The sequence below is a fragment of the Pseudomonas sp. CFII64 genome (assembly GCF_000416235.1).
Taxonomy (GTDB): domain Bacteria; phylum Pseudomonadota; class Gammaproteobacteria; order Pseudomonadales; family Pseudomonadaceae; genus Aquipseudomonas.
On record NZ_ATLO01000051.1, the window covers coordinates 1 to 53,543 of the forward strand.

Genomic DNA, 53,543 nt, shown 5'->3' on the forward strand with positions numbered 1-53,543 from the left:
TGCGAATCCTCCCGCTGGCCGATGACCTGATGTTGCCGCACGCCAGGCAGGCGATCTACTTTCTCAACAGAATCGGCCGATTGCAGCCATTCAGGATAGGCAGCAACCGGCTTACGCTTCTCTGGATCTTTGGCAACAACCAGCGTCCTAGAAGCTGTAGCGGGCGGTCAGCTTGAAATTACGTGGGTCGCCGTAAATGTCGTATGGGTCATAACCTCCATTGGCCACGCTGACGTAGTAGGTAGGATCGAACAGGTTGTTTACGTTGACCCGCAGATCCAATTGCTCGCTGGCCCTGTAACCTGCCACCAGGCCAGCCACCGTGTAAGAGCCCTGCCGGTTTTGCCATGCAGCAGTACCGCTGCACCCCGAGGTACGGACCGAACGTAGACTTTCACGAGTTGTAGCGTGGAGGGAAACGCCTTTTTATACTCCCCGTGAGCGCGCCGCTTTTGCGCAGCTTTAAACGACAGCCAGGCTTAGACGAACCTACACGGCTTCATGCGTCACAGATCAGCCCCTTTGGGTTACAGGTGCTTGGCCACGCCATGGCTGCGTGCCATGGCGATGTGAACGCTCCCGGGGACTTGGCTCCCGCTAAGTCATTTATTGTGGCGCAGGATAGAGAAATTCAGCGCGGCAGCCACCGAGAGCCACAGCAGGTAGGGGAATAAAATAAGTCCTGTGACGATATCCAGCCGCAACGCCAGCAATACCATCGCGGCCACTACAGTCCAAAGAAGAACAAGAATTATCATCGCGGCGCCGATCCGGTTCGCTCCAAAAAACACCGGAGTCCACAAAGTATTCAACGCTATTTGAGCTGCCCATAGCGCCAGTGCGGTCTCGCTGCCTGGTAGTACGGTTAGGCGATATCCTGCCCACGCCAGCAGTAGATAGATCGTCGTCCACGCCACTGGAAAGGCCCAATTCGGTGGAGTGAAGCTCGGCTTGTTAAGGGATTCGTACCAGGCCCCCGGCTGGAAGATGATGCCGGTTGCTCCAGCAGCGCAACATGCAATAAGGAAAATGTAGAAAGTCATATGTTGTCCTGGTCTCCGAAGGGGTAGTGGCTATTCTTCGGATTGGATGCCTACCCGATGAAAAAAGTCCGGCTCCAGGTTTATGAGTCAACAGCGTCCAGTGTCTGGTACCACTCAGCGTATGGTGTATTACCCACCTTGTGCCTATTGAAGTCTGGTGCACCGTCATCCCACCATACTGGGCCACGCTCCCCCAGGCCAACCTTTGCTCTATCGACAGCTGCTCTGGCGGTCTTAAGCTCGTCCGGATCTCCTGATGCTTTGGCCGCCTTTACTGCCCGCCGCGCAGCCATCAAGGCGTTCACCAGTCGCTGCCGTTCGTGTTCATCCAACGCAGGATTGGAACAGCGCCACAGCTTTCCGTTGACAACAAAGTAACGACCGTCTGGTGTCGTGGGATTCATAAATCAGTATCCATTTCTATGACTCCCTTCTCCCTGCCTCAACAATGGTATGCACCCCGACACCACTCTCATCCAGCCTTATCAGGCTGAACAAGTGGCCAATCCGCTATTACCCGGTATTGGCCTTTATGGGACTCGTAAAGCGCAAAGTGGTCGGCTCGGAGAGCAAACTCTGGCTGGTTATCTGCCTCTGGAACTGACGATTGAAAGTCACGTATCAGGCTCAAGTGAGGTCGATATTCTTTACGCTCTTGATCTTGCCCGAACGACAACATGGCCTGCTCCAGCGCATATGAAAGCAGCATCAGCTCCGGGAGAGCATCTTGCGGTGTGAGCACCAAAACCTTTGATTTACGCCATACCTCAAGCTGGTCAAGGACTACAGTCAGACGTTTCCCGGGTACCCTAACCGTCGATGCGGCTGCACAGATCTCTGCGATCTGGGCCTTATTAACAGCTCCCAGAAACAACAGCGTGAGAAGAAAATTAGCTGCAGGGACTGGGCGACCGATCCGCAGCGAAAGCGATGACCGCCATCGGGAAATCGTCTTTCTCAGTTCAGCTGGGCAGCCTAAGGCAAAAAAAAGTCTAGATTGCGGTTCAATGCTCAACGTCATACCTCTCTTCACGCATATCCACCAGCCGCTATCTTCAGCTCTCCACCGCAGGACAAGCGGCTCATAGATGCAGTGGTCGAGACAATTCTCTCGAAAGCTGTATTGCCTGGTTGAGAAGGGGACAGTACTTCGCGTCGACGTCATTCCTGACGAACGCTCCAACCCGCATCAGGTCACCGCTACGCCGACACGTGGAGATGCAAGGATAACTCGATATCTTTAGCCAAGCTTGCTACCCCGTACCCTGTGCATTTTTGCCAGGCGCTTTACCCAGTCGCCACCTTGGCTTGCCGTGCATTCTTGTTCAGAGTCGAAGAACACGTGCCGCTCAATATTCGGTGCGGTGACACCGGCTTTATCGAAGGCGGTTGAAGTCAGCTCAACCATCCGTGTGTCCAGTCCTGCCGCTAAAGCTCGGTCTTTGTTGGCCTTGGTATCAAATACCCAGATCACACGCAGGCTTTGAGTAAACGACTGGTAATCGGCCTCATGGGTCAGCCAATCGAAGCCGACGATCTCGGCTTTTGCGGTTTCGCAGGCGTCTGTAAGACTCGCAATCAGGCAGCGCTCAATGCGGGAGTGGTCACGTTTGCTCGATGGCATTGTGGTTCCAAAATCAACTGAATGGATAGGAAAGGCGCGCGCCTACGCGCCCATTCAACGTGTCTTGCAAATACATCCAGGCCAGTAAAACTCAGAGCAGGAAATAGTCGCCGCCCAGCTCGGCAGACAGGTGCTCTTTCAGCGCTGCAGAAAGCTTGTTCACCGCTTCCACGGGACCGTGGTGAACGCTTACGTTGGAGATTTTGCCTGCCGGGTTTTTGCTGAGAATTACAACGCCGTGAACGGCAACGCCACCGAAGGCCAATGCATCATATTCGAGCAGTTCCCTGTCCGCAAAAGTGGCACGAAATATCACTGAATGTGCTTCATACATACCACCTACCGCCTGCACGACCTTGATGATCGAATCCCTGCCTCGCAACGAGCGATTGAGGACTGACGAAATCAAAATCGCGTCTGGCGCTAATTCGTCTAGCCAAGGTGGCGATAACAGCGGTGCCGACGGCAGGCTCATGGGGCAACCCTCAATACCACCTTGCCCTGCGTGCTTCCTCGTTCCACCATCGCGTGCGCTTGTGCTCCTTCGCTTAGCGCAAACTCATGACTGACATGCGGCGTTAACTGACCTGACTCGACCCATGCGGCGAGCTGTTGCATGCCGACGCTATCTGGTTCAACGGCAACACTGGAGAACTGGCGTCCAGCGGCCGCAGCCAACGCCGGCATGTGACTGTTACTCAAACCTATGGATGTTACGACGATGCCGCCCGGCTTGAGCACTGGCAAAGACCGCTCCGCGTATCCATGACCCACTGTATCGAACACCACATCGATGTCGCTAAGCACCGTGGTGAAATCGACGGTCTGATAGTCGATCACTTCATCAGCGCCAAGGCTACGCACGAAATCGTGTTTGCCTGAGCTAGCGGTAGTAATAACGTATGCCCCTAGTGCTTTGGCGACCTGCACCGCGACGTGACCCAATCCTCCTCCGCCACCATGGATAAGTACACGCTGGCCTGGTTCGACCCGCGCGATTTCACTTAACGCCTGCAATGCGGTCAGCCCAACCAAAGGCAGGGCTGCCGCCTGCACATGGCTAAGGCGCGCGGGTTTTTTCCAGAAGTGGCGCGATGGCGCGGCTACGTATTCTGCATACGCGTTCACCGCACGCGGGAACAATGGCATGCCAAAGACTTCGTCGCCCACTTTGAAGCGGGTAGAGCCAACTTCGATTTCCTCAACCACACCTGAAACGTCCCAACCCGGCACGAACGGTACTGCCCCCAGCAGTGGGAATACGCCTGATCGCACGATTAGGTCGACCGGGTTGATAGAGGCTGCATGCACACGCACCAGCACCTCAGTGAAGTTGCGAATCGGCTTGGGAACTTCGGCCATTTCGAGGACTTCGGGGCCGCCAACGCTGTATTGAATCAAGCTTTTCATAGTTTGGTTTCGCAGGTAACGCTCTGGAATAGAGCCGATAGGGCTATACTCGTCGACGTGATCTCCCTTGTAAATTAGGCACCTTTTAGTGCTATAGGTACCCAGTGGATACTACCTTCAATCACATTCCTCGATCCAAGATCGGCAAACTGCGGGCAGGGGATATATACGACGTCACTTGCCCGTCGCGTAGCGTGATCCAAATGCTTGCGGACAAATGGACTCTGTTGATAGTTGACTCATTGTCATCGGGGCCGATGCGTTTCGGAGAGCTACGCCGGCATGTGGGCGGCGTGACGCAGAAGATGCTGACGCAGACATTGCGCTTGCTGGAGCGCGACGGTTTGGTTTTACGCGTGGTCTATCCGAGTGCGCCACCCAGTGTGGAGTATTCGCTGACGCCGCTCGGAGTAAGCATCACCGCAGTTACTGGGCAGATGTGCCAATGGGCTGAGGACAATATGAAGCCAGTATTGGTTGCGCGGTTCGATTACGACGCCCGCGCGGCACGCGAAGAACAGCCGCTCCCAAGCCCTACGTCCGGTCGCACCGGACGACGCCAATCCACTTAGCAGCTTCCCGGATGGCGGCTGCCACATGCTTAAGGGGGGGCTTTGCCGTCCGCCCATTTCAGCATGCCATCGAGCACGGGACAAAGGTGCTGGCCCCACGACGTAAGGCGGTAGTCAACACGAGGCGGTTTCTCGTCGTAAATGGTTCGAGAGATCAGCCTATCGTGCTCCAGGCTACGCAATTGCTGAGCCAGCATTTTCTGGGAAATACCGTCAATCAGGCGCTCAAGATCCGAGAAGCGTTGAATCTTTCCGTCAAAAAGGTGGAAAAGTATCAAGAGCTTCCATCTGCCACGCAGCAACTGGAATACAGCGTTCACATCGTGGGCGGCCGACTGGGGCGTGTAGATTTTTTTGTGGCTCATGGCCGTCACTTACTTTTTCGTGCGTTCTTGTCGAGGACTGTCTAGCGCGTTGATGATGGCGGTACTACTGATCAACGGGAGATAGCCATGAGTTTCACTATGGATCCAGCTATTCAAGCATATTTTGCAAGCGAGACAGCTGAGTGCGTCGATGAACTTGAAACGATATTTGCGCCAGATGCTGCGGTGACAGATGAAGAAACTGCTCACTGTGGCATAGAGGCCATCAAGGCTTGGAAGCAGGCCGCGAAGCAGAAGTATCGGTATACCGTTGAGCCTCTTGATGGCCGTGTCAGCAATACGGGCATAGTTGTAAACGCGCGGCTTGCGGGTACGTTCCCGGGAAGTCCGGCGGTGGTGACATACACGTTTGGCATCCAGCGCGGGAAGATCCAGACGTTGGAGATCCGTTGATGAATACGACCGACCAGATCAAATGTCGCCGGGCGCTCGTCACCGCCGGCACTCAGGGCATAGGCAAGGCCGTCGTTGAGACATTGCTGGCGGAGGGAGTCGATGTCTTGGCAGTGTCGCGGCATCGTCCGGACTGGCTCGCCGAAGAACATTTTTTTGCATCCGATATCAGCACGCTTGAAGGATGTCCGGCCGTCGTGGCAGCAGCTCAACGGCGCTGGAGTGAGATAGATATCGTGGTGCATGTTCTCGGCGGTTCATCTGCGCCGAGCGGAGGATTCCAGGCCTTGACCGACGAGGATTGGGCGGCGGCATTCGACTTGAACTTCTATCCATCTGTGCGGATCGACCGGGGCCTGGCGCCATTGATGCTCGCGCAGAAATTCGGGGTCATTATCCATGTGACTTCGATCCAGAGTCAGTTACCACTGCCCGAAGCCACAACGGCCTATGCGGCAGCAAAGGCGGCACTGTCCAATTACAGCAAAGCATTGTCCAAAGAGCTGAGCCCGCAGGGCGTCAGGGTTGTACGGGTCTCGCCGGGGTGGGTTGAGACCGAGGCGGCGCAAGGCTTGGTCAAGCGGATCGCAGAGGGCAAAGGCATCAGTGAAGACGATGCCAGGCAATCGGTCATGGACTCTCTTGGAGGGATCCCTCTAGGCAGGCCAAACCGTCCCCAGGAAGTGGCTGACCTCGTCAGCTTTCTGGTTTCTGACAAAGCCAGCGCTATCACCGGCGTCGAATATGTCATTGACGGCGGCACCATCCCAACCGCTTGAGGCAGAAAAGTTGCCAGGCAACTGTCTCGATGATCGGTGCGCGCTCGACGTGGTCGCTAATCACTTCGAAAGGTTCAGCTTGGAATGAGTGGTCGGTCACCCTCCGACGAAGCAAAGCCAGTCAGAGATTGACCAACCCACCATTTGCCGGTTAGCTGTACAAATATACAGTCTTCGGCGTTTCCCTCATGATCACCTTCCTCGGCCCACTTGCCGCAGCGACTTCGAGCTCCCGCTTTATTCCTACCCTGTGCCTGCTGGGTTTCCAAATCCTGCAGCCGACTATCTCGAACAGAAGATCTCGTTGGACGAGCTGCTTGGCCTGCCTGCTGCACATATTTACCTCGTCCGGATCGCAGCCCGAAGCTACCCAGAGGGTCATGGGTGTGTTGGACGAAATTAACGCCAGATGGAGAAAGGACGCTGAGAGTGGCAAGCGTACCGACGAATCCTGATTGGGGAATGTGTAGAGAGATGATGAGCCGTCGCTATACGACGCGGGTTGATCATCTTTGGACTGTGTACTGCAAATAAAAAAACCATCATCAGGATGGCGAAAGATCGTTTTGTGAAAGGAGAGATGAACAGATGACAGCAACAAACTCTGTCGCTTTAACGCGACGTGAATTGCAGGGGATCAGCTCTGACCTGAAGTGGTCGGCGGTTGAGCTCGCTCGAATAGCTGGACGCCTCGGCGCTGCTGGGAACTCGTCCGATGCGCAGGCGGTGCTGCGAATGATCCAGATTTTCCAGCAGGGAGAGAAACGGCTCGACATTATCGCTAATCAGATAAGCGATATGGCATTCCTGCAGGAAGCTGACAAAGCGTGATCATGAGGTGAAATGGATCAGTTATTTTTCGTTTGGATCGTCGTCTGTACTCGCGCTCGGCCCAAGTAATCCGATGCTCCAAGCCGCCGCGCAGCCGTTAAAACCTAAACACATGTTGGTATGATGGGCGCTTGCGGACATAGTTTACCAAACTACCTTTTGTCGATTATCAGGAACATTGTTCTCCTTCAGGTCGCCTATCGTTGCTCAGCAGGGCGTTGTACCTACGTCTTCGGCAATAGAGTAAATTTTTATGGGTGTAGATACTCGCTTTGGCGAACTGCAAGCTAACGATGCGAAGGAATTGCTGGACTGCCCAACTGAATTGGATCGGCAAATCCTAGCGTACTCACGACAATGGTTACTTGTGGGCATTTTTTTACGTTGCACCACATGCGGCGCATCGCAGAAAGCGAGTGATAGCGCTAATTCCTTCCGTCATCGCCAGGAATGCGAGATGAAGTCCGCTGAGCATGAATACCCTTGGCGACAGCTGCTCGCCATATTGTCCCTCTGCCCTATGAGCGCTTGACGGAGGCGACGCGTTAGTGGCCGATCGTGGCCTGCTCGTCGGCGGATAAGTGACCCGGGCGGACGTTAAGTGGCCCCTTCGAGAATGACGAACGTACCAGTCGCAATTCCAATGCGCAGGGCCTTCGCCGCTTGGTATTCTGCGCTTTCATAGAAGCGCTTAGCGTCGGCGAACGAATCGAACTCGAATATCACATGCCGCTCATGAGCTTCACCTTCGAGGTTTTCATACTGTCCTCCTGCAATGACCTTCGGGTTGAAAGGTCGCATTGCATCGCCTGCGGCTTTTGCATAGGCGGCGTAGGCCGTTGCATCCGAAATGCTCACGTGCCCGATCAGGTAGCCTTTTGGCATGTCTGTCTCTCTTTCAGTGGGTATATTAAATTCAACGCAGGGCAGTAATTACAGCCGCCTGTGTCATAGGTATTCATTTGTGGTCACAGGCTCTGCTTCGACGCCACCGGCGTGAAAGGTGCAGGGCGTCTACTGGCATCCTGGTGATCAACCATCCAGCCCGGATAATAAGGCGGCAAAGCACTTACAGCCTCAAGGCGCGCTAGCTCCTCGTAGGTAAGAACGACATTGGCCGCACCCAGATTATCTTCGAGCTGATCAATCCTTTTGGCACCGATGATGACGCTCGTGACATAAGGTTTGGCAAGTAACCAGGCGAGCGCCACTCTAGCGACGGAGATACTGCGCGCGTCGCCGATGGCGCGCATCTCTGCGACGCAGGGCCAGGCCTGATTCAGATCAACGGGTGGAAAGTCGAAACTACTACGCCGCGAACCTTCCTCTGTGGACGCTCCGGGGCCGAATTTCCCTGAGAGCAATCCTCCTGCAAGAGGCGACCAGACGAGTAGGCCCATCTGCTCCTCGATAACGAGTGGCACCAGTTCACGCTCCACGTCACGTCCGGCAATAGAGTAATAGGCCTGTAGGGTCTCAAAGCGTGTGGCATTCAGTGCTGCGCTCAGCCCTAACGCTTTGCCGATCTTGCCCGCGTGCCAATTTGAAACGCCGACATAGCGGACTAACCCTTGGCGCGTCAGGTCATCCAGGGCCCGCAGCGTTTCTTCTATAGGGGTCACTGGATCGCTGGCGTGAATCTGGTAAAGGTCAACATGATCGACCTGAAGGCGTTCCAGACTTCGCTGCACAGAATCCATGATATGACCGCGCGATGCCCCTTGATCGTTGGGCTTGGAGCCCATCACGCCAGCTGTCTTGGTTGCCAGCACTACCTCGCTGCGCGGCACGCCAATGTCTCTCAATGCCTGGCCGAGGATGCGCTCAGACTGGCCGAAAGAATAAATGTCAGCGGTGTCGATGAAATTGATCCCGTGCGCCAGCGCGTGGCCGATCAACCTGTTGGCTTCGCCCTGATCAACCGCGCCGATTGCAGCCCATATACCCGCATCGGCATTGCCTCCGAGCGTCATCGTGCCGAGACACAGCTCGGATACATACAGGCCCGTACGGCCAAGTCGTTTGTATTTCATGACGTCTCCTTCCGAGATCAATGGATGAAAATAAGCACAGCAACGGGCCAATAATGTCGGCACGAGTGGATTTCAGACGGACTGAGAGTTCCCTGATCGCAACTGCCCGGCAATCAATGCGACGCGTACGCCATACAGACGTGCCGTCTCCAGATCCCCTGGCGACATCTCTTCAGGAGACGCATCTGCAGGTGTCTGCGCCATGGGCGCGATATAGGAGCCCATACGATTTGGGTCGTCGCGTTTCGAAGCCTTGACGTTCGCCGGTTTGATATCCAGTCCGACCCAGATCCCGGCGTGCTGCCCAGAAAGCAGGAGGAAATACTCAAGTGTGTTGAGCTTGTCGCCGTTGATGCTCGCGCTGTTGGTGAAGCCGCCAAAGATCTTGTTTTGCCATGTGCCTTCGAACCAGGGCTTGGAGGAGGCATCCGCGAATTTCTTAAACTGCCAGCTAGGGCCACCCATGTAAGTAGGTGAGCCAAATACAATGGCATCTGCGTCAGTGAGGGTTTGCCAGGCATCGTCGGAAATATTGCCCTCGGGGTCGATTGCCACCAATACGGCACCAGTGCCTGCGCCTTCGGCGACTGCGGCCGCCATGCGCGCTGTGTGGCCATAGCCGGAGTGGAAAACGATGGCAGTTCGGACAGGCGTGGAAGTTGAGTTCATGCGTGCTCCCTTATGTGCGATGAGTTACGGACGACATGGGAGCTACTTTACTGAGTACAAAATGCGCTATAAACCATGCAATTCTGAACGCTCTGTTATCTATCTGGTGAACAATGCCAAATCTCCAGGCACTTTTGATTTTTGCCCGTGTTGCGGAAATGATGAGTTTCACGCTTGCGGCTGAAAGCCTGGGAATCCAGAAGGGGCGGGTGTCGACGGTGATTCGTGCGCTGGAACGAGACATGGGCGCGACCCTCCTGCACAGAACGACACGCAGCGTGCAATTGACCGAAGACGGCCGTACTTTCTATGCACGCGCACGCGACCTGCTGGCCGAAGCTCAGGACGTGCAGTCCATGTTCGCGAACAACGGCACTCCCCTGAGGGGACGATTGCGCGTCGATATGCCGACTGAGTTGGCAAAGACGGTAGTGATTCCCGCTCTGCCGCAACTGCTCAATGCGAACCCTGAGTTGGAGCTGGAATTGTCCAGCACGGATCGTCGGGTCGATCTCGTTCATGAGGGGTTCGATTGCGTGATCCGTCTCGGGCCGATCATGGACGACACGCTGATTGCACGCTCGCTGGGCAAGTTGCGCATGATGAACGTGGCGAGCCCCGGCTATCTGGCGGAGTACGGTACGCCGCAAACAATCGACGACCTGCTCAACCAAGGTCACCAGATGATTCACTACACGCCGACCCTTGGCGCTCGACTGGCTGGATGGGAATATCCGGAGGGTGATGGCTATAAATCAATTGCTCTGCCAGGCGCGATGCAGGTCAATAACGTGCAGACCTATCATGCTGCGGGCCTGGCGGGGATTGGACTGATTCAGGCCGGTTATCTGGCCCTTGCGCACCACATCAAAAGCGGCGATCTGGTAGAAATTCTGCCCGATCTAAGACCCGAGCCGCTGGCGGCGTCGCTCGTAGTTGCCCATCGGCGCAACCTTTCCCCACGCGTCCGGGCCTTCATGACATGGATCGAGCGTGTATTGGAACCCTATTTTGATTAGCCGCTTGAGTGGTCAACACGCGACCTAGTCAATTGTCTTAAAGCTGCTTGCAAGACGTATTTGCCATACGCTTACTACGAAACAGGGTAATTCAAGACATGATGGGATTCTGGAAGGAGGCTCACGGTTGGGCTCCGATCGAGGCAGCAGAACTGCTGAATAAATCAATGCTCGAATGGCAGGGTTCGCTGGCAGAGCAACTGTCAGTATGGTGTGGCACGCTGACTGACGGCCAGCTTATTCTCGCCTGGGCAAACCTAGGCGCCTTAGTTGAGGGTCAGATGAAGTTGTTGTTGTCGGTGTATTACCAGGATTACCTAACAGATGCTGATGCCATCAAAAAGAAAGGGCACACCCTAGATCCTGACGGAGTAACTCTGGAACCGTTGATTCTCTTTTTCAAACGAAGAATTTGGTCCCCTGAAGAAGAATGGGAGACATGGGTGCGGATGGTTCAACAGCGCCGGAACGCGATACACGCTTTCAAGGCAAAAACTATCGGTACCACTGATGAGCTGCATGCAGCGTTGGCCAAATTTCTAGAGTTCGTGAGGTTTATAAATGGGCGGTTACCATATCCCGATGGACATTATTTCCCTCCAGAATACTAATTTTCTAAGGTAGTTAGGTGCGTGGTATGAATATAGTGCGCCTAACGAGGAAAAACCGGCGCGCCTGGCAGATCCTTCGGGGCTGAAGCCCACGATCTGCCCCATATCGTGGGCGCTGAACGCCCTATCCCAACCAGATCCCGTCCTTGGTCGCTGCCAGGGTATTGGCAATGTTCTCGTTACTCTCGGCAAATGCCGCAAGAATCTGATGGCTCGGCTGGCCGCTGGCGACCGCGTTGCTCCAGTAAGCCAGGCCTGTCGCATCGGCCGGGCGATGCAGCACGTTCTTGTAGTAGTTGTTGAGCATCGTGTTTGTATCACCGCCCGGGTTGAGTTGCCGGAACTCGTTGCTCTGCACGAAGCCCAGCGCCACTTGAGCCACACTGGCGCTCTGGTCGACCTGGTCGAGCCAGTACTTGAGACCGGCCGTATCCGGCTTGCGGTCGAACGCCGCCTGGTAAAGCCGATACACCGAGCCGGTGGTTTCACCGGCCTTCACGTCCAGGGCCAAAGTACCGTCCATGAAGGTCAGGCGCTCGACCCCATTCATGGTGTCGGTTTTGTTCGGTGCCTTGAGGATATAACCCTTACCGCTGGCTGCGACGGTCACATAGCTCCGGTTGGCATCCACCAGAATGGTATCCAGCCCGGTACCACCGTAATAATCGTCATTGCCCTGCGAAATAAAGAAGATGTCGTTACCCCACGACCCGTTGATTCGGTCATTACCCCGAAAAAGCGTATAAGCCCCGTAGGTGTCCGTGGTGCTGAGACTAAAACCAGAGAAAGTCAGGTACGGGGCATTGTCGTGGGAGTAAGTAATGCTGGTGGCGCTTCCGGTGCCATTGGAATTGAAGAACCCATTGAGTGCCATGCTGTAAGGACCATTGGTCGTTACAATCAGCGTACTGCTGGCACTGACGAGGGAAAAATCACCACCCAGGCCCTCTAAAATAGCCAGACTAACAGGCCGATGATAAGTTGCGATTGCCATTGAAAAATCCTTATTTCGAACGAAGAACACAAACGCACCACGCTCGCCAGGCGTCCGTGCCGACGCATTGTAATCATCTGCTGACGGGATTGTTACTTTGTCGATACATGAGGGTAGGAGCGACTTTGTACGTGGGTTAAACCGCTGCGGGAAAATGGAGCATCGGGGGTTCAACCTGCTATTTACCGGGGCATCAGGCTCCTTTCGGCCAACTAGCTGCCGGTTTGCAACCGTACGTTGCTGTTTATCTATTGCTGGGCATGCACCACTGAATTACGCAGCGGCACCAACGCAAAAAAAGCGCCCGAAGGCGCCACAGTTCAACCTAAATCAACCCTCTCTCCGCAAACGAAAGCGGTGTCCCGCTGCCCACGATGAAATGATCGATCAGGCGAACGTCGAGGAGTGTGAGTGCTTCCCGGATTCGCTTGGTGATGGCGATATCAGCCGAGCTGGGCTCGGTGCATCCGGAAGGGTGGTTATGGCTGATGACGGCTGCGGCGTTGTGTGCCATCGCGCGTTTAATCAGCTGGCGGGGATGGATGGTGGCCGTGTCGATGGTGCCTCGAAAGAGGATCTCGAACGCCATGGGACGATGCTTGCTGTCGAGGAAAATAACCGCGAAGGCTTCGTGCTCTTCAGCAGCGAGTTTGAGCTTCAGGTAAGACGTCACTGCCTTCGGTGAATCCAGTGCCGGGTCTCGTGTGAACAGTCGTTCATCAAGTATCTCCAGCGCTTGCTCAATGATCTGGTTTTCAACGGCAGTTCTGCAGGTTCGAAGATCGGTGAGGCTTGGGTGGGTTAATGGCGGTTTCAAGGGACGCTCTCCGAAACGAAACGGGCAGCACCCCATGGGGATAGCTCCGCGTGAGGTTGGTATTGCGGTCATGACGGGTATGACCGCAAGTTGCAGGTTATTTCTTTGCTGAGCCGCAGCTCAAGGCGACGTAATCCGATTCGGCTTCTTCGGCAACAGCTGAGGTAGCAACTGTCGTGTCGGGAGCACCACCGGGGTTTGAAAGCTCCTCTCTCGGTTTGGCCTGGTAAACCATCTCACCCTCGACCTTCACCCAGGAGATGAACAGCAAACGGCCTATGAGGCTTGCGCCTGGCTGGCCTTGCTTTTCGCCTTTGGTGTAGGTGAACGCATCGGTCCATATGTCGCCGATCCTGAAGGAAATGAGTACCTTCTTGCCGGCTGTGAGCGATGGCCAGTAAAGGCGAGTGATACGATCGGCTTCACTGCCGCTGACTTTGCAGTCGATGTAGGAATACTCTACATCGTCCGCAGCACCGTGCAGCGCAGCCACGGTGACGCACAGAAATGGCTTGCCTTTGCGTACCTCGACTTCGCGGATGCGATTGAGGTAACCGATGCCGGTGGTGTGCAGGTCGAAATACTTGCTTTCGTTGGTCTGAGTCATGGTGTTTCTCCGGTTTTGCAATGAAAAACGGGAAACAACTTGCCCTGGCGGGAAGTGATTCCCCGCGTGGGTGATGGTGTGTTCAGGCATTCGGTCGTCGTTGGTGCCGACGATTGATCGCGCTGCCGAATGCGATGGCGATCTTGGGACGATCAACGCATCGCTGCGCCGTAGCCTTGAAGATCGAAGCTACCTGGGCATGTTGCTGACGGCGTCAGCGGAACATGTTCAAAGCATGGGAGGCTGTCAGTCCGTAAACTGGAATGAAGGTGTGGTGGTTTGGGCATGCTAAGAGGAAAGGTGAACACTGATCGCAATTAGCGACGGGCTACTGTGATTCCAGTGGAATCATGCTGCCGATATGCACTGTGAGGCCAGTGGCGTCACTTCAAAATAGGCGCTTGTCCGCCGGAAAATCAAAGGCTGTGAGTTTGGCGCTGGCCGCGTCAGGGTGCAGCGGGTTGAACAGGTAGTTGCAGTTCGCCGGCACAATGGCCGTGGGTACGCGGTAGAGCAGGGACTCCTCTCCCTGTAGCCAGCGATCGCCGATCTTGCGCGTGGCGAGCACGTCCATCTGCCAATCTTCGTTCAGGTGGTCGTGCCCGTCGATGACGCTGATGCTGTCCGGCAACTCGACACGCAGCAGCGTGAAATGCTCGGGCAATTCATCCATGCTCAACTCCAGATGAACCAGCACTTCCAGCAGCGACGTAGCCGGCCAATCTGCCAGGTAAACCACCGGATGCCCCTTGGTGTGCCAGCGGCCCGATACCTTGGTACCGCCTATTCCGCTCAGATCCTTGAAATTCGAAATTCGCCATAGAACACGTTCGGTCATGCAAAAAATCCGTGATTGATTCGCTCCAGTGTTTCTTCTGCGGCCACATAGCCAGGCGTGGTTGCCGCTGCTTCAAGGGCAGTCAGCCCGCCAAATGCCTTCTGCGCCTTGTTCAGCCAGTGAGCCGCCTTGTCCTTGTCGCCGAACACCTGTTCGGCCAGTACCACCAGTTTGCTGACGCGATACAAACGGTCACCTTCTTCCGGAGAAAGACGCTCGCCCTTGGTCCGGCGGTGGCGCAGGGTCCGGGCATTGATGATGCCGACGCTGACGGCGCTGACCCCATGTCGGGACAGGTTATCGATGGCTTCAAGCGAGACGCCGGTGCGGATAAGCAGGTCCATGGGCTCGCCCGGAATACCGCCCATCATTTCCAATACTTGAAAATCCGGTTGTACGATCATGCCTTCCTCCAACGAAACGGCAATTTGCCTGAAACTATAAGGCAAAATGTCACTCATTGGAACAGGCGCAAACAGCACGGTGAAGTGGCTGCTCCGATGTGCTGTGGGGTGGGTGTTGAACTCACTATTGCGGGCTTTTTCGATCGTGCGCAGCAGGTAGCCGAACGGGGTGCGCATCGACTCCAGTGGTTTGGCAGCCCACTGATCGAGTACATCCTGGCGCAACTCGGTGGCCAGTGGCCCGAGGGCTATGATCGCCTTGTGCCGCTGATCCGCTGGCAGGTACCCGGCGAAAGCTCACGGCGGCGGGAATGGTGGTGTCGAGCAAGTTGATCTGCGGATGATCCGCCAGGGTTTCGACGAGGGATTGGTAAATCAGGCTCGCATCGTTGGTCGCATTGAGCTTGTTGATCACGATGTTCAGCGGCGGAGTGTGCACGCCCAGCGATGCCAGAGGCGCAAGGTCCTTGAGCAATTGCTGGGTGCCCCGGTAAAACTCGCGGGCAGCCAGCACAGGGATGGTTTCGTTCTGGGAAATCAGCTGGTAGGGTGCCGCCGGGAGCTTCGCTGTCCAGACGATAAAACGAAGACAACAGGGGTGCGTATCGAGGTCGATGGGCAGGGTGCTGAGATTGGCGTCGGCGCAGAATGCGCCCAGGTTTGCGGTTACTGTGGTCTTGCCAGGGCCGCCTTTGGTTGAGAGGATCGATGCGATTTTCAGGGTGCTTGCCTCAAAATCGATTGATTAGAGACAGCGCTTAAACCGACACAACGAGCTGGGCAAAGTCTGCGTGAGGGGGAAACCTCAACGAAAAAGGGCGGTTTTGTTGGCCTTAAGTTTCCGGTGACTAGCTCACCGGATCCTTGAAAATACCTACAAAAACCGCCCAATCTCTTGAAACATTTGGCTCCACGACCTGGACTCGAACCAGGGACCCAGTGATTAACAGTCACTTGCTCTACCAACTGAGCTATCGCGGAATGAGCGCTATGTTACTGATTGGATTGGAGAAGTCAAGCAAGCCCGGAAAATATTTTCGGTTGCCGACAGGCTGTCTTCGCAGAGGGTTCATTCGCAGCCAGGGTTTGGCGTAAGGTGTCCGGGAACGTGTTTGTTGCCATTTCACGAGAGGTGCAAGGAAGTGACTGTTAACAGCCAACTTGAAACATTATTCCCCGCGCTGGAAGACATCCCGCAGCAGTATCGTCCAGGCGACGCCATCGAACAGCGCGAATTCCTGGTCGGTGGGGCGTTGCATGTGTGGCCGGGGCCGTTGGCTCCGGTGCGCAGTCCGATTTGCCTGACGGTTGCGGAAGGTATCCGCTCGGTGATTCTCGGCAGTACGCCATTGATGGATGCCGCAACGGCGATGACGGCGTTGGATGCGGCCGTTCAGGCTTACGACCGAGGGCAGGGTAGCTGGCCGACAATGCGGGTCGTGGATCGAATCCGCCATGTCGAAGCCTTCCTCAAGCGTATGCGGGAGCAGCGTGAAGCCGTGGTCAAGTTGTTGATGTGGGAGATTGGCAAGAATCTCAAGGACTCGGAAAAGGAATTTGATCGAACCTGCGACTACATCACCGACACTATCAATGCACTGAAAGAGCTGGACCGGCGTTCGAGCCGTTTTGAGCTTGAGCAGGATACGCTGGGTCAGATACGGCGCGTGCCGTTGGGCGTGACACTGTGCATGGGGCCTTACAACTATCCGCTGAACGAGACGTTCACCACGCTGATCCCGGCATTGATCATGGGTAATACCGTGGTTTTTAAACCGGCGAAATTTGGGGTGTTGCTGATTCGTCCGCTGCTTGAAGCGTTCCGCGACAGTTTTCCAGCAGGTGTCATTAACGTGATCTACGGCAGTGGTCGCGAAACTGTCAGCGCCCTGATGGCCAGTGGCAAGATCGATGTGTTTGCTTTTATCGGCACCAACAAGGCTGCCAGCGATTTGAAAAAACTGCACCCCAAGCCGCATCGTCTGCGTGCTGCGCTGGGCCTGGACGCCAAGAACCCAGGCATCGTTTTGCCAGATGTTGACCTGGATAATGCGGTCAGCGAGTGTGTTACCGGCTCTTTGTCGTTCAACGGGCAGCGCTGCACCGCATTGAAAATTCTGTTTGTTCACGAAAACGTCGTCGATAGTTTTCTGCAGAAATTCACCGACAAACTCGCCCAGCTGAAACCTGGGATGCCTTGGGAATCGGGCGTATCGCTGACGCCGTTGCCTGAGCCAGGGAAAACCGAATACCTCAAGGGTTTGGTGGATGATGCGCTGGAAAAAGGCGCACAAGTTATAAATCCCGGTGGTGGTGAAATCCGCGAAACGTTTTTTTATCCCGCGCTTTTGTATCCGGTAAATGCTCAGATGCGGGTTTATCACGAAGAGCAATTCGGGCCAGTGGTGCCCGTCGTGGTGTACAGCGATCTGGAAAAGGTCATCGACTACGTCCTGGATTCCGATTTCGGTCAGCAGCTGAGTATCTTCGGCACAGACTCGGCCCAGGTCGGTCGTCTGGTCGATGCATTTGCCAATCAGGTCGGCCGTATCAACATCAATGCGCAGTGTCAGCGTGGCCCTGATCAGTTTCCTTTCAACGGCCGAAAAAACTCAGCGGAAGGCACATTGTCTGTGCATGATGCCCTGCGGGTGTTCTCGATTCGAACCCTTGTGGCAACCAAATTCCAGGATGCGAACAAGGCGCTGATCAGCGACATCATAAAAAACCGCGAATCGAGTTTTTTAACCACCGATTACATTTTCTAAAAAAGTGGTTCAGGGGTATCGGCGTCGCGATTTGGCGCCGATATCGATTGCTGAACCATTACTTACACCTTGCCGGACTTGAAAAACCTTGGTTGAAGTAAACAGTCAAACAGCGTTGAATCCAGGAAAGCTGCATGTCTCTCTGGTTCATCAAGAACTGCGCGACGCCACCGCCGCGCCCCATAAATCCCTGGAGAAAAGACTGCCGTTTGAGTCTGCCGACCTCGACAGAGGTGCTTACCTGCGCCTGCTTGAAGCCTATTACGGCTTTTACTTTGCCCTTGAACAACAACTTGACCGGGTTTGCGATCTCGATAGGTCAAGTCTCATTGGCCGACATAAAGCAGCGGCGCTGGAAAAGGATCTTGAAGTGTTGGGGCTCACTCAAGAGCAAATTTCAGCACTTGAGATGTGCCATGAACTGCCGCCGTTGACCAATGCGCTGCAAGCGCTGGGTGTCATGTATGTGATGGAAGGCGCAACCCTCGGCGGTCAGGTATTGAGTCGGATCGTAAAAGCCAGGCTCGCGATTGACAGCGACAGTGGTGGCGCATTTCTGAATGTTTATGGGAGTGCGGCAGGGCAGATGTGGCGGAGTTTTCTTGCGCTGCTTTCGGGCGTCGATGACCCCAGTCAGCGCGACCAGGTTGTCCAGTCCGCGCTCCTTACTTTTACAAGTTTTGAACGTTGGTTGGAGCGCTCGCAGGTTCTGCGGTAAGTATCGATGCGGCGCAAATCCAGGTCTGGCTGTGGACCTGAGCGTCGTCGCGGGACCGCTCGGTCATAAATATTCCTGAATTCTGCGGCTTTGTTTGGATTACGGCAGACGCTTCTATATTCTTGCGCTATCCATCACTCAGGGACGGCGGGCACATTGCCGTATTGGCATCCAGTCAAGTGCCTGTTTTCTGCCTCGCCAAGGAAACTCGATGAGCACTGCCAGCACGCCTTTATCCGGCGTCAATCAGCCACTCAAGGGTATCGCCCTTATTGTTCTGGCGACTCTTCTTTTCTCTACGCACGATACGCTTTCCAAATACCTGTCGGGTTTCTATCCCATTGTCATGGTGGTCTGGGTGCGCTACGTCGTGCACACCTTGTTGATGGCCTGCATTTTCATGCCTTCGGCGGGCTTGCGGGTTTTGCGAACCAAGCGGCTTAAATGGCAGGTGATGCGCGCGTTGTGTCTGTTGGGTACCAGTCTGTTTTTTACCACTGGCCTGATGTACATCCCGTTGGCCGAAGCGACCGCAGTTAACTTTCTGGCTCCCTTGCTTATTACTGCGCTGTCGGTGCCATTGCTGCGCGAACATGTGACGCGCAAGCAGTGGGCGGCCGTATTGGTCGGTTTTGTCGGCGTGCTGATCATTGTCCATCCGGGTGGCGAATTGTTTACGCCGGCCAGTCTTCTGCCGCTGTGTTCAGCGTTGTGTTTCGCTTTCTATCAATTGCTGACACGCATGGTCAGCGCCCATGACAGCCCAACGACCAGCAACTTCTTCGCCGGCCTGTTCAACACCCTTGTGATGTCCGCATTGGTGCCTGTTTTCTGGAAAACGCCAGAGCTCAAGCATCTGCCGTTGATGCTGGCGCTGGGAACCTGCGGCATGGTCGCGCACTTGCTGTTGACCCAGGCTTACCGCTTCGCAGCCCCTGCGATGCTGGCTCCGTTCAGCTATTGCCAGATCGTGTTCGCAGGTCTGCTGGGATATCTGGTCTTCGACCACGCCCCGTCGCTGACCGCACAGTTCGGCATCACGGTCATTTGCCTTAGCGGCCTGGCAGCCGCCTGGCAGCAACGCAGAAAAGGCTGATTCGCTCAGCTTTGGCATCGGGGCGCAATTGCTGGCCCCCGATGTCACCGGACAGGTCTACCATGTGCTCACCTTTTTGCCGCGTCGGTCACTTGGCTGGTTTTTGTTACCTGGCGCGGTCCTCTGCCTTTTTTGCACGCCAGGAATTACTACATGAGCATTGACCAGATATCCCTCCCAAAAGGCGCGGGCCCGCACGCTGAAAAACTGTTTGAAGCGATCACTCAGGCAGGCACGGTCAGCGAGCTGAATCGTGCGGGCGGCAAGGCCGAGGGCTTCGTGCTCGGGCTGGAAACGGCCAAGGCGATCAAAAGTCAGATTGCAGAGCGGCTTTATGTCGTTTACGACGACGCTGCAACCCAGCGTGAAACCGAGCTGACGGCCTGAAAATTCGGCGCTATCCGAGGGGGCTTACCGGCTTGGCAGATATTCAGGCTTGACCAATACGAGCAGGTACCCCTAAATTCGTTCATCACTTGAATGCGATTGGAGAATCTCTATGTATCCTGATGTTCAGCTTTTCATCGACGGCCAGTGGCGCGCCAGCCGCGACGGTCGAACCTTGCCAGTCATGGATCCTGCCACCGGCGAAACCCTAGGGACTGTGGCCCATGCCGACATCGTCGATCTCGATGAAGCACTGGCGGCCGCCGAACGCGGTTTTGCGGTATGGCGGCGCACCTCGGCCTTTGATCGCTACAAAATCATGCAAAAAGCTGCGCACCTGCTGCGTGAGCGCGTCGAGACCATCGCTCGAATCCTGACTCAGGAACAAGGCAAGCCCTTGGCCGAAGCTCGCACCGAAACGCTGGCGGCAGCCGACGTTGTTGAATGGCTCGCGGAAGAAGGTCGCCGCAGTTACGGACGCATCGTTCCGTCGCGTGGCGCAGGCATCGAACAAAAAGTCATCAAGGAACCCGTAGGTCCTGTGGCTGCCTTCACGCCGTGGAACTTCCCGATCAATCAGATTGTGCGCAAGCTGTCGTCGGCGCTGGCGGCTGGCTGCTCGATTATCATCAAGGCCCCGGAAGAAACCCCTGCATCGCCTGCCGAATTGATTCGTGCGTTCGCCGATGCCGGTGTTCCGGCAGGTGTGATTGGTCTGGTTTATGGCGATCCGGCGCAGATTTCCAGCTATTTGATTCCGCATCCGGCGATTCGCAAAGTCACCTTCACCGGCTCGACGCCGGTGGGTAAACAGCTGGCGGCCTTGGCGGGTCAGCACATGAAACGCGCCACGATGGAGTTGGGCGGGCATGCACCTGCCCTGGTATTCGACGACGCCGATATCGATCTGGCGGCGCGGGTGCTGACCCTGTCCAAGTTCCGCAATGCCGGTCAGGTCTGTGTTTCCCCAACACGTATTCTGGTGCAGCGCGGCGTGTTCGACGCCTTCACCGAGAAGTTCGTTGGCCTGACCCGGGAAATCAAGGTCGGCAACGGACTCGATGCGACCACGACCATGGGACCGGTTGCCAATGAACGACGCATCCCGGCCTTGTCTGCATTAGTGGACGATGCACGCAATGCTGGCGCGACCGTACACGCCGGCGGGAAGGCCATCGCAGGTCCGGGTTATTTCTTCGAACCGACGGTACTCAGCGGCCTGACTCGCCAGATGCGCATCATGAATGAAGAACCTTTTGGCCCTGTCGCGCTGCTGGTGCCTTTTGACACCCTGGAAGAAGCCTTGGAAGAGTCCAATCGGGTGCCTTTCGGACTCGCGTCATACGCGTTCACCACGTCGATGAAAACGGCCAATGCGCTGAGTACTTATATCGAGGCGGGCATGCTGTCGATCAACCATTTGGGGATCGGCCTGCCGGAGATTCCATTTGGCGGGATCAAGGACTCCGGTTACGGCTCCGAAGGCGGCACTGAGGCCATCGAGGCATACCTCAATGTCAAGCTGGTGACTCAGTACAACTGATACCGCCCGCATCGAGTGTGGCTCGGCCGCGAAACCTTCAAAGGTCTCGCGGCCGAGTTGTTTCTGCTGCTAGCTAAGCAGGTTGCCCCGCGCCATGCCGGTCGCGGCGATCACCATGATGACCATCAACGCCGCTTCTGCATGGCTGATCCTCGCAAATCGGCGGGCGCGGCGCGTATCGATGTGTTCCTGGTTTTTGAAGGCTATGCGCCACTTGATGAGCGCGAACATCGGGATGACTTCCAGGGCCACAATCGCAATGAATGCCAGCATCTTCAGGTGAAACAGCGGCTGGTGCAGGTAGTAATACGAGCCTTTTTCGAAACCGCCAAACGCGCGAAGGGCACCCGTGATCAGCAGTATGGCGGCGGATATTCCCCAAATGTTGTCGACCACGAATACGTCTCGGAATGACCTTGGGTCATCGTCACGCAGTCGACGCAACGCGCGTCCTCGGGCCAGCACGGCGGCCAGGGCAAAACCGAACGCCAGTAGGTGCAACGCGGCCAGCAGCCATTTGACGAGCATGTTTGTACTCCCGAAAGCCGCTCGAATTAATGCAAGCGTTGACAGAGGTTTAGCTCATGAGGGGATTGTTTGCTTGAAGAGTGTTGCGCCAGCGGATGAAATTTTTGTTAAGCGGGGGAAGTTGCAGGTGAAGTTTGGGCGTGGCAATAGCGGATTGACTGCAAAGTGTGCGGTGCTTTGCAGTCAATCGCCAGATACAGGAATAAGGCCGGGGCAGTTACTCTTTGGCCTGCAATCCATTCTGTTTCATGATCAGGTTTTTTTCCTTTTTATACTGCAAGGCAACTTCAGGCGCCGGACCGCTTTTGCCGGTCTCCATCCACAGGCGCAAACGGCTGGCATCGGCGAAGTGGGTGTATTTGCCGAACGCATCGAGAATCACCACTGACACCGGGCGACTGGCCATGCTGGTCAGCAACACCAGGCAATGCCCCGCCTGATTGGTGAAGCCGGTTTTGGTCAGCTTGATGTCCCAGTTGGATTTACGGACCAGGTGGTCGGTATTGCTGAAGCCCAGGCTGTACGTGGGTTTGCGGAATGTCACGGTCTTCTCTGGTGTCGTGCTCAGCTCGCTCAACATCGGGTATTTGCGAGCGGCCAGGACCAGTTTGGTCAGGTCGCGCGCGGTCGATACGTTGTAGATCGAGAGGCCGGTTGGCTCGACATACACGGTGTGCTTCATGCCAAGGGCCTTGGCTTTGGCGTTCATGGCCTGGATAAACGCAGCGTAGCCGCCGGGATAGCTATGGGCCAGGCTCGCTGCAGCGCGGTTTTCCGACGACATCAAGGCGATCAGCAGCATCTCTTTGCGCGGTAATTCGCTGCCGATCTTGACCCTGGAAAATACGCCTTTCATTTCTGGCGTTTGCGAGATGTTGATCGGGATGACTTCGTCCATCGGCAGTTTTGCGTCAAGCACGATCATTGCCGTCATGAGCTTGGTGACCGAAGCGATAGGCACAATCACGTCAGGGTTGCTGGAGTACAAGACCTTGTCCGTTTGCAGGTCGACGACCATGGCGCTGCCAGAGGCAAGATGAAGTTGTGACGGGTCGCGTGAAATGGCGGCGGGCTCGTTCGCCTGGGCACTGGTGCAAAGTACCGGGCCTGTAAGAACAAATAATAGGCCGAGAAGAGAAAGATGAGTTTTCAAGCGAGATGCTCACTAAGAGTGGAAAGTACGATATCGCACGGAGTTATAAGAATAATCCCGCATTTTAGGAGCACAGTTGGTGACTGTCGATGGGTGTTGTAAGGCCTTTCGCTAATAAAACTGCAGCGACAGGCAAGGTTCAGCTTCTGCCGACTAAACCCTTCGAACAGGCGCGGTGGTGAATAGTCGTGGTGCGCCAGGCGCGCAACGATTAGCATCCCATGCCATCGATGGTTGCCTACGCAGATCAAAGGAGTCGCGCAATGCCCAAAGGGTTTATCAGTAAGGATTACGCAGTATTGGTGATCGTCGCCGGTGCCGTCGCCGTAGTCCTGTCGGGCTTGGGTTTTTTTTCCAGGCCGGCCGATTGGGCAGGTTGGGTGCAGGCCACGGGATTGATTGTCGGGATGATGGTTGCGGTGGCGATTCCGGCCATTCAGAAGAAGCAGGATGCTGCAATCCAGCGTCAGCAATTGCGCACGCGTGAAACCGGTTATGCGCGCCGCATTCAATACCTGTGCGGTGAGCTCAGCGAGTTGTTGGCCAAGATCAGCGTCAGTTTGAATCACTTGCGCGCGTCGGATCGGCACCGCTTGCAAAACACGCTGCAGGATTACCTGCATCGCCTGTTTGAATCGCACAAGCAGGACTTGAACGATGATCGCGTGGTCATTGCATATGAATTGCGGCAAGTCGCCAATGACTTGATTGATGAACTTGAAAGCGGCCGCGCTGACCGCGTGGTGTTCATGGCCCTTGAAAAAAGGCTGCAGAAACTGGCGCATCGTTGTCAGGTCAACGCAGCGATGGCCGAGCGTACCTGATTTCGATCAAGCAAAAAAAAGCCCGCATCAGGGGAGGGATGCGGGCAAGGGGTTGTGCGGAGCAACGCACGATTTGAGCTAAAACGAAATTCGTTGAAAAGGCTTAGCCGTTCAGCTGGGCGCCGTCGAGTTTCGCGGACAGCGCCTGTGCCGCAGGCAAGGATACGAAAGGTCCGCTGACGGGTTCACCGTTCTGCATCAGATACCAGCAGGCCAACAGGCCGCGCTCTCTGAGGTTCGCCGGAACAGCGCTTCCAACTACCGACATGATTTGAACCTTGGTCATAACTGCCTCCATCAATCTATGGCGCTACTTTAAGGCGCCAAGGCGGGATGCAGAAATCACCGCTCTCGATAGTCGACATTGATGACAAGAGCAATGTCCGGCCGATTGCGAGCGATCAGTCGACGACAAGGTCCAGCATTGCAACGACTTCCGTGTCGGTCAGCATGCCTTTGTCGACCAGGTTTTGTGCCAGAAGAGAGAGGAGCTTGGCGGTGCGATGGCCTTCAAGGCTCTTCAATTCGGTCAGCGCGCTGTAGACCTTGTTGGAGGTGCAGAGTCCAGCGGCTCGATGCGGGTGCTGTGTCGGCATAAACGCATTCCTTGTTTTTATGAGGTTCGAAACGGCTATCTACAGGATGACCGGCCGTCCATTGAATGATTCCGATACCCATGATGATCGGTTTCCGAGCCAGTCACTGTTCTGAAAGCGACGGTCGGTTTGGCGGTGTCGTCGGACTGGCTTTGCTGAACCTCACAAACAACAACCCCGCCGGAGGGCGGGGCTGAAGATCAACTGTTACCAGCGGCCGCGATCATAGTAGCCACGGGGCGGACCGTAGTAATAGCCGGGTGGCGGGCCGTAATGGCGTGGCTGATAGTAGACCGGCGGTGGGACGACCACCTGATATCCCGGTTGATAGTAAACCGGTGGTGGCGGCGCCTGGACATACACCGGCTGCTGCACATAAACAGGTTGAGGCTGTTCGACATAGACAGTTCGGTCACGCCCGGACGAAACCGCTGCGCCCACTACCGCCGCACCAACAATGGCACCAACGACTGCCGGACCACCCCAGCCACCACCGCCGCCATGGGCGTTCGCTTGGCCTGCGAGGGCTAGGGCACCTATCAACAAGGCAACCTTGGGGATTTGACGAATCATGACTGTTCCTCGGCTTTCAACCCCGTTGTCGCGGGCTTGCATTCTTCTCAAGCACTGCCACGGGATAATTCTAAGACAGCGGTTTCAGGGAAAACTGCGAAGTCGTTGCGTAAATTTTGTGTAAGGTATCCGGCGAGTTTAAAACTACCGGATCGACTTACTGATGCGGTGTGAATAGTACGCCTGCCGGGCAGGTTTTCTAATACCGTTGAGGAGAAATAATGCTAATGGTCCCCAACAAAGAAACACAGCTGTGCATGTCGCTGGCCGGACGCCCCGGTAACTTCGGCGTGCGTTTTCATAATCACTTGTATGAACAGCTCGGACTCAACTTTTACTACAAGGCGTTTACGACCGGCGACCTTCCTGCTGCGGTCGGCGGAATACGTGCCCTCGGCATCCGCGGCTGTGGGGTATCGATGCCGTTCAAGGAGGCGTGTATTGAATGGGTCGACGAGATGGATGCTTCAGCGACCGCGATTCAGTCGATCAATACCATCGTCAATACTGACGGGCATTTAAAGGCCTACAACACCGATTACATCGCTGTTGCGCAACTGCTGCAGAGTCGAGCGGTGCCCATGACCGAGTTTGCCTTGCGTGGCAGCGGCGGCATGGCCAAGGCAGTGGTGTCTGCCATGCGCGATGCAGGCTTCACGAGCGGGATGATTATTGCCCGTAATGAGAAAACCGGCCGCGCTCTGGCCGATGCCTGTGGGTTGCGCTGGCAGGCTGAGCTTGGCAAGGCGCGTCCGCCGCTGTTGGTCAACGTTACCCCACTGGGCATGACTGGCGCGCAGTCTGAAGAGCTTTCTTTCAGCGAGGATGCCATTGAAGCCGCAGAGACGGTTTTCGATGTAGTGGCCACGCCAGCGCAAACGCCGTTAATCAAGGCGGCCAGACGTTTGCAGAAACGCATTATCAGCGGCGATGAAGTCGCGGCCATTCAGGCATTGGAGCAGTTCGTGTTGTACACCGGAGTGCGCCCGACCGACGAGCAATTCCAACTGGCCGCAGCATTTGCTCGCGGCTGACCAGTCCTTTGGCCCTGTTATCGAGATCGGGTAACAGGGCAGGGCGCGACACCTGATGGCTGCCGGCTATTCGAGCTTCGCCAGGCGCTCTTCGAGTGCTGCAATACGCGCTTCCAGTTCGTCCAGACGTTCAGCGGATGCCGATGCTGAACCCCCGGAACTGCGCTCTGGGGCGTTTTGCCGGTTGGCGAGTATTTCCTGCAGCTCCTCGGGGTTGCCCAAGGTGTGCATGTAACGGTCTTCCCGCTGCCCGGACTGGCGTGGCACCAACATGGCCATGTTGCGGGAAATCAGCCGCTCCAGTTGATGAACCACTTGCTCGTTGTCCTCGAAGTCATGCATCCGGTTACTGCGGGTGAGCAACTCGTTGACGGTTTGCGGGCCGCGCAGCAACAAAAGGCCCGTCAGAATGACTTGCGCCGGGACCAGCTCCAGTGCCTTGTCGACCTTGTGTTCCCAACGATCGGCACGGCTGCCCATCACCAGACGCGTCAGGCGGCGGCCTTCCAGGGCGCGCAGGCTTTGACCGACCTGGCCTGGCGTCAGGTTCATCACCGGGTCGCGGCTGGTTTTCTGATTGCAGGCGGTAACCAACGCGTTGAGGGTCAGCGGATAGGTTTCAGGACTGGTCGCCTGCTTTTCGATCAGGCAACCCAGAATGCGCAATTCCGTGCTGTTGAGGTGCAGCGCGTCGGTCGTGTCGGGCGCGTCTGCAGGTGACGGCGAAGGCTGTTCGGTAGACATGGCGCTTTCCATAGGCGATGGCGGGCAGTCAGCCTAGGCTGTGTGATGAATATTTTCCAGCGCCTGAAGCCTGTGTTTGCGCTTTTCAAGGATGACGACAATAAAGACCAACTGCGTTGCCAGGATAGCGTGCCTATAATCGCTTACCTTTCATTCAGGATCTGTCATGACTATTTCTTTGTATTCCGCCTCCATCCCGGTGTTTCAGCAAATGCTCAATGCCTTGAGCGCCATCCTGACCAAGGCCGAGGCCCACGCCACCGAGAAGAACATCCAGCCTGACGCTCTGCTGCAGGCTCGCCTGTTTCCGGACATGCTCAACTTCACCCGTCAGGTGCAGATCGCTGTCGACATCGCCAAAGGGGCTTCGGCGCGTCTGGCAAATGTAGAAATGCCTAAATATGACGATACCGAGACCACTTTTGCCGAGCTGCAAGCCTTGCTCGCCAAGACCCTGGCCTTCATCGGCAGCATCAAGCCGGAACAGGTCGACGGCAACGAAGAGATCGAAATCATCCTGCGTCCGGGCACACCGAAAGAAAAACGTTTCACCGGCCAGAGCTATCTGCTGACCTACAGCCTTCCGCAGTTCTTCTTCCACGTCACCACCGCTTACGACTTGCTGCGCCACAACGGCGTAGAAATCGGCAAGCGTGACTTCATGGGCGCTGTGTAATCCGCGACGACTCCATGATTCGTTGATCTGCTCCACTCAAGCCGCCGCACGACTGTTGTCATGCGGCGGTTTGCGCTCTGCACCTAAACGGTATCGGTAAACAGCTTGTGCCGGGCGCTTTCGGTGATCGCAATAATGCCTGGGTGCTTGACCTTGCGCTCTACGGAAATGGCGTAGAACGACTCGGTCACGGCGTCCGTCTGGCCGAGCAGTTCGACGCCGTACTGGGCCTGCACCTCATCGGCAATCACGCTGGGCGCGACAAAGATGCCGCTGCCTGACTTGCCGAAAGCTTTCATCAGCGCGCTGTCGTCGAACTCTCCGACAATGCGCGGCTGCACGTTCTGATCCGCGAACCAGCGCATCAATCTGCTGCGCACGACGGTTTCCTGTCCGGGAATCAGCAACGGTGCTCCCTGCATACTGGCAGGAAAGTCTTTGCCATAGCGCTGGGCCAGTTCTGGCGTCGCGAAAAAGCTGATGCCGCACTCACCCAGCTTCTGGCTGTAGCCTTTAATGTCCAGGTGCGAAGGCATCGGACTGTCGGAGATCACCAGATCAAGGCGCTGAATCGCCAGATCGGCCAGCAATCGCTCCAGTTTGTCCTCGCGGCAACTGATGCGCATCGGCTCCTGCAACTCCATCGTGGGCGCTATTAGCCGATAGACGATCGACTTGGGAACCACATCCGCGACGCCGACCCGAAACAGAATCTGCTGTTCGTCCGGCTGCGCGCGCAACATCGCTTCAAGCTCATTGCCCAACTGAAACATTTGCTCGGCATAAGGGAGTGCGAGCCGGCCGGCTTCGGTCAATTCCAGCTGGCGTCCGACCCGCTGGAATAAATCGACGCCCAAGGTTTGTTCCAGAAGGCTGATCTGGCCGCTGATGGTTTGCGGGGTCAGGTTCAATTGGTCACAGGCGCGAACAATGCTGCCGGTTTTTGCAACCACCCAGAAGTAATGCAGCTGTCGATAATTCAGCATAAAGTTTCCCGATTCGTTATCGCCGAAGTATACGCCTTGAAAATACGAATTTTCCTGAACTATCTGCCTGACTAGAATGCGCCCCTATCGCCGGACCGAGTCTACGCGTCCGGCTAATCTGATGAGGCATCCCATGATCAAACCTTTGCGTATCGCACTCTTTACGCTTCCTCTGTTGTTTCTGGCCGGCTGTGATCAGGTCGAAACATCCACCAAGCAACTGTTGAGTACCGCCGCTGATTCTGCCAAACAGGCCATCGACGATACGCAGAAGGCCGCCACCAAAGCACTGGACGACGCCAAACAGGATCTCTCCCTGGCGCAACCCAAGCCGGAATCCAAAGCAGACAAATCAAGCAAAGAAATCTAATCTCGTCTTCAACTGAACCAGGGCATCACTATGGAATACCTGTTAGAACTCGCGACAAGCCCGGCGGCCTGGGTCGCATTGGCGACGTTGGTCGTCATGGAAATCGTCCTCGGGATCGATAACCTGATCTTTATTTCGATCCTGACCAACAAATTGCCGGCGCATCAGCAGCAGAAAGCCCGCAGATTGGGTATTGGCATGGCGTTGTTCCTGCGCTTGGGCCTGCTCAGTACCGTGGCGTATATCGTGCAGCTTACCGAGCCGGTCATCGAAGTACTTGGCCAGACGTTCTCGTGGAAGGACATGATCCTGATCGCCGGTGGCCTGTTTCTGGTGTGGAAGGCGACAACTGAAATCCACCATAGCGTGGACATCAAGACCGAGGCTGAAAAGAAGATCGAGTCGACCATCACCTTGGGTATGGCTGCGGCGATCGGCCAGATTCTGATGCTCGACCTGGTGTTCTCCATCGACAGCATCGTAACGGCTGTAGGTATGACCGAACACTTGCCAATCATGATCATTGCGGTGATCAGTGCCGTGATCGTCATGCTGGTTGCTGCCGATCCGCTGGCGAAGTTTATCAACGACAACCCAACCGTGGTGATGCTGGCGCTGGGCTTCCTGATCATGATCGGCATGACGCTGATCGCTGAAGGTTTCGGTGCTCACGTGCCTAAAGGCTACGTTTACGCGGCCATGACCTTCTCGGCATTGATCGAGGGTTTGAACATGCTGTCGCGCCGAGCCAGGATCAAACGCGAAGCGGCGCAGGCTTCAGAGGCGCAGTAACTGAAGCAGTAACGAAGAAGGTCGGCGCGGTTGAAACCGCCGCCGACCTTTTCATTTGTATTCAATGGGCCGCGGCGTGGCGGTCTTTTCGTGGCTTTTCGCGTTTGACAGGTGCAACACCCGTGTCACGGTGATGATGACGACGAGAAATGCGCATCACGCCCCAAAGCATGGCGGTGGCAACAGCCATCCATGCGGCGATCAGCATCACGATTGTCATTCCCAGGCTCATAAGTCCTCCACGGACCTGCTTTCTATCCAGTCCTTGTAATCGACAGTCTAGTACCCGGCATGTTTCGGTAAATTGACCAATGGTCTCAAACGCAGGATCAATTTGGCATAGCCAGCATCATTGACTGCATTATCGGGCTATACCCGTGCGCGGTGTCGCCCTATGATCGGCGTTCGAGTCAGGCCGCAGGTGGCCGACGTCCGTTGAAGTGAGTGAACATGCTACCGGTATTACTCCGAGCGCCCATGGTTGGCACGAAGTGGAAAGTTCTGGCTGTTGCCTTTGTCTTGAGTCTGGTCGGCTGTGCTTCGGCCCTTACGCCTGAAATCCAGCGCCTGCCGGACCGGGTTGAACTCAATAACGTACCGTTCTTTCGCGGCAATGCTTATCAAAGCGGACCCGGCGCATTGGCCAGCATGTTGGCCAATCAGCGCGTCCAGATAACCCCGGGTTTGCTCGACAAGCCGCTAAAACTGCCGGGCGGCGAGGGCAGGCTTGAGGCAAGTATGCCGAAGCTGGCGCGTGAGTATGGTTTCCTCGTGTACCCCCTGGATGACGGCTTGCAATCGTTGTTGACGCAAATTTCCGCTGGGTATCCGGTCATGCTGCGTTTTTCCGAGGGCACCGTCTTGAAGGAGCCGCGCTACGCTGTATTGGTGGGATACAACCGCATTAAGCAAACAGTATTGCTGCATGCGGGCATGAACCGTCGTCTGCTGATGAGTTTCAGCAGTTTCACATCGGCCTGGGAAAACGCAGGTAGTTGGGCGGTGTTGATTCAAAGTCCGCGTCAGTTGCCTGCCAGCTTGAACGAACAGCGCTGGGTAAAGGCGGCGGATGATCTGGCCCAGGCGGGTCAGGAACAGGCAGCCGGCGAGGCCATCAAGACATTGAAGGCGCGCCAGGCTGCTCACTGAGGTCGGGCGGCGCAGAGCTCCGCTCGGGATGCGTCAAAAACCCAGCTTGTCTCTCAGGCCGTAATACCAGGCACCCAGCGCCGTCAGCGGCGTACGCATCAATTTGCCACCGGGGAAAGGGTAGTGCGGCAGTCCGGCGAACGCGTCGTAACGTTCGGCCTGACCGCGCAAGGCCTCGGCCAGCACTTTGCCCGCCAGATGCGTGTACGTGACGCCATGACCGCTGCATCCCTGAGAGTAATAGATGTTGTCGCCAAGCCGCCCGACCTGGGGCAGACGGGATAACGTCAGCAGGAAATTTCCGGTCCAGGCGTAGTCAATCTTAACGTCCTTGAGCTGTGGAAAAGCCTTGAGCATCTTTGGTCGGATGATCGCCTCAATGTTGGCCGGATCACGGGCGCCATATACAACGCCGCCACCAAAAATCAGACGTTTGTCTGCAGAAAGACGGTAGTAATCCAGCAGATAATTACAGTCTTCGACACAGTAATCCTGCGGCAGCAGTGTCTTCGCCAGCTCGTCACTCAAAGGTTCGGTGGTGATGACTTGCGTGCCGCAGGGCATGGACTTGGCGGCCAGTTCCGGGACGAGATTGCCCAGATATGCATTGCCCGCGACGATAATGAACCTGGCGCGAACCTTACCCTCGGCGGTATGCACCACAGGGTTAGCGCCTCGCTCGATGCGAATGGCAGCCGATTGCTCATAAATCGTGCCGCCCAGGGATTCCACCGCCGCGGCTTCCCCCAGCGCAAGATTCAACGGATGGATATGGCCACCACTCATGTCCAGCAAGCCGCCTATGTATTGCTCGCATGCTACTGCTTCCCGAATACGGGTTTGATCCATGAGTTCCAGTTGAGTGTGGCCGTAGCGTTCCCAAAGCCGCTTCTGCGCTTCAAGGTGGCCCATCTGCTTGGGTGTCAGTGCGGCGAAGACTCCGCCGTCCTTCAGATCGCACTGGATTTGATACGTGGCCACCCGATCACGAATGATCGCGGCTCCCTCGAACGCCATCTGCCCTAACAGCTGCGCCTGGCCGGGGCCAACTGTGCGCTCGATAACATCGATATCACGGCTGTAACTGTTGACGATCTGTCCGCCATTGCGCCCCGACGCGCCAAAGCCGACTTTGGCCGCCTCCAGTACCGTCACCCGAAAGCCGTGCTCCAGGAGAAACAGCGCGCTGGACAGGCCGGTATAACCCGCGCCAATCACACACACGTCGGTTTCCACATCGCCCTGCAATTGCGGGCGAGGAGGGGCTGGACTGGCCGAGGCTGCGTAATAGGACTGCGGATAAGGAGTGTTCGCCATCCTTTAACCTCCGTTTAATATTTTTTACGAATGGCTCGATCCTACCGGAGATCAAAAAGCTGCACCAGCCAGCGACAGATTAAAGGCGAAAACCCGAAATCGTAAAAAATACGCATATTCATAGGGTTAGCGCGAAAAAAGGTGTTGACACACATTTAGATATCCGTAGAATGCCGACCCACAGCAGGCGCGTAGCTCAGTTGGTTAGAGCACCACCTTGACATGGTGGGGGTCGTCAGTTCGAGTCTGATCGCGCCTACCAAACAAATCCGCTCTCTGCTGGGCGGTCTAGAAGGGCTCACCGAAAGGTGGGCCCTTTTTTGTTGCCAGAATTTCAGATGGATTCGCAAAACGTTTGTAAAACCCCACCTCAGAACGCCAAGTCGGCGCTTACGTCGACGTACAAAATCTGCTTCTCTGTGTGGCCCTCTTGAATTTACCGTTTGGGTAAAGGTTCGGCGGCAGCTTGCGAGTTGCGAGGGTTCGGGGCCAGGCCGCCATCAGCCGGTGCTCAGCATTTGTTCAAGCAGCGGGTCGTTGGAGCCCAACAGCGCAGCCTGTAGATCGACGAAGTGCATCCCGCCTTTTACTTCACCCACGATTTCACCTTCCTCAATCTAATCCCTTTGACCGCTTCGATCTCGATCTGGACAGCCGGATTGATTTCGGAAAAATCGCTGCCTGAGCAGTGGTGCAACAATGCGCGATGAAAAACTCAGGCGCAGAATTCCAACTTTTGTTGGGAACTTCGCGAAAACCTCACCTGACGAAGCCTATCATCGCCTACCGGCGATATTTTTCCTTACGGCGCCCCGCTTTCCCGCGACCTCCAGTAGCCGCTTGAAGGTGGCGCATTCCATATGTGACGGCGCAGGGCACTCGGCGACGTGTCGGAGCGTGTCGCGGAGCGCGATCAATTCGCGGATATGCCGATCAATCTCGTCTGCCTTTTGATGAAGCCCGGCGCGCGGTAGGTCTGGCATGCCGTTTCTGCCCAACATCCCGGCGATCTCTTCAAGCGAGAAACCTGCCAATTTACCCATCGTGATCAGCTTGAGTTGCAACAGGACTTCGGGCGGAAACTGCCGGCGCAACCCGCGCCGTGAAACCGAGTAAATCAACCCCACTTCCTCGTAGTAGCGTAGCGCCGAGGGTTTGATTCCGGTCTGTGCCGACACCTCCCCGATATCCAGAAATTTCATGCTTGACCTCAAGCCGACTTGAAGTGGCAGCATGCTCTTGAACGGACATTCGAGCAAGAGGACAAGACGATGCAACAGGCTGGAACACTCACACAAGAGAGGAAACAATCGGGGGTTACGATCACGCTGGCTCTGGCGATGCTACTGGCCTCGCTCGGCACCAGTATCGCCAATATTGCACTGCCGACGCTGGCCGAGGCATTTTCCGCGCCCTTTGTCGAGGTGCAGGCGGTCGTCATCGCCTATCTTGCAGCTATGACAACCACAGTCGTCATAGCCGGTCGGCTCGGCGACAGTCATGGACTGAAACCCGCGCTGCTCGCGGGCATTGGCCTGTTCTTCATTGGCTCGCTTTTAGGCGGTCTTGCGCCGAACCTGTGGTCGCTGATCGGTGCGCGCGCACTTCAGGGCATTGGTGCGGCCTTCCTCATGACGCTTTCCATGGCGCTGATGCGTCAGACGGCGAGCGAAGCGAACGTAGGGCGAGCCATGGGCCTGCTCGGCACGGTCTCGGCGCTGGGCACGGCGCTCGGTCCTTCGCTGGGTGGGCTGGTGATTCCGGCAATGGGATGGCGCGGCATCTTCTGGATGCAGCTCCCGCTAGCGGCCATCGCCTTGTTGCTGGCTTTCACCTTGCTGCCGAGCGACACCGGTAAGGAGAAGGCACCCTCAGTAAGTCTGTGGTCTGTGCTGAACAGGGGCCTTGTTCCCAATCTTCTCGTCAACCTGCTGGTCGCCGCCGTCATGATGACGACGCTCGTGGTCGGCCCGTTCTATCTCGGCCTTGGGCTCGGCCTGAAGGAACGATTGGTGGGGTTCCTCATGGCGATTGGTCCAGTGATCTCAATCTTCAGCGGCGTTCCCGCCGGGCGACTGGTTGATGCTTGGGGGAGCGGCCGGGTGCTGGCGATTGGGCTCGTTCTCATGGCCGTCGGTGCCTTCCTTCTGGCGCTCTTGCCAAACATGATCGGAGTCGTTGGCTATGTATTCTCAATCATCGTCCTGACGCCGGGCTACCAGCTCTTTCAGTCCGCCAACAACACCGCCGCGCTGGCGGATATTTCAACGGATCGACGCGGCACGGTCTCAGGACTCCTCAGCCTGTCGCGGAACATTGGGTTGATCGGGGGTGCATCCATCATGGGGACGGTCTTCGCCTTTGGCGTCGGGACGGAAGAGCTTGCCCATGCCGCTCCTGCGGCGATTGCCAGCGGCATGCAGTTCACCTTCCTGCTCGCCGGTGGAATGATAACTGTCGCGATAGGCGCCCATGTTTTTGTAAGGCGGTCGTAACCCGCATTGCTGTTAGCGGAACAGGATCAGGAGATGCAAAAATCCTGACTTCCCGTCGGAAGCATTTGCGAACTGGAACGCTCCCAAACTCCTGTCACGTTTGGGTGCACCCTAGAGTGACATTCAAATGTAACGCGCGCGGAGGTCCGAGTTGGAAACCATCATGCCGTTTCTGCACGCGGGTGACGAACTGGTGGTGATGCGGCTTGATCGGCTCGGCCGTTCCACACGCGACGTTCTCAATCTCGTTCATGAGCTTGACGAAAAGGGGGCGCCCCTCCGCGTTTTTGAGCCCTAAGTCACGACAGCCAGAAGCATGGGGCGAATGGTCATCACCATCCTCGGTGCGGTCGCAGACATGGAACTCAAGTTCATCAAAGACAGGCAACGATCGGGCATCGACGCGGCAAAAGCTGACGGCATCTACAAGGGCAGGAAAAAGAATGTTGATAACGTCGAAATCCTCGGGCGGATCGCTGCCGGCGCGACCAAAGCCCCCCTTGTCCGCGACCTGAACATTTCCAGGATGACTATTTATCGCGCCGTGGAAGTTCAAAGCTCGCCGTCAGATTCTATGTGATCACCCATTCGCCATCTGTTCTTTGAGCTGGCCAACATCGCAGCTTCGGGCCGACTGGGCCTACAAGGTTGGTGCGACGAGGGGAGTGCGGTTGCGGCAATTGTGGTGGTTTTTGAGGTTCGGCAGAACGCCGAGGGAGGGAAGAAACTCAATTACTGTAAGAATATACAACGCCAAGTTATTGATTCTTATGGGCTGATATGCTGCCTTTCGAGAGTGCTAAGTTCGAGTCTGATCGCGCCTACCAAACAAATCCGCTCTCTGCTGGGCGGTCTGGAAGGGGTTCACCGAAAGGTGAGCCCTTTTTGTTTGGGCTAATTTCAGGTGGATTTGCAAAAGCCCGGATTCACCAGTTGCAACCCTCATATCCGACACGCATGCCACATGTGCACTGCATTTATTCCCCTCACCTGCATCTGTTTCGAAATCTGCTCCGCTCTGACAATGATCGAGCCTGGCCGCTTGAGTACCTGATCAACATTCGGGGTACCGAGTCGACTGGGAAGACAACCTGTTCTTGAGTGGGAGACATAATGGCAAAGCTCGCGTTTTTCATGATTGGATTTCTGGTGCTGACCATTGGCATCGCTCTCCTGGCAACCATCCCGCCGACATAGCGGCCTTGCGTCAGCGCTGACCCTTGTCACCTGCATCGGATCTGCTATGTTGTATGACGTCGTATAAATGTGCTGCATCTCTCTGCGTCATCACAACAATAAGGAATCATCGATGAAGAACTACAAACTGCTGCTCGGTTTTCTGTGTCTGTTCGGCGGCTACGTAGCCACCGCTCACGCCTCTGACGAAGCTGATGTTGAGAAAGCGGTGGATAAGCTCACCCAGGCGATGTGGCACAAAGACATAGCCGAACTGCAGGCGCTGACGGCGGAGAACCTGACTTATGGTCACTCCAGCGGCACTATTCAGGACAAGAAGGCGTTCATTTCCGACATTGAGACAGGCAAAAGCGCATTTCAAGAACTGAAGATGCTCAATCAGAAAATCACAATGTCCAACGACGTTGCGCTGGTTCGCAATCACTTCTCCGCTCAGGCCATCAACAGCGGGAAAGTGGTGCCAACCGAGATCGAGAACTTCCAGATCTGGCAGAAGCAGGGTGGCAAGTGGTTGCTGATTGGTCGCCAAGCCTTCCGTTTTTGATCGGTAGCCCATGTTCTGTATCGGTAATGGCTGGAACATGGCAATCCCGGCATGAAATCGCTAAGCGGTGACATGCGGCCGGCGGCGGGTTTATTTCAACCCGCTTGCCTGGCGTAGGACTTGACGATGGCTTTGGTGGCCGTGCTGGCATTGAGGTCACTGACGTTTTTCATGTGCAGCCACTTGCAGGCCGCGATCTCATTCTGCGGCGAGGGTTTGGCCGACGCCGAGACCTCCGCCGTGAAAATGTGATGAATGACTTTGTCTTTTCCATACTCGGCCAGATAGATCAATTCAAGATCCTCCAAACCGGTTTCCTCGCTGAGTTCCCGGATGGCTGCTTGTTCCGGCGTTTCACCGGTTTCGATTTTACCGCCCGGTAATGCCCATCTCGATTTCGGTTTGCGCACGTAGAGAATCATTCCATCGCGCCTGCAAATCACTGTCGCTCGTTCTTTCATAGCTGCTCTACCTTTTCACACGACCAATGGCCACTGCGGGTCGTTTGCTTGTATTGCTGTGCTCGAAGGTAAATCAGTCATTTAATGGCATGGATCCACTGCTATAAATTCGCTGTCATAAATCCTTCACAATTATTATATGAGCATTAATGATGCCAAGTGTGGTGCATATGTATTTTGATAAAAAAAGCCCGGTAAAGGACCGGGCTGGTGATATCGCGCGGGGCAGATGGCTGTCGCAATGACCTCTGCCATCACGCTCTATTCATGACTGCTGAAAAAATCCGGTTTCGCTACAGAACCGGCGATCCTGCGGTAAGTCTGGTCATCCGTGGCCGCCAGGAACTTTCTGCCATCCTTTAATGTTGCCCAGAACGTGACTTCTGTTTCTTCCCCCGCCAGCATGAGACCCGCCGCTGCACCCATCGGGCCTAACATCAGGGCGCCTGCGAGTCCCAGGCCAATTGCGTCTTCCACTTTTTTACTGGATGCCTTGCTGGCAACTCCCACCGATTTGAGTGCCTTGCCCGGAATATGGATGCCAGGCCAAGGATGCAGGGGCGTCTCGAGTCTGATTGCGCCGCAGATATACTCCCCATCACCCTGAAGAAAGTCACCCGCTAATACCTTGATCTTAGCCATGTGATATCTCCCTTGTTTCAACGAGAACATTGATTCGATGCCCCATAAAAGTGCGTGTCAAGCGTGCAGGGACGAAGCGCTGACTCCCTTGAGTAACAGAAAATTGCAGTCCTGTCGGGCATGCCGAATAGAGCAGGCGGGCGCATTACTGGCGGTGGTGACCGGTCATCGGAGAACTTCTGCCAAAACACAGCCACGAGTGTCCATATCAATTACAGGGCAGTCACAAAGCTGCCGATAGCTACAAGCTGCAGTTGAATGGATGGAATTGTTATGACGCTCCGCAACGATTTTCAAAGTCAGGCAAATGCGTTGATGGTAGAACTGGACGACTCCACTTCAGTGATGATGGGCATGGTGTGCTCGCATCAGACCACAGGTCCAGTCTGGGAAGCGGCATCCATGCGCCAAAGCACTTCATTCGGTCGCCTCGCCGCGTTCCTCAAGCGCTCGGATCACTTTGGTCCTGCCTTGGGCTGAGTGAAGCGTTATGGCTGAGGTTTATACGCACCTTATCGCTTATCTATTCAAGGATGAGCAGCGGGAACAGTCATTTGAACTGACCGACGCCGTGCTGCCAGCCCATGTGGCTGCATTACATCTGTTGCAGTTGCACTTCGGCGATGGGGAAAACAGCCTGATCATGCCTACTGCTGATTCCGCGCCCGACGAGATCATGCAACAGGCGCTGTTGCTCGGGATTTCTGATATCCGTTCCCAACCCGCAGCGCCGGTATAAAGGCAGCTACATCGGCGGCGTCACGCCGTCCTTGCCTGCAGATATAGCCTGTGCTGACAAACTGCCATCTGCGGCTTTCTGGGCAAACATCACGACCTTGACCCCTGGCTTCAACAAACTTCTGTCCCCCGGGACCAGATTTACAATGGGCACGTCTTCAGGAATGACAATCGTCTTCTGTCCGCCCTTGTAGTTCACTGTGATTGAGCGCCCGTTGCTGGTAACCAGATCGCCCACAGCACCATTGGTCATGGTGCTGTCCTTGGTCAGATCAAACGGGCGATGCCCGTCGCCGGTGCTGGCCATTTCCGGCGGGAAGACATGGATTTCCAGGGCCTTGAGTGTGCCGTCCGGTAGCGGAACGGCGGCCGAGCCGATGTAGCTGCCCGGTTTGATGTCCGCAACCTGGGCCAGCGTGACCCCGCGAACCTGGGTTTCCTTCAGCAGGTTGACGGTCAGATCTTCACCTCGATTGGTGCGGACCTTCAACACGTCACCCTCAATCGCCGAGATCGTCCCTCGCACGCCCACTCTTGGCGCCGGAGCATCCTGCGCAACACTCTGACTGGCGCCCAACAGAAAAGACGTCAGCACAGCGGTGGACAAAAGCATGCCGCGCAATGACTTGCCGAGTAGAAAGTTCATAACCGTATTTACCTGTGGGTCGATCGAGGAAAACTGCAGCTTACACCCAAACCTGAATCCTGCCGAGATTAATATCCCACATAATGGGATATGAATTCATATATTGAAATATATAAACATCTCGTCTAAGGTCGCTTCAACGGTTTCGCCGACTGGTGCCTTCAAGGCCAGCGGTCCCGACAATAAAGACAAAAAAGACAACAGAGGGCTGTTTATGTCCAATCCCATCGAGACTGGCCTGCATGCCAGCACCATCGGAAGACTCAACTTGAAGTTGATTCCATTTCTGATGCTGCTCTACATGGTCGCTTACATCGACAAATCGAATATATCCGTCGCTGCACTGCAGATGAACGCTGACCTGGGCCTGACCGCACGCATGTACGGGCTGGGCGTCGGGCTGTTCTTCCTCACTTACATCCTGTTCGAAGTGCCCAGCAGCCTGATCCTTACCAAAGTCGGCGCGCGTCGCTGGATTGCCCGGATCATGATTACCTGGGGCATCGTCGCCGCGGGGATGTGTCTGGTTCAGACCGCCAATCAGCTTTACGTCATGCGCCTGTTATTAGGCGCTGCGGAAGCCGGTTTCACGCCCGGTATCATCTATTACCTGTCCCAGTGGTATCCAAAGACCGATCGCGCCAGGGCCATGTCGTTTTTCTACATTGGCGCAGCGTTGGCATCGGTGATCGGCCTGCCGCTGTCCGGAGCATTCCTGCACATGGACGGGATCTTCGGCGTCAGCGGCTGGCGCTGGCTGTTCCTGCTTGAGGGAATTCCGGCGGTGGTACTTGGCATTGTCGTGCTGCGTTACCTCCCGGATTCGCCGGAAACCACCCACTGGCTGGATGCGGCGCAGAAGAAATGGCTGGCGCGCACCATTGCCGCCGAGCAGGCCACGACGCCGATTTCCCATAAAGATGCGTGGCACGTTGCCTTTCGCAGTCGCCGGGTCTGGCTGCTTAGCCTGTTCTGGTTGCTCCAGGCGTTTGGCACCATCGGGATTACGCTGTTTTTGCCGCTGATCGTACAGTCCGTATCCAAGCAAGGCTCCTTCACCGTGAGTGTCATGTCGGCGCTGCCATTCTTCGTCGCCTGTATTTTCATGTACTTCAACGGTCGCCACTCGGACAAATCGGGCGAGCGCGGCTGGCACTTGGGCGGGCCATTATTGGGGGCCGGGGTGTTGCTGGCGTTGGCGGTTTTCAGCGGTAATCAGTGGCTTTCCTACGGGATGCTGGTACTGGCCGTGGGTCTCAACTGGGCGGCAACGCCCGTGTTCTGGGCGACCACGACTGAATACCTCTCCGGCCCTGCGGCGGCTGTCTCCATTGCCTTGATCAACTCCATTGCCAACCTGGCCGGGCTGGGTTTGCCGCCTGCGATGGGCTGGATCAAGGACGTCACCGACAACTACGACTATGCCTTGCTGCTGGTTGCCGGGGCGTTGCTGGCAGGCGGTGTTCTGGGGATTTATCTCGGGAAGGGGAAATCACCTACAGTTGCTCAGCCTGTTACTCAAAGGAATGTTGATGAAACCTCACGTGCTTAAAATCGCCCGGCTGCCGGATCTGCTCAACGAGCGTTTGTATGACCAGTACGAGGTAACCGACTCGACGGAAAACCCTGCAGACCTGCCCGCCAGCGCGTTCGGTGTTCGTGCGCTGTTGGCCAATGGTGAATCCCGGGTTAGTCGTGAGTTGATCGAAAAGCTGCCCGAGCTGGAAATCATCGTGGTATTCGGGGTGGGTTACGACGGCGTGGACGTCCAGGCCGCCAGGGAGCGGGGCATCCGTGTGACGCATACGCCGGATGTGCTCACCGACGATGTTGCTGACTTCGCCATGGCCCTGCTGCTGGGCATCGGCCGCCGCACCGCTGACGCTGACCGCTTCGTCCGCGCCGGAGCATGGTCCGACGGGCCGTTTCCGTTTACCCGCAAAGTCAGCGGTGCCCGGGTGGGCATCGTCGGACTTGGCCGAATTGGCAAGGCAATCGCGCGCCGTGCAGCGGGTTTCGACATGCGAATCGCTTACACCGGTCGCAGCCCTCAGGACGTGCCTTATGAGTTTATTGGCTCGGTCGTTGAATTGGCGGCAGCAGTGGATTTCCTGGTGATCGCAGTGGGCGGCGGTGAAGAGACGCTGCATCTGGTCGACACTGATGTCCTGAATGCCTTGGGCCCGCAAGGCATTTTGATCAACGTCGGTCGCGGCAGTGTGGTCGATGAAGGCGCGCTGGCCGCCGCGCTGCGGGACAAGCGCATTTACGCGGCGGGGCTGGACGTTTTCGAGCACGAACCGCAGGTCCATCCGGATTTGCTCGGCCTGGATAACGTATTGCTGACGCCGCATATGGCCAGCGCGACTCAGGACACACGGCAGGCGATGGCGGACCTGACGCTGAGCAACCTGGCGGCGTATTTCGCCAGGGAGACGTTGCCGACCCCCATTCCAGAGTGACCCCGAAGCGCCATTGCAGGCTGACAACCTGCGACGACTTTCATGCTCATTCACGACATTGTTTTGCCCGTGAGTGATAAAGAAGTGAAATAACTCAACTTTCTTACAGGTCAATCGAATATCCCGCTTGCGCCGCCCAACACCCGCCGCGAATATAAGCTCTCGCGGTTTCTGGTTTTGGAGCTTTCATGAATGTACTTCACTTGGCCCATGACCAGAGACGTCCCGACCATGGCGAAGGTGCAGCAGCGGAATTGATTGCGAGCATGGAAGCGTTAACCCTTACAGCAAGTCAGGCCACTATCGAGACGCTGCTCCTGGCTGCAAAAAGCCAGGTGGCGGATGTCCCTTGGGCGGTCTACGGTGCTGGCGAATCCATGTATTTGTTGGGCCAGGGATCGGCACTGCCCGCGCCCGACTGGCCTGCCAGTCTTCAGGCCAGCCAGCTCGACGCGCTGTGTCGAAGTCAGCGCCTGCATCGCTGGCCTGCCGGCAGAGGCGAGGAGGCGTTGGGTTGGTTGCTGGCACCGCAGGATCAGTGCGCGAACCCGGAGCTGGCTACTCTGGCTTTGCAAGTTGGCTACCAGTTGCAGACCCAGGCGTTGGCGCGCGCGCAGATTACTCAGCGGGTGTTGTACGAGATCACTTATCTGGCCAGCACCACCCGGCATCGTGGCGCGTTTCTGGAGGGCGTACACAAAGAACTCGCCACGCTGATCGACGCTGAAAACTTTTACCTGGCCCTTTACGATGCGGGCACCGGCAAAATCACCTATCCCTATTACGTCGATATCACCGATGTCGATGCCCTTGAACCTGAAGCGCACGAATTCCTCGACCCGTCCCAGATATCAATGACTGGCTATGTCTTGACCACTGGCCAGCCGCTGTTCGTCGATGCGGCGGATATTGAACGCGCCAGCCAGGAGCAAACGTTTTTTTGCCTGGGGCATCGGCCCGAGTTCTGGATGGGCGCGCCCCTCAGAAATGCTTCGGACGACGTTTTCGGCATGCTGGCCATGCAGGTTTACGACGTGTCGCGGGTCTACAGCGCAGAAGATCGCGTGTTGTTCCAGGCCGTTGCGCGTCATGTGGCCATGGCGCTGGACCGTATTCTGCACCGCGCCGACCTCGAGCGAACCGTGCTGTTGCGCACCCAGGAGCTGTCCGCGCTCAACGCCGCGCTGCGTCAGGAAGTCCTCGATCGTGAGCGCGCCGAGCATTTGCAGAGCGCGTTGTTTCAGATTGCCGAGCTGTCGAGCCAGCCGGGAGACATGGCCGAGTTGTTTCACAGTCTGCATCTGATCGTTGGCGAGTTGCTGGTGGCGCTGAACTTCTATATTGCGCTGTATGACACCGCGACCGGCGAAGTGACCTTTCCCTACTACGTTGACGAGCGCTTGACCACGCGACCTTCGCCGCGCAGTGGCCAGCGTGGCTTTACCGAATATGTGATCCGTCAACGACGTGCCTGCCTGATCGACAGCGACGATGCGCTGCGCCTTGAAGCGCTTGGCGAGATTGAAATAGGCAACGAGGACAATCGATCATCTTCCTGGTTGGGAATACCGCTGTTCGAAGGTGATGATGTACGCGGCCTGCTGGCCGTACAGAGTTATTCGCCGCTGGTGAGCTATTCATTGCGCGATCAGGAACTGCTGACCTTTGTTTCTCGCCATATCGACACCGCGCTGTCCCGACGCAGTGCCGCCGAGGCCGTGCACACTGACAATCTGCGTCTGGAGGCCAGGGTTCGCGACCGTACCCGCGAACTTGATCAGGTCAACGCCCGGTTGCAGCACGAGAATTCTCACGATTCCCTGACCGGCCTGCCCAATCGCAGCCATCTGCAGCAGCGCTTGCATGCCGCCTGGCAGGAGTTTCGCGATCATGGCCAGCCGATGGTGGTGATGTTCATCGACCTGGATCGCTTCAAGCTGGTCAATGACAGCCTCGGTCATCATTTCGGTGACCTGCTCCTGACTCAGGCAGCGGACCGCTTGCGCAGCTGTATGCGTGAAAGCGATTTGCTGGCGCGGTTGGGCGGCGACGAGTTTGCCGTGCTGGCGGTCAGCGCGACGCTGGATATGGCCGTGGGTATTGCCCAGCGAATTCTCCAGGCCTTCGATCTGCCGTTTCGTGTAGATGCGCATGCGGTGTTTTCATCGTGCAGCATCGGCATCGTCGGCGCCGACAGTCAATTCCACCATGAACCCACGGACTTGCTGCGCGATGCCGACATGGCCATGTACCGGGTCAAAAATGGCGGGCGTGACAGCTACGCGGTGTTCAATCAGGAGCTGCGCCGGGAAGTCTCAGATCAGGTCGAGCAGGAAGGCGCGCTGCGCAATGCACTCAAACGCACTGACGAGCTGATTCCATACTTCCAGCCGATCATCGGGATCGAAACCGGCAAAATACTGGCCCTCGAAGCACTGATTCGCTGGCGCCAGCCTGACGGGCGAGTGATTGCGCCCGGTCACTTCCTGCCGGCGCTGGAAGGCTTGCGGCTGATCGGGCGGCTGGATCAATACATGTTGCAGAGCGTTATCGCGATCCTGGCGCAACCGGCTAATAGTCATTGGCCAACTGTCCACGTCAACTGCTCCAGCTATAGCATCACCCGCCCCGAGTTCGCCGGGGAGCTGCTGGACATGTTGCAACGCTACGAGGTTGCCCCGTCGAGGATTTGCCTGGAATTGACGGAAGGCGCGCTGGTGGCCGAGCCGGAACTTGCCCGGCAATCCATGAAACAGTTGGCGGACCATGGCATGTCAGTCGTACTGGACGATTTCGGTGCGGGGTTCTCGTCGCTCAGCTATGTGCATCAATATCACTTCAGCGGCTTGAAGATCGACAAATCGTTCATTCTTGAACTCACCACCAGCGCGCGCAGCCGCGCAATCGTGCGGGCCATCGTGCGCATGGCGCAGTCGCTGGATCTGACCGTTGTCGCCGAAGGCGTGGAGGACGAAGCGACTCTCGACCTGCTACGTGAAATAGGCGCAGGCCAAGCACAGGGCTATCACTTCTCCGTACCGTTGCCGCAGGAGCGGTTGGTTCTGGGTGATGATTTCCCGCAATGAGCGTGCGGCAGTGGGCTGCCACTTGTGGTTGCCCTTTGCCGCTCTCACCGCCTGAAAAATCGTATGCGCAGCTTTCAATACCCGTAATCAAAGGCTTGTAGCGAACTTCGTGAAGTGGCACTGGTTTTGCTGAGTTATGCGTACTGCACTTTGCAGCAGGAGGTGAGCGATGAATACAGCCAGCATCAGCGCGCTCCATCACTTGGTATCACAAGTGGTAGGGCGCAAGACCCAGGAGGAGGCGTCTACCGACGCGTTCGCCGTTCCGGTCGCCCCGGCCAGTCCGGTTCCAGCGGTGGACGCAGTCAGCGAGAACACCCGCGACAGCAGCAAGGATTCAACCTTTGACGAAGCGTTCGCCAAGTTGTTGGTGAACCTGAAGGCCTCGACCCAGGCGACGGATGCGCAAGCCGCATTTTCGCCCCTGGCTGTTGATACCAGTATTGCGGCCAGGGATTCGGCCGTGACCAGCGAGGCCGATGTGGCCGCAGCGACGTCTTCGACTTCGACTTCCTCGGCGCAACAGCAATTCATGGATTTCATGAACCTGTCGCCTGCCGAGCAGATGCGCGAGAAGCTGACAGGGGTGAGCAAGGAAGAGTACGAAGCGATGTCGCCGGAGCAGAAACTGTCCGTTGATAACAAGCTTCAAGCGGCTTTGAAAGAACAGCAACAAACAGCAACTGCCGATATCAACGGCAAGATCCTGGCGGCCAGGTTGGCGTTGGTTTAAAGCCTTCCTCCAAACGCAGTCTCGTTGGATCGAGGCTTGCTGTAGGACCGGCTTTAGCCGGGAGGGCAATTGACGCCTTCGCGACTAAAGTCGCTCCTACGGCCGGTTCGCGTGTTCGCCGCGCTATATCACCCCAACTGCGCTCGATATGGCAAATCCGGGCCGACCCTGGTGCAGGTCAGCGCTGCGGCTTTCACTGCGAATCTGAGCATTTCATCCAGGGTTTCCCGAGTCAGCGAAGGCAAGCTGGCCGGGCTGTCGAGTTGCCGCTCGGTGAGGAAGGTGATCAGCGCTGCCTGAAAAGTATCGCCCGCGCCAACGGTGTCGGCAGTAATCACTGTCTGCGCTGGAATCGACCAACTGCCGTACTGGCGGGTGAAGATGCTTGCGCCCTGAGTACCGCGTGTCAGGACGACCAGCTGGCAGCGCTTGCCGAGCCAGCTCTGCGCTATTTCTTCAGGACTTCGCTCCGGATAAAGCAGCGTCAGGTCCTCGTCGCTGACCTTGATAATGTGCGCATGCTCTGCAAAAGCATTGATCTGCTCGCGCCAGCGAGTGATGTCCGGGGCCGGGTTGAGGCGCACGTTAGGGTCCAGCGTAATCAAACGCTGGTTACTTTCGCGTGCCACCAAGGCCAGCAAAGTGTCGGCTATCGGCTGCACCACCAGGGAAAACGAACCCACGTGAATGCCGCGTACTTCGTCGCTCAGTTGCGGCAGATCGCCCAGTCGCAATTGTCGGTCCGCGCAGCCTTCGCCGCGAAAGCTGTAGTGGGGCGAGCCATCGGCACCTACGGCAACCATCGCCAGCGTCGTGGGCGCGTCGAAATCCACCAGATGGTCCGCCCGTACGCCTTCTTCCTCCAACACCTTGCGCAGTCGTCGGCCGAGATAGTCCGTGGACAGCCCGGCAAAGAAAGCGCAGTCCACACCCAGTCTGCGCAAGCCGACTGCGACGTTGAATGGCGAACCTCCGGCAATCGCCTGAAAGCCCAATGTGTTGCTCTTGCCAGCGCTGCCTGGCTGGCTGAAAAAATCGAACAGCGCTTCGCCACAAACCAGATACATAGGTGCTCCCTGAAATAGTGCGTCAGTGCTGTCAACCGACCTGCAACTGACTGCGATAGTGCTCATAGACGCGTTGATAAGCCGCGACGTTTTGCTCGCGCGGCCGGGTTTCACTGGCCGAATCCAGGCTGACGCAACGCATACACAATTGCTCCAGGGTTTGCTCGGCGTCAGTGGCCCCGGAAAAACACCAGGCGGCCTGAATCGCAGCCCCGAGGGCCGCAGCCTCGCTGTGTTCGGTGCAGATTACCGGCGTGTTCATGATGTCCGCGACGATCTGCCGCCACACCGCGCTTTTCGCGCCGCCGCCGATCAGCCGAATGTTGTCGCTGCGTATGCCGCTGGCGCGCAGCAGGTCCAGGCCGTAGCGCAAGCCGAATGTGGTGCCTTCGACCACCGCACGACTGAGATTGGCCCGCGTCAGATTGCTGCTGTCCAGACCCAGGAGGCTGCCGGTGGCGTGGGGCAGGGCGGGCACGCGCTCGCCGTTGAGGAATGGCAGCATCAGCACGCCTTCGGCGCCTATCGGTGCCTGGTTGACCGCCTCGTTGAAGGCGGCGATATCCAGCCCCAGCAATTCGCGAATGGCGCTGCTGGCGTTGGTCAGGTTCATGGTGCAAATCAATGGCAACCAGCCGCCGGATGATGAACAGAACGTCGCGACTGACGGTTGTTCGCTGACCTGCGGCTGATCGGCGAAGGCGTAAACGGTGCCGGACGAGCCGAGACTCATGGTGATGGCCCCCGGTTGAATGTTGCCGGTGCCGATGGCGCCCATCATGTTATCGCCGCCGCCGCTGGAAACCAGCGCCGCGGGGTTCAGCTCCAGTAACTGGGCGATGTGCGGCAAAATCTGCCCCACCGGTTGCTGCGCCTCCAGCAACTCGGGTAAGGCCCGGCGCAAGCGGCCGCTGGGATCGATGTGCTCCAGCAGCGGCAGATCCCATTCCCGGGTGCGTACATTGAAATAGCCGGTTCCCGAAGCGTCGCCGTATTCGCTGCAGCAACGGCCGGTCAGCCAGTAGTTGAGATAGTCATGAGGCAACAGAATCTTGGCTATCTGCGCAAATACGTCGGGGTGTTGCTCCAGGGTCCATAAGAGTTTGGACACCGTATAACCCGGCGCAATGGCGACCCCCAGACGTGCCAGCGAGCCACTTTCGCCGCCCAGATATTCCAGCAATCTGTCGTTTTCCGGTGCGGTTTCGGTGTCGCACCAGAGTTTGGCCGGGCGCAACACCTGGCCCTGGCTGTCGAGCAGCACCAGACCATGTTGCTGGCCGGAAACGCCGATCCCCTGAATCTCGGAGCCGGAAATGCCAGCCTGGATCAGTGCTTCCCGGGTCGCTTGCTCAAACGCTGCAAGCCACTGCTGCACGTCCTGTTCGCGGCGCCCGTTGGCGCCACTGATCATGCTGTGGGCAGCAGAGCCCTGGCCCAATACCTTGCCGCTGACGGCGTCGAGGACAATGGTCTTGGTGCCTTGGGTGCCGCAATCGATTCCGAGAAACATGGGCGCCTCAGACAGTTTTGGCCAACAGGTTTTCCAGGGTCTTGCTGACCCCCAGTTCCTTCAGGCTGTTGAGATTGTGTTCAAAAGCGGCAACGAATTCGGCAGATTGCGGGATGGCAATGCCGAAAATTTCTTCGACTTCCAGCAAGCGCTGAGTGATCAACACGTCATCGGCCACCAGCGCCTTGCAGAATGCGGCGCGCGGATCGACAACGGTATAAGCCACGCCATTTTCACCCGCGCTGCGTTGCAGATACACGGCCCAGGCCGCGACCACCAGCGACGCCCGCTCAAGATTGCCTTGATCGAGAATCAGCCGATTGATGGTCGGCACAGTGAACTTGGGAAATTTCGACGAGCCGTCGGAGCAAACCCGCTCCAGCTGGTCGGCAATCGCCTGATTGGAAAAGCGTTCGATCAGCGTGTCTTTGTAGCCTTCCAGATCGATTCCGGGCACCGATGCCAGCTGCGGCGTGACGTCCAGATCCATATAAGTGCGGATGTACCGCACGAACAACGGGTCGTTCATGGTTTCGTGAACGAAGCGATAGCCTTTGAGGGCACCCAGATAGGTCAACGCCAGATGGCTGCCGTTGAGCAATTTGATCTTCATCTCTTCGTAAGGCGTAACGTCATCGGTGAACTGCACGCCGACCTTTTCCCAGGCCGGACGCCCGTCCACGAATTTATCTTCCAGCACCCATTGCACGAAGGGTTCGCAGACCACGGGCCAGGCGTCATCGATGCCTTTGTCATCCGCCAGTTGCAAACGATGCGCCGAGCTGGTCATGGGTGTAATGCGGTCGACCATCGCGTTGGGGAAACTTACCTGTTCGGCGATCCAGTCGTGCAGATCCGCATCGCGCAGCGCGGCAAATGCCAGCAGCGCCTTGCGTGCGACCGCGCCGTTGTGGGGCAGGTTATCGCAGGACATCACGGTGAAGGCGGGCGTAGCGCTGGCGCGGCGCTTGCTCAAGGCCGCGCAGAGCAGACCGAATACGGTTTTCGGTTGGTCCGGGTTGCCGAGGTCGTACTGAATCTGCGGCAAATGGGCCATGAACTCGCCATTGCTGTCGTCGATGCAATAGCCGCCTTCGGTGATGGTCAGCGAGACGATGCGAATCTGCGGGCTGGCCAGTTTGTCGATCAGGGCCTGAATGCCGTCTTCGGCCAGCAGCATGCCGCTGATGGCGCCGATCACGCGGGTTTCGGTGTCCGGCGTGTCGCCCAGTTCGTAGAGCGTGTAGAGAAAATCCTGACCGGCCAGCGCGTCATGCACGGCGCGATCTTCCGGACGCAGGCCGATGCCGCAGATGCTCCAGTCGTGCCCTTCGCCGGTGTTCATCAAGGCATCGGTATAAAACGCCTGATGCGCGCGATGGAAACCGCCGACACCGATATGGGCGATGCCCTGTCGCGTCGCGGCGGGAGAATAGGCCGGGAGAGCGATGTTTTCTCCCAACTGAGACAGATTTTGTTTGTTCAGTTTCATGGTAGCGATCTCTAAGACTTAGGCGGCAACCTGCAAGGCTTTGGCAATCACCAGGCCTTGGGCGTCGAACAAATGACAGTGCGCGCTATCCAGATGCAGATTGAGCGTCTCGCCGTACTGGCTGGCCAGGTCGCCGCGAATCCGCATGGTCAGCATCTCGCCGGCGTGAGTACGCACATGGCAATAGGTATCGCTGCCCAGCCGTTCGCTGACGTCGGCGATAACCTGCAACTGGCAATCGCCTTCTCTGGCGAGATTCAAATGCTCGGGGCGGATGCCCAGAGTGACCGGATTGCCCACGCTCATGTGCGCATTGGTGAACGGCAGGCTGATGCGCGTGCCGGCGTCCAGTTCGACTTCGCAGCCAGCGGCCTCGACACGGCTGACCTTGCCCTTGAGAAAGCCCATTTTCGGCGTGCCGAGAAAACCGGCGACAAACAGATTGGCCGGGTGGTGGTACAGCTCCAGTGGCGAGCCGACCTGCTCGACCTTGCCGCCGTTGAGCACGACAACCTTGTCGGCCAGGGTCATGGCCTCCACTTGATCGTGGGTCACGTAGATCATCGTTGCTTGCAGCTCTTTATGCAGGCGCGACAATTCCAGGCGGGTCTGCACGCGCAAGGCCGCGTCAAGGTTGGACAGCGGTTCGTCAAACAGAAAGATTTTCGGATTGCGCACGATGGCGCGGCCAATGGCGACACGTTGCCGCTGGCCGCCAGAGAGCTGCTTGGGTTTGCGCTCCAGCAGCGGGCCGAGTTCGAGAATGCGCGCTGCTTCATCGACTTTGCGTTTGATTTCGGCCTTGTCGCCACCGGCCAGGTCCAGGGCGAACGACAGGTTTTTACCCACGGTCATGTGCGGATACAAGGCGTAGGTCTGGAACACCATGGCCAGGTCGCGTTTGGCTGGCGTCACTTGGGTGATATCACGGCCATCCAGTTCGATGGTCCCGGAAGTCACGTCTTCAAGACCTGCGATAAGACGCAGCAGGGTGGATTTGCCGCAGCCAGACGGGCCGACGAAGACCACGAACTCACGGTCGTTCACGTCCAGGTCGATGCCTTTAATGATTTGGTGGCCGTCGAAGCCTTTTTGCAAATTTCTGATACTGAGGTTAGCCATGATGGCCTCCGTTCTTGTTCTTATGCTTGAAGTGCATGGGATTCAGGTTGGACCTGCTCATTTGACGGCCCCGAACGACAGGCCGCGCACCAGTTGTTTCTGGCTGATCCAGCCGAAGATCAGGATCGGCGCACAGGCCAGGGTCGACACCGCCGAAAGCTTGGCCCAGAACAACCCTTCGGGGCTGGAGTAGGAGGCGATCAAGGCGGTCAAAGGCGCGGCGTTCGACGAGGTCAGGTTCAGCGACCAGAACGCCTCGTTCCAGCACAGGATCAGCGACAGCAGTGCCGTCGAGGCCAGCCCGCCTTTGCAGATCGGGATCAGCACCTTGAAGATCTCCTGACGGGTGCTGGCGCCATCCAGCCTGGACGCTTCAAGGATTTCGCCGGGAATGTCCTTGAAATAGGTGTAAATCATCCAGACCACGATGGGCAGGTTGATCAGGGTGTAGATCACGATCAACGCGATGCGCGAGTCCAGCAGGCCGAAGGTCTTGGCCAGCAAGTAGATCGGCATCAAGACGCCCACCGGCGGCAGCATTTTGGTGGAGAGCATCCACAGCAGCGTGCTCTTGGTGCGCTTGGTCTCAAAGAACGCCATGGAGTACGCGGCTGGAATCGCGATCAGCATGCACAACGCCGTGGCGCTGAAGGAAATCAGCACCGAGTTCCAGGCAAAGTGGAAGTAGTCGCTGCGTTCCTGGATGTGCAGATAGTTTTCCAGTGTCGGCATGAAAATGAACTGTGGCGGCGTGGCAAAGGCGTCGATCTCGGTCTTGAAGCTGGTCAGTACCATCCAGAAGATCGGGAAGAAAATCAGCGCCGCAATGGCCCAGCACAACGTGCCGAGCAGCACGCTTTGAAGGCGACGGGATTGTTTGAGCGTCATCATGGCAGGGCCCTCATGACTTGTCGGTGAGGTTTTTGCCGATCATCCGAATCAGGATGATCGCGGCAATATTGGCAATGACCACGGCAATCAGGCCGCCAGCCGAGGCCATGCCCACGTCGAATTGCAGCAGCGCCTGGTTGTAGATCAGGTACGCCAGGTTGGTCGAGGCGAAACCGGGGCCGCCATTGGTGGTGGTGAAGATTTCCGCGAACACCGACAGCAGGAAAATTGTTTCGATCATCACCACCACGGCAATCGGCCGGGCCAGGTGCGGCAGCGTCAGGTGCCAGAAAATCGCGATGGGACCGGCGCCGTCCAGGCGCGCGGCTTCTTTCTGTTCCTGATCCAGCGATTGCATGGCGGTCATCAGAATCAGGATGGCGAACGGCAGCCATTGCCAGGACACGATGATGATGATCGACAGCAGCGGGAAATGCGCAAGCCAGTCGATGGGCTGGGCGCCAAAGAACTTCCACACCGAGGCAAGGATGCCGGACACCGGATGGAAAATCAGGTTCTTCCAGATCAGCGCGCTGACCGTGGGCATGATGAAAAACGGCGAAATCAACAAAACGCGCACGATGCCCCGGCCGAAAAACTCGCTGGCCTCCAGCAACGCCGAGATCAGCACGCCGAGAATCACGCTGATCGCCAGCACGCTGCCCACCAGCAGCAGGGTGTTGGTGGCGCCCGGCAGGAAACCGCTGTCGGTGACGAAGTATTCGAAGTTTTCCAGACCGACGAATTCGTTCTCGCCGGGGTTGAGCAGGTTATAGCGAATCAGGGAAAAGTAGATGGTCATGCCCAGCGGGACGATCATCCACACCAGCAGCAACAACACTGAAGGGCTGACCAGAAACCAGCCGGGTTTGGTCAGATGGCCTTTTTTGGCCTGGGGTTGTTCGCTGGACGATTCCATGCGCGGATTGGCGGCTGAGGTATTCATGATGGCTCCGAACCTGGGTGCAAAAGTGAGCAGGGTATCGAGGGACAAGCGTCCCTCGACCGATAGTCAGTGGCGACTATTTCTTCGGATAACCCGCTCGCTTCATGTCCCGCTCCGTGGAGGTCTGGGCTGCGGCGAGCGCCGCGTCAACGGAGGTCGTACCCACCAGCGCAGCAGAGAATTGCTGGCCGACTGATGTGCCGATTGCCTGGAATTCAGGAATGGTCACCAATTGAATGCCAACATAAGGCACGGGCTTGAGCGTGGGTGCTTTGGGTGTTACCGCCTTGAGGGATTCCAGGGTGATTTTGGCGAACGGCGCGGCTTTCATGTAGGCGTCGCTGTAAGTTGAAGCTCGGGTGCCAGGTGGTACGTTGGACACGCCATCTTTCTCAGCGACCAGCGTGGCGTATTCCTTGGAAGTCGCCCAGCTGCTGAAGGTCTTGGCGTCAGCCTGGTTTTTCGCGCTGGTGGGGATCGCCAGAGCCCAGGAGTACAACCAGGCTGAGCCTTTGTCGGTGACTTCATGGGGCGCGTAGGTGAAGCCGACGTTGTCGGCGACCTTGCTTTGGGTTTTGTCAGTGACGAAAGAACCGGCGACGCTGGCGTCTACCCAGATCGCGCATTTGCCGCTGTTGAATAACGCCAGGTTTTCATTGAAACCGTTGCTGGATGCGCCGGGCGGGCCGGATTTCTTCATGGTGTTGACGTAGAAGTTCAGCGCGTTTTTCCATTCGGGTTGATCGAATTGCGGTTTCCACTGCTCATCGAACCAGCGCCCGCCAAAGGAGTTGGCGACGGTGCTGATCAGCGCCATGTTCTCGCCCCAGCCAGCCTTGCCCCGCAGGCAGATGCCGTATTGCTCTTTGGATTTGTCGGTCAGTTTTTCAGCGAACTCAGCAATCTGCGTCCAGGTCGGCCGCTCCGGCATGGTCAGCCCGGCGGCCTTGAACAGGTCGGTCCGGTAGTAAGTCATGGAGCTTTCGGCGTAGAACGGCAGGGCAAACAGCTTGCCATCGACCGACAGACCATCGCGCACGGAAGGGAACACGTCATCCAGCGCATAACTGGCGGGCAGGTCCTTCATTTCTTGCAGCCAGCCTTTGGCGCCCCAGAGCGAGGCTTCGTACATGCCAATGGTCAGCACGTCGAACTGGCCGCCTTTGGTGGCGATGTCGGTGGTCAGGCGTTGACGCAACACGTTCTCTTCGAGCACGACCCAGT

Annotated in this window: 62 protein-coding genes, 2 tRNA genes and 3 pseudogenes (1 of these 67 running past the window's edge); 29 read left to right on the top strand and 38 right to left on the bottom strand. The window is 56.8% G+C overall.

The genetic code is table 11. From position 1 onward, the window contains the following. Positions 1-147: 147 nt before the first annotated feature. The gene (locus tag CFII64_RS29550) at positions 148-309 is read right to left on the bottom strand and encodes a hypothetical protein (RefSeq protein ID WP_371106469.1); all 162 of its coding nucleotides are present in this window, start codon (positions 307-309) and stop codon (positions 148-150) included. Positions 310-334: 25 nt separating this feature from the next. On the opposite strand from CFII64_RS29550, the pseudogene CFII64_RS30620 reads away from it, so the two are divergent. Further along, positions 335-457 (top strand): annotated as a pseudogene (locus CFII64_RS30620) (carboxymuconolactone decarboxylase family protein); the annotation flags it as partial. Between the two features lie 145 nt (positions 458-602). On the opposite strand, the gene CFII64_RS25535 reads toward CFII64_RS30620, so the two are convergent. The 6 genes from CFII64_RS25535 to CFII64_RS25560 all read right to left on the bottom strand — a co-directional run bounded on the left by CFII64_RS25535 (position 603) and on the right by CFII64_RS25560 (position 4,077). Next, positions 603-1,043, bottom strand: a complete 441-nt coding sequence (locus CFII64_RS25535; RefSeq protein ID WP_020293758.1) for a TspO/MBR family protein — start codon at positions 1,041-1,043, stop codon at positions 603-605. An 80-nt stretch (positions 1,044-1,123) separates the two neighbouring features. After that, positions 1,124-1,447, bottom strand: a complete 324-nt coding sequence (locus tag CFII64_RS30365; RefSeq protein ID WP_020293759.1) for a hypothetical protein — start codon at positions 1,445-1,447, stop codon at positions 1,124-1,126. Positions 1,448-1,515: 68 nt separating this feature from the next. Then, complete coding sequence (thpR, locus tag CFII64_RS25545) at positions 1,516-2,064, bottom strand: RNA 2',3'-cyclic phosphodiesterase (RefSeq protein ID WP_020293760.1); 549 nt, start codon at positions 2,062-2,064, stop codon at positions 1,516-1,518. 219 nt (positions 2,065-2,283) lie between these two features. Further along, the gene (locus tag CFII64_RS25550) at positions 2,284-2,667 is read right to left on the bottom strand and encodes a hypothetical protein (protein ID WP_020293761.1); all 384 of its coding nucleotides are present in this window, start codon (positions 2,665-2,667) and stop codon (positions 2,284-2,286) included. Between the two features lie 91 nt (positions 2,668-2,758). Continuing rightward, positions 2,759-3,142: a hypothetical protein gene (locus CFII64_RS25555; protein WP_020293762.1), complete on the bottom strand. Its 384-nt coding sequence runs from the start codon at positions 3,140-3,142 to the stop codon at positions 2,759-2,761. Beyond that, positions 3,139-4,077: an NADP-dependent oxidoreductase gene (locus tag CFII64_RS25560; RefSeq protein ID WP_020293763.1), complete on the bottom strand. Its 939-nt coding sequence runs from the start codon at positions 4,075-4,077 to the stop codon at positions 3,139-3,141. The genes CFII64_RS25555 and CFII64_RS25560 overlap by 4 nt, the downstream gene beginning before the upstream one ends. A gap of 203 nt (positions 4,078-4,280) precedes the next feature. Between CFII64_RS25560 and CFII64_RS30625 the strand changes: the two genes are divergently transcribed. Continuing rightward, on the top strand, positions 4,281-4,649 hold the full coding sequence (locus CFII64_RS30625) for a helix-turn-helix domain-containing protein (protein WP_020293764.1): 369 nt from the start codon (positions 4,281-4,283) through the stop codon (positions 4,647-4,649). A gap of 29 nt (positions 4,650-4,678) precedes the next feature. Here the strand turns inward: CFII64_RS30625 and CFII64_RS25570 are convergent, their stop codons facing one another. Further along, positions 4,679-5,014 (bottom strand): helix-turn-helix domain-containing protein, encoded by a 336-nt coding sequence (locus CFII64_RS25570; RefSeq protein WP_020293765.1) that lies wholly within the window; start codon positions 5,012-5,014, stop codon positions 4,679-4,681. Between the two features lie 87 nt (positions 5,015-5,101). Here CFII64_RS25570 and CFII64_RS25575 point away from each other — a divergent pair, with 87 nt between their 5' ends. The 4 genes and pseudogenes from CFII64_RS25575 to CFII64_RS25590 all read left to right on the top strand — a co-directional run bounded on the left by CFII64_RS25575 (position 5,102) and on the right by CFII64_RS25590 (position 7,038). Beyond that, on the top strand, positions 5,102-5,428 hold the full coding sequence (locus CFII64_RS25575; RefSeq protein WP_020293766.1) for a nuclear transport factor 2 family protein: 327 nt from the start codon (positions 5,102-5,104) through the stop codon (positions 5,426-5,428). Then, the gene (locus tag CFII64_RS25580; protein ID WP_020293767.1) at positions 5,428-6,207 is read left to right on the top strand and encodes an SDR family oxidoreductase; all 780 of its coding nucleotides are present in this window, start codon (positions 5,428-5,430) and stop codon (positions 6,205-6,207) included. Before CFII64_RS25575 ends, CFII64_RS25580 begins: the two co-directional genes overlap by 1 nt. Positions 6,208-6,563: 356 nt before the next feature. Continuing rightward, a pseudogene (locus tag CFII64_RS30375) lies at positions 6,564-6,741 on the top strand (DUF4113 domain-containing protein); the annotation flags it as partial. A 54-nt stretch (positions 6,742-6,795) separates the two neighbouring features. Next, entirely contained in the window at positions 6,796-7,038 is a 243-nt protein-coding gene (locus tag CFII64_RS25590) for a hypothetical protein (RefSeq protein ID WP_020293769.1), read from the top strand. Positions 7,039-7,635: 597 nt separating this feature from the next. Here CFII64_RS25590 and CFII64_RS25595 read toward each other — a convergent pair. The 3 genes from CFII64_RS25595 to CFII64_RS25605 all read right to left on the bottom strand — a co-directional run bounded on the left by CFII64_RS25595 (position 7,636) and on the right by CFII64_RS25605 (position 9,740). Then, positions 7,636-7,923, bottom strand: coding sequence for a DUF1330 domain-containing protein (locus tag CFII64_RS25595; protein WP_020293770.1), 288 nt, complete (start codon positions 7,921-7,923; stop codon positions 7,636-7,638). Between the two features lie 83 nt (positions 7,924-8,006). Continuing rightward, positions 8,007-9,071 carry an aldo/keto reductase gene (locus CFII64_RS25600; RefSeq protein ID WP_020293771.1) on the bottom strand — a complete coding sequence of 355 codons (1,065 nt, stop codon included), beginning with the start codon at positions 9,069-9,071 and terminating at the stop codon, positions 8,007-8,009. Positions 9,072-9,143: 72 nt separating this feature from the next. Next, positions 9,144-9,740 carry a flavodoxin family protein gene (locus CFII64_RS25605; protein WP_020293772.1) on the bottom strand — a complete coding sequence of 199 codons (597 nt, stop codon included), beginning with the start codon at positions 9,738-9,740 and terminating at the stop codon, positions 9,144-9,146. 113 nt (positions 9,741-9,853) lie between these two features. On the opposite strand from CFII64_RS25605, the gene CFII64_RS25610 reads away from it, so the two are divergent. Beyond that, positions 9,854-10,759 carry a LysR family transcriptional regulator gene (locus CFII64_RS25610; protein ID WP_020293773.1) on the top strand — a complete coding sequence of 302 codons (906 nt, stop codon included), beginning with the start codon at positions 9,854-9,856 and terminating at the stop codon, positions 10,757-10,759. Positions 10,760-10,857: 98 nt separating this feature from the next. After that, the gene (locus CFII64_RS25615) at positions 10,858-11,370 is read left to right on the top strand and encodes a hypothetical protein (protein WP_020293774.1); all 513 of its coding nucleotides are present in this window, start codon (positions 10,858-10,860) and stop codon (positions 11,368-11,370) included. A 124-nt stretch (positions 11,371-11,494) separates the two neighbouring features. Here the strand turns inward: CFII64_RS25615 and CFII64_RS25620 are convergent, their stop codons facing one another. The 7 genes from CFII64_RS25620 to CFII64_RS25655 form a co-directional block, all read right to left on the bottom strand. Then, positions 11,495-12,364: a DUF4214 domain-containing protein gene (locus CFII64_RS25620; RefSeq protein WP_020293775.1), complete on the bottom strand. Its 870-nt coding sequence runs from the start codon at positions 12,362-12,364 to the stop codon at positions 11,495-11,497. A 325-nt stretch (positions 12,365-12,689) separates the two neighbouring features. Beyond that, positions 12,690-13,181: a DNA repair protein RadC gene (gene radC, locus CFII64_RS25625; protein ID WP_044901721.1), complete on the bottom strand. Its 492-nt coding sequence runs from the start codon at positions 13,179-13,181 to the stop codon at positions 12,690-12,692. Positions 13,182-13,278: 97 nt separating this feature from the next. After that, on the bottom strand, positions 13,279-13,788 hold the full coding sequence (locus CFII64_RS25630; RefSeq protein ID WP_020293777.1) for an STY4534 family ICE replication protein: 510 nt from the start codon (positions 13,786-13,788) through the stop codon (positions 13,279-13,281). A 388-nt stretch (positions 13,789-14,176) separates the two neighbouring features. Next, complete coding sequence (locus CFII64_RS25640; RefSeq protein WP_020293779.1) at positions 14,177-14,626, bottom strand: RES family NAD+ phosphorylase; 450 nt, start codon at positions 14,624-14,626, stop codon at positions 14,177-14,179. Further along, the gene (locus CFII64_RS25645) at positions 14,623-15,030 is read right to left on the bottom strand and encodes an antitoxin Xre/MbcA/ParS toxin-binding domain-containing protein (RefSeq protein WP_044901723.1); all 408 of its coding nucleotides are present in this window, start codon (positions 15,028-15,030) and stop codon (positions 14,623-14,625) included. The genes CFII64_RS25640 and CFII64_RS25645 overlap by 4 nt, the downstream gene beginning before the upstream one ends. A gap of 124 nt (positions 15,031-15,154) precedes the next feature. Next, positions 15,155-15,772: a ParA family protein gene (locus CFII64_RS29565; protein ID WP_371106471.1), complete on the bottom strand. Its 618-nt coding sequence runs from the start codon at positions 15,770-15,772 to the stop codon at positions 15,155-15,157. 163 nt (positions 15,773-15,935) lie between these two features. Next, positions 15,936-16,011: transfer RNA gene (locus tag CFII64_RS25655), tRNA-Asn, on the bottom strand. A 161-nt stretch (positions 16,012-16,172) separates the two neighbouring features. On the opposite strand from CFII64_RS25655, the gene CFII64_RS25660 reads away from it, so the two are divergent. From CFII64_RS25660 to CFII64_RS25680, 5 genes are all read left to right on the top strand, one after another. Further along, positions 16,173-17,798, top strand: coding sequence for an NADP-dependent glyceraldehyde-3-phosphate dehydrogenase (locus tag CFII64_RS25660; protein ID WP_020293782.1), 1,626 nt, complete (start codon positions 16,173-16,175; stop codon positions 17,796-17,798). An 88-nt stretch (positions 17,799-17,886) separates the two neighbouring features. Further along, positions 17,887-18,516 (top strand): biliverdin-producing heme oxygenase, encoded by a 630-nt coding sequence (locus tag CFII64_RS25665; protein ID WP_020293783.1) that lies wholly within the window; start codon positions 17,887-17,889, stop codon positions 18,514-18,516. A gap of 211 nt (positions 18,517-18,727) precedes the next feature. Continuing rightward, positions 18,728-19,612, top strand: a complete 885-nt coding sequence (locus tag CFII64_RS25670) for a DMT family transporter (protein WP_020293784.1) — start codon at positions 18,728-18,730, stop codon at positions 19,610-19,612. Positions 19,613-19,765: 153 nt separating this feature from the next. After that, entirely contained in the window at positions 19,766-19,999 is a 234-nt protein-coding gene (locus tag CFII64_RS25675) for a hypothetical protein (RefSeq protein ID WP_020293785.1), read from the top strand. A 112-nt stretch (positions 20,000-20,111) separates the two neighbouring features. Continuing rightward, positions 20,112-21,542 carry an NAD-dependent succinate-semialdehyde dehydrogenase gene (locus CFII64_RS25680; protein WP_020293786.1) on the top strand — a complete coding sequence of 477 codons (1,431 nt, stop codon included), beginning with the start codon at positions 20,112-20,114 and terminating at the stop codon, positions 21,540-21,542. Positions 21,543-21,611: 69 nt separating this feature from the next. On the opposite strand, the gene CFII64_RS25685 is transcribed toward CFII64_RS25680, so the two are convergent. Beyond that, entirely contained in the window at positions 21,612-22,070 is a 459-nt protein-coding gene (locus CFII64_RS25685; protein ID WP_020293787.1) for a DUF2214 family protein, read from the bottom strand. A gap of 217 nt (positions 22,071-22,287) precedes the next feature. Next, on the bottom strand, positions 22,288-23,223 hold the full coding sequence (gene pbpG, locus CFII64_RS25690; RefSeq protein ID WP_044901694.1) for a D-alanyl-D-alanine endopeptidase: 936 nt from the start codon (positions 23,221-23,223) through the stop codon (positions 22,288-22,290). A 263-nt stretch (positions 23,224-23,486) separates the two neighbouring features. On the opposite strand from pbpG, the gene CFII64_RS25695 reads away from it, so the two are divergent. Then, positions 23,487-24,047 (top strand): hypothetical protein, encoded by a 561-nt coding sequence (locus CFII64_RS25695; RefSeq protein ID WP_020293789.1) that lies wholly within the window; start codon positions 23,487-23,489, stop codon positions 24,045-24,047. Between the two features lie 103 nt (positions 24,048-24,150). Here the strand turns inward: CFII64_RS25695 and CFII64_RS25700 are convergent, their stop codons facing one another. The 3 genes from CFII64_RS25700 to CFII64_RS25710 all read right to left on the bottom strand — a co-directional run bounded on the left by CFII64_RS25700 (position 24,151) and on the right by CFII64_RS25710 (position 25,216). Beyond that, positions 24,151-24,333, bottom strand: a complete 183-nt coding sequence (locus tag CFII64_RS25700) for a hypothetical protein (RefSeq protein ID WP_020293790.1) — start codon at positions 24,331-24,333, stop codon at positions 24,151-24,153. A 115-nt stretch (positions 24,334-24,448) separates the two neighbouring features. Then, positions 24,449-24,643 (bottom strand): hypothetical protein, encoded by a 195-nt coding sequence (locus CFII64_RS25705; RefSeq protein WP_020293791.1) that lies wholly within the window; start codon positions 24,641-24,643, stop codon positions 24,449-24,451. 207 nt (positions 24,644-24,850) lie between these two features. Further along, the gene (locus CFII64_RS25710; RefSeq protein ID WP_020293792.1) at positions 24,851-25,216 is read right to left on the bottom strand and encodes a hypothetical protein; all 366 of its coding nucleotides are present in this window, start codon (positions 25,214-25,216) and stop codon (positions 24,851-24,853) included. Positions 25,217-25,437: 221 nt separating this feature from the next. Between CFII64_RS25710 and CFII64_RS25715 the strand changes: the two genes are divergently transcribed. After that, a complete protein-coding gene (locus CFII64_RS25715; RefSeq protein WP_044901695.1) occupies positions 25,438-26,250 on the top strand; it encodes a shikimate 5-dehydrogenase in 813 nt (270 codons plus the stop codon). A gap of 66 nt (positions 26,251-26,316) precedes the next feature. Here CFII64_RS25715 and CFII64_RS25720 read toward each other — a convergent pair whose 3' ends face one another. After that, entirely contained in the window at positions 26,317-26,994 is a 678-nt protein-coding gene (locus CFII64_RS25720) for a YceH family protein (protein WP_020293794.1), read from the bottom strand. 166 nt (positions 26,995-27,160) lie between these two features. Here CFII64_RS25720 and CFII64_RS25725 point away from each other — a divergent pair, with 166 nt between their 5' ends. Then, complete coding sequence (locus CFII64_RS25725) at positions 27,161-27,670, top strand: DUF1993 family protein (protein WP_020293795.1); 510 nt, start codon at positions 27,161-27,163, stop codon at positions 27,668-27,670. An 83-nt stretch (positions 27,671-27,753) separates the two neighbouring features. On the opposite strand, the gene nhaR is transcribed toward CFII64_RS25725, so the two are convergent. Beyond that, the gene (gene nhaR / locus CFII64_RS25730) at positions 27,754-28,656 is read right to left on the bottom strand and encodes a transcriptional activator NhaR (RefSeq protein WP_020293796.1); all 903 of its coding nucleotides are present in this window, start codon (positions 28,654-28,656) and stop codon (positions 27,754-27,756) included. 133 nt (positions 28,657-28,789) lie between these two features. Between nhaR and CFII64_RS25735 the strand changes: the two genes are divergently transcribed. Continuing rightward, on the top strand, positions 28,790-29,026 hold the full coding sequence (locus CFII64_RS25735; protein WP_020293797.1) for a hypothetical protein: 237 nt from the start codon (positions 28,790-28,792) through the stop codon (positions 29,024-29,026). 30 nt (positions 29,027-29,056) lie between these two features. Beyond that, entirely contained in the window at positions 29,057-29,818 is a 762-nt protein-coding gene (locus tag CFII64_RS25740) for a TerC family protein (protein ID WP_020293798.1), read from the top strand. A gap of 61 nt (positions 29,819-29,879) precedes the next feature. Here CFII64_RS25740 and CFII64_RS30105 read toward each other — a convergent pair whose 3' ends face one another. After that, on the bottom strand, positions 29,880-30,050 hold the full coding sequence (locus CFII64_RS30105) for a hypothetical protein (RefSeq protein WP_020293799.1): 171 nt from the start codon (positions 30,048-30,050) through the stop codon (positions 29,880-29,882). 218 nt (positions 30,051-30,268) lie between these two features. Here CFII64_RS30105 and CFII64_RS25745 point away from each other — a divergent pair, with 218 nt between their 5' ends. After that, positions 30,269-30,967, top strand: coding sequence for a hypothetical protein (locus CFII64_RS25745; RefSeq protein ID WP_052026666.1), 699 nt, complete (start codon positions 30,269-30,271; stop codon positions 30,965-30,967). 33 nt (positions 30,968-31,000) lie between these two features. On the opposite strand, the gene CFII64_RS25750 is transcribed toward CFII64_RS25745, so the two are convergent. Further along, on the bottom strand, positions 31,001-32,284 hold the full coding sequence (locus tag CFII64_RS25750; protein ID WP_020293801.1) for an FAD-binding oxidoreductase: 1,284 nt from the start codon (positions 32,282-32,284) through the stop codon (positions 31,001-31,003). Positions 32,285-32,469: 185 nt separating this feature from the next. Here CFII64_RS25750 and CFII64_RS25755 point away from each other — a divergent pair. Then, positions 32,470-32,546, top strand: a tRNA-Val gene (locus tag CFII64_RS25755). Positions 32,547-33,060: 514 nt separating this feature from the next. On the opposite strand, the gene CFII64_RS25760 is transcribed toward CFII64_RS25755, so the two are convergent. Next, complete coding sequence (locus CFII64_RS25760) at positions 33,061-33,486, bottom strand: helix-turn-helix domain-containing protein (protein WP_020293803.1); 426 nt, start codon at positions 33,484-33,486, stop codon at positions 33,061-33,063. Positions 33,487-33,555: 69 nt separating this feature from the next. Between CFII64_RS25760 and CFII64_RS25765 the strand changes: the two genes are divergently transcribed. From CFII64_RS25765 to CFII64_RS25775, 3 genes and pseudogenes are all read left to right on the top strand, one after another. Then, positions 33,556-34,779, top strand: a complete 1,224-nt coding sequence (locus CFII64_RS25765; protein ID WP_020293804.1) for an MFS transporter — start codon at positions 33,556-33,558, stop codon at positions 34,777-34,779. Between the two features lie 151 nt (positions 34,780-34,930). Continuing rightward, positions 34,931-35,359: pseudogene (locus CFII64_RS25770) on the top strand (recombinase family protein). A gap of 729 nt (positions 35,360-36,088) precedes the next feature. Beyond that, complete coding sequence (locus CFII64_RS25775) at positions 36,089-36,520, top strand: nuclear transport factor 2 family protein (protein ID WP_020293805.1); 432 nt, start codon at positions 36,089-36,091, stop codon at positions 36,518-36,520. A gap of 95 nt (positions 36,521-36,615) precedes the next feature. Here CFII64_RS25775 and CFII64_RS25780 read toward each other — a convergent pair whose 3' ends face one another. Then, positions 36,616-36,981, bottom strand: coding sequence for an NUDIX hydrolase (locus CFII64_RS25780; protein ID WP_044901696.1), 366 nt, complete (start codon positions 36,979-36,981; stop codon positions 36,616-36,618). Between the two features lie 261 nt (positions 36,982-37,242). Continuing rightward, positions 37,243-37,623 carry a hypothetical protein gene (locus tag CFII64_RS25785; protein ID WP_020293807.1) on the bottom strand — a complete coding sequence of 127 codons (381 nt, stop codon included), beginning with the start codon at positions 37,621-37,623 and terminating at the stop codon, positions 37,243-37,245. A 273-nt stretch (positions 37,624-37,896) separates the two neighbouring features. Here CFII64_RS25785 and CFII64_RS25790 point away from each other — a divergent pair, with 273 nt between their 5' ends. Together CFII64_RS25790 and CFII64_RS25795 are read left to right on the top strand one after the other, a co-directional pair. Next, positions 37,897-38,103, top strand: coding sequence for a hypothetical protein (locus CFII64_RS25790; RefSeq protein WP_020293808.1), 207 nt, complete (start codon positions 37,897-37,899; stop codon positions 38,101-38,103). Positions 38,104-38,113: 10 nt separating this feature from the next. Further along, positions 38,114-38,362 (top strand): hypothetical protein, encoded by a 249-nt coding sequence (locus CFII64_RS25795; RefSeq protein ID WP_020293809.1) that lies wholly within the window; start codon positions 38,114-38,116, stop codon positions 38,360-38,362. A 6-nt stretch (positions 38,363-38,368) separates the two neighbouring features. On the opposite strand, the gene CFII64_RS25800 is transcribed toward CFII64_RS25795, so the two are convergent. After that, the gene (locus CFII64_RS25800) at positions 38,369-38,974 is read right to left on the bottom strand and encodes a hypothetical protein (protein WP_156883285.1); all 606 of its coding nucleotides are present in this window, start codon (positions 38,972-38,974) and stop codon (positions 38,369-38,371) included. A 247-nt stretch (positions 38,975-39,221) separates the two neighbouring features. Here CFII64_RS25800 and CFII64_RS25805 point away from each other — a divergent pair, with 247 nt between their 5' ends. From CFII64_RS25805 to CFII64_RS25820, 4 genes are all read left to right on the top strand, one after another. Continuing rightward, entirely contained in the window at positions 39,222-40,559 is a 1,338-nt protein-coding gene (locus CFII64_RS25805) for an MFS transporter (protein ID WP_020293811.1), read from the top strand. Beyond that, complete coding sequence (locus CFII64_RS25810) at positions 40,540-41,469, top strand: 2-hydroxyacid dehydrogenase (protein ID WP_020293812.1); 930 nt, start codon at positions 40,540-40,542, stop codon at positions 41,467-41,469. The genes CFII64_RS25805 and CFII64_RS25810 overlap by 20 nt, the downstream gene beginning before the upstream one ends. Positions 41,470-41,657: 188 nt before the next feature. After that, positions 41,658-44,555, top strand: coding sequence for an EAL domain-containing protein (locus tag CFII64_RS25815; RefSeq protein ID WP_020293813.1), 2,898 nt, complete (start codon positions 41,658-41,660; stop codon positions 44,553-44,555). A 169-nt stretch (positions 44,556-44,724) separates the two neighbouring features. Continuing rightward, positions 44,725-45,288, top strand: coding sequence for a hypothetical protein (locus CFII64_RS25820; protein WP_020293814.1), 564 nt, complete (start codon positions 44,725-44,727; stop codon positions 45,286-45,288). Between the two features lie 128 nt (positions 45,289-45,416). On the opposite strand, the gene CFII64_RS25825 is transcribed toward CFII64_RS25820, so the two are convergent. The 7 genes from CFII64_RS25825 to CFII64_RS25855 all read right to left on the bottom strand — a co-directional run. Beyond that, positions 45,417-46,355, bottom strand: a complete 939-nt coding sequence (locus tag CFII64_RS25825) for a carbohydrate kinase (RefSeq protein ID WP_020293815.1) — start codon at positions 46,353-46,355, stop codon at positions 45,417-45,419. 31 nt (positions 46,356-46,386) lie between these two features. After that, the gene (xylB, locus tag CFII64_RS25830; protein WP_020293816.1) at positions 46,387-47,868 is read right to left on the bottom strand and encodes a xylulokinase; all 1,482 of its coding nucleotides are present in this window, start codon (positions 47,866-47,868) and stop codon (positions 46,387-46,389) included. Positions 47,869-47,875: 7 nt separating this feature from the next. Further along, positions 47,876-49,360: a mannitol dehydrogenase family protein gene (locus CFII64_RS25835; protein WP_020293817.1), complete on the bottom strand. Its 1,485-nt coding sequence runs from the start codon at positions 49,358-49,360 to the stop codon at positions 47,876-47,878. Positions 49,361-49,378: 18 nt separating this feature from the next. Then, positions 49,379-50,482, bottom strand: a complete 1,104-nt coding sequence (locus CFII64_RS25840; RefSeq protein ID WP_020293818.1) for an ABC transporter ATP-binding protein — start codon at positions 50,480-50,482, stop codon at positions 49,379-49,381. 57 nt (positions 50,483-50,539) lie between these two features. Next, positions 50,540-51,373, bottom strand: coding sequence for a carbohydrate ABC transporter permease (locus CFII64_RS25845; protein WP_020293819.1), 834 nt, complete (start codon positions 51,371-51,373; stop codon positions 50,540-50,542). Positions 51,374-51,383: 10 nt separating this feature from the next. Continuing rightward, positions 51,384-52,292, bottom strand: a complete 909-nt coding sequence (locus CFII64_RS25850) for a carbohydrate ABC transporter permease (protein WP_229635551.1) — start codon at positions 52,290-52,292, stop codon at positions 51,384-51,386. Positions 52,293-52,395: 103 nt separating this feature from the next. Next, a protein-coding gene (locus CFII64_RS25855; protein WP_020293821.1) for a sugar ABC transporter substrate-binding protein crosses the window boundary here: on the bottom strand, positions 52,396-53,543 show its 3' portion. 163 nt of this gene lie beyond the right edge of the window; the window shows 1,148 of its 1,311 coding nt (coding positions 164-1,311); its start codon lies off the right edge, out of view; the stop codon is at positions 52,396-52,398.

What these genes read in the sequence shown, in the direction of transcription:
- CFII64_RS25765 (WP_020293804.1), top strand. Translation starts at nt 33,556, where the DNA reads ATGCAACAGGCTGGAACACTCACACAAGAGAGGAAACAATCGGGGGTT.
- CFII64_RS25750 (WP_020293801.1), bottom strand. Translation starts at nt 32,284, where the DNA reads ATGGCGAACACTCCTTATCCGCAGTCCTATTACGCAGCCTCGGCCAGT.
- CFII64_RS25850 (WP_229635551.1), bottom strand. Translation starts at nt 52,292, where the DNA reads ATGGAATCGTCCAGCGAACAACCCCAGGCCAAAAAAGGCCATCTGACC.
- CFII64_RS25760 (WP_020293803.1), bottom strand. Translation starts at nt 33,486, where the DNA reads ATGAAATTTCTGGATATCGGGGAGGTGTCGGCACAGACCGGAATCAAA.
- CFII64_RS25840 (WP_020293818.1), bottom strand. Translation starts at nt 50,482, where the DNA reads ATGGCTAACCTCAGTATCAGAAATTTGCAAAAAGGCTTCGACGGCCAC.
- CFII64_RS25580 (WP_020293767.1), top strand. Translation starts at nt 5,428, where the DNA reads ATGAATACGACCGACCAGATCAAATGTCGCCGGGCGCTCGTCACCGCC.
- xylB (WP_020293816.1), bottom strand. Translation starts at nt 47,868, where the DNA reads ATGTTTCTCGGAATCGATTGCGGCACCCAAGGCACCAAGACCATTGTC.
- CFII64_RS25795 (WP_020293809.1), top strand. Translation starts at nt 38,114, where the DNA reads ATGGCTGAGGTTTATACGCACCTTATCGCTTATCTATTCAAGGATGAG.
- CFII64_RS25675 (WP_020293785.1), top strand. Translation starts at nt 19,766, where the DNA reads ATGAGCATTGACCAGATATCCCTCCCAAAAGGCGCGGGCCCGCACGCT.
- CFII64_RS25575 (WP_020293766.1), top strand. Translation starts at nt 5,102, where the DNA reads ATGAGTTTCACTATGGATCCAGCTATTCAAGCATATTTTGCAAGCGAG.
- CFII64_RS25705 (WP_020293791.1), bottom strand. Translation starts at nt 24,643, where the DNA reads ATGCCGACACAGCACCCGCATCGAGCCGCTGGACTCTGCACCTCCAAC.
- CFII64_RS25785 (WP_020293807.1), bottom strand. Translation starts at nt 37,623, where the DNA reads ATGGCTAAGATCAAGGTATTAGCGGGTGACTTTCTTCAGGGTGATGGG.
- CFII64_RS25550 (WP_020293761.1), bottom strand. Translation starts at nt 2,667, where the DNA reads ATGCCATCGAGCAAACGTGACCACTCCCGCATTGAGCGCTGCCTGATT.
- CFII64_RS25715 (WP_044901695.1), top strand. Translation starts at nt 25,438, where the DNA reads ATGCTAATGGTCCCCAACAAAGAAACACAGCTGTGCATGTCGCTGGCC.
- CFII64_RS25595 (WP_020293770.1), bottom strand. Translation starts at nt 7,923, where the DNA reads ATGCCAAAAGGCTACCTGATCGGGCACGTGAGCATTTCGGATGCAACG.
- CFII64_RS25700 (WP_020293790.1), bottom strand. Translation starts at nt 24,333, where the DNA reads ATGACCAAGGTTCAAATCATGTCGGTAGTTGGAAGCGCTGTTCCGGCG.
- CFII64_RS25745 (WP_052026666.1), top strand. Translation starts at nt 30,269, where the DNA reads ATGCTACCGGTATTACTCCGAGCGCCCATGGTTGGCACGAAGTGGAAA.
- CFII64_RS25710 (WP_020293792.1), bottom strand. Translation starts at nt 25,216, where the DNA reads ATGATTCGTCAAATCCCCAAGGTTGCCTTGTTGATAGGTGCCCTAGCC.
- CFII64_RS25590 (WP_020293769.1), top strand. Translation starts at nt 6,796, where the DNA reads ATGACAGCAACAAACTCTGTCGCTTTAACGCGACGTGAATTGCAGGGG.
- CFII64_RS25725 (WP_020293795.1), top strand. Translation starts at nt 27,161, where the DNA reads ATGACTATTTCTTTGTATTCCGCCTCCATCCCGGTGTTTCAGCAAATG.
- CFII64_RS25720 (WP_020293794.1), bottom strand. Translation starts at nt 26,994, where the DNA reads ATGTCTACCGAACAGCCTTCGCCGTCACCTGCAGACGCGCCCGACACG.
- CFII64_RS25780 (WP_044901696.1), bottom strand. Translation starts at nt 36,981, where the DNA reads ATGAAAGAACGAGCGACAGTGATTTGCAGGCGCGATGGAATGATTCTC.
- CFII64_RS25775 (WP_020293805.1), top strand. Translation starts at nt 36,089, where the DNA reads ATGAAGAACTACAAACTGCTGCTCGGTTTTCTGTGTCTGTTCGGCGGC.
- CFII64_RS25555 (WP_020293762.1), bottom strand. Translation starts at nt 3,142, where the DNA reads ATGAGCCTGCCGTCGGCACCGCTGTTATCGCCACCTTGGCTAGACGAA.
- CFII64_RS25845 (WP_020293819.1), bottom strand. Translation starts at nt 51,373, where the DNA reads ATGATGACGCTCAAACAATCCCGTCGCCTTCAAAGCGTGCTGCTCGGC.
- CFII64_RS25630 (WP_020293777.1), bottom strand. Translation starts at nt 13,788, where the DNA reads ATGACTCAGACCAACGAAAGCAAGTATTTCGACCTGCACACCACCGGC.
- CFII64_RS25620 (WP_020293775.1), bottom strand. Translation starts at nt 12,364, where the DNA reads ATGGCAATCGCAACTTATCATCGGCCTGTTAGTCTGGCTATTTTAGAG.
- CFII64_RS25615 (WP_020293774.1), top strand. Translation starts at nt 10,858, where the DNA reads ATGATGGGATTCTGGAAGGAGGCTCACGGTTGGGCTCCGATCGAGGCA.
- CFII64_RS25820 (WP_020293814.1), top strand. Translation starts at nt 44,725, where the DNA reads ATGAATACAGCCAGCATCAGCGCGCTCCATCACTTGGTATCACAAGTG.
- CFII64_RS25605 (WP_020293772.1), bottom strand. Translation starts at nt 9,740, where the DNA reads ATGAACTCAACTTCCACGCCTGTCCGAACTGCCATCGTTTTCCACTCC.
- CFII64_RS25680 (WP_020293786.1), top strand. Translation starts at nt 20,112, where the DNA reads ATGTATCCTGATGTTCAGCTTTTCATCGACGGCCAGTGGCGCGCCAGC.
- CFII64_RS25810 (WP_020293812.1), top strand. Translation starts at nt 40,540, where the DNA reads ATGAAACCTCACGTGCTTAAAATCGCCCGGCTGCCGGATCTGCTCAAC.
- CFII64_RS30625 (WP_020293764.1), top strand. Translation starts at nt 4,281, where the DNA reads ATGCTTGCGGACAAATGGACTCTGTTGATAGTTGACTCATTGTCATCG.
- CFII64_RS30105 (WP_020293799.1), bottom strand. Translation starts at nt 30,050, where the DNA reads ATGAGCCTGGGAATGACAATCGTGATGCTGATCGCCGCATGGATGGCT.
- CFII64_RS30365 (WP_020293759.1), bottom strand. Translation starts at nt 1,447, where the DNA reads ATGAATCCCACGACACCAGACGGTCGTTACTTTGTTGTCAACGGAAAG.
- CFII64_RS25815 (WP_020293813.1), top strand. Translation starts at nt 41,658, where the DNA reads ATGAATGTACTTCACTTGGCCCATGACCAGAGACGTCCCGACCATGGC.
- CFII64_RS25825 (WP_020293815.1), bottom strand. Translation starts at nt 46,355, where the DNA reads ATGTATCTGGTTTGTGGCGAAGCGCTGTTCGATTTTTTCAGCCAGCCA.
- CFII64_RS25670 (WP_020293784.1), top strand. Translation starts at nt 18,728, where the DNA reads ATGAGCACTGCCAGCACGCCTTTATCCGGCGTCAATCAGCCACTCAAG.
- CFII64_RS25600 (WP_020293771.1), bottom strand. Translation starts at nt 9,071, where the DNA reads ATGAAATACAAACGACTTGGCCGTACGGGCCTGTATGTATCCGAGCTG.
- CFII64_RS25570 (WP_020293765.1), bottom strand. Translation starts at nt 5,014, where the DNA reads ATGAGCCACAAAAAAATCTACACGCCCCAGTCGGCCGCCCACGATGTG.
- CFII64_RS25695 (WP_020293789.1), top strand. Translation starts at nt 23,487, where the DNA reads ATGCCCAAAGGGTTTATCAGTAAGGATTACGCAGTATTGGTGATCGTC.
- CFII64_RS25685 (WP_020293787.1), bottom strand. Translation starts at nt 22,070, where the DNA reads ATGCTCGTCAAATGGCTGCTGGCCGCGTTGCACCTACTGGCGTTCGGT.
- CFII64_RS25535 (WP_020293758.1), bottom strand. Translation starts at nt 1,043, where the DNA reads ATGACTTTCTACATTTTCCTTATTGCATGTTGCGCTGCTGGAGCAACC.
- CFII64_RS25740 (WP_020293798.1), top strand. Translation starts at nt 29,057, where the DNA reads ATGGAATACCTGTTAGAACTCGCGACAAGCCCGGCGGCCTGGGTCGCA.
- CFII64_RS25645 (WP_044901723.1), bottom strand. Translation starts at nt 15,030, where the DNA reads ATGATCGTACAACCGGATTTTCAAGTATTGGAAATGATGGGCGGTATT.
- nhaR (WP_020293796.1), bottom strand. Translation starts at nt 28,656, where the DNA reads ATGCTGAATTATCGACAGCTGCATTACTTCTGGGTGGTTGCAAAAACC.
- CFII64_RS25640 (WP_020293779.1), bottom strand. Translation starts at nt 14,626, where the DNA reads ATGACCGAACGTGTTCTATGGCGAATTTCGAATTTCAAGGATCTGAGC.
- CFII64_RS25800 (WP_156883285.1), bottom strand. Translation starts at nt 38,974, where the DNA reads ATGCTTTTGTCCACCGCTGTGCTGACGTCTTTTCTGTTGGGCGCCAGT.
- CFII64_RS25735 (WP_020293797.1), top strand. Translation starts at nt 28,790, where the DNA reads ATGATCAAACCTTTGCGTATCGCACTCTTTACGCTTCCTCTGTTGTTT.
- thpR (WP_020293760.1), bottom strand. Translation starts at nt 2,064, where the DNA reads ATGACGTTGAGCATTGAACCGCAATCTAGACTTTTTTTTGCCTTAGGC.
- CFII64_RS25560 (WP_020293763.1), bottom strand. Translation starts at nt 4,077, where the DNA reads ATGAAAAGCTTGATTCAATACAGCGTTGGCGGCCCCGAAGTCCTCGAA.
- CFII64_RS25835 (WP_020293817.1), bottom strand. Translation starts at nt 49,360, where the DNA reads ATGAAACTGAACAAACAAAATCTGTCTCAGTTGGGAGAAAACATCGCT.
- CFII64_RS25805 (WP_020293811.1), top strand. Translation starts at nt 39,222, where the DNA reads ATGTCCAATCCCATCGAGACTGGCCTGCATGCCAGCACCATCGGAAGA.
- CFII64_RS25610 (WP_020293773.1), top strand. Translation starts at nt 9,854, where the DNA reads ATGCCAAATCTCCAGGCACTTTTGATTTTTGCCCGTGTTGCGGAAATG.
- CFII64_RS25790 (WP_020293808.1), top strand. Translation starts at nt 37,897, where the DNA reads ATGACGCTCCGCAACGATTTTCAAAGTCAGGCAAATGCGTTGATGGTA.